Source organism: Stenotrophomonas maltophilia, assembly GCF_013464915.1.
In the GTDB taxonomy this organism is placed as follows: domain Bacteria; phylum Pseudomonadota; class Gammaproteobacteria; order Xanthomonadales; family Xanthomonadaceae; genus Stenotrophomonas; species Stenotrophomonas maltophilia_AT.
Genome location: NZ_RAVT01000032.1, coordinates 1 through 55875, shown reverse-complemented (window position 1 = coordinate 55875; position 55875 = coordinate 1). Strand labels below are relative to the sequence as shown.

At 65.8% G+C, this 55875-nt stretch carries 56 protein-coding genes and 1 tRNA gene (1 of these 57 only partly in view); 30 read left to right on the top strand and 27 right to left on the bottom strand.

Annotation, left to right across the window (positions count from 1 at the left end):
- Both argS and D7T59_RS12230 read left to right on the top strand, forming a co-directional pair.
- Positions 1–1020: the 3' portion of an arginine--tRNA ligase gene (gene argS / locus D7T59_RS12235; RefSeq protein WP_010486900.1), read on the top strand. The gene continues 669 nt to the left of window position 1, outside the view; the window shows 1020 of its 1689 coding nt (coding positions 670–1689); the start codon falls outside the window, past its left edge; it ends in the stop codon at positions 1018–1020.
- Positions 1021–1041: 21 nt separating this feature from the next.
- Complete coding sequence (locus tag D7T59_RS12230) at positions 1042–1947, top strand: SPOR domain-containing protein (RefSeq protein ID WP_164136278.1); 906 nt, start codon at positions 1042–1044, stop codon at positions 1945–1947.
- Positions 1948–2115: 168 nt separating this feature from the next.
- Here D7T59_RS12230 and D7T59_RS12225 read toward each other — a convergent pair whose 3' ends face one another.
- Complete coding sequence (locus D7T59_RS12225; protein WP_180852491.1) at positions 2116–2868, bottom strand: SDR family NAD(P)-dependent oxidoreductase; 753 nt, start codon at positions 2866–2868, stop codon at positions 2116–2118.
- Between the two features lie 145 nt (positions 2869–3013).
- Here D7T59_RS12225 and D7T59_RS12220 point away from each other — a divergent pair, with 145 nt between their 5' ends.
- A complete protein-coding gene (locus D7T59_RS12220) occupies positions 3014–3481 on the top strand; it encodes a YehS family protein (protein WP_180852492.1) in 468 nt (155 codons plus the stop codon).
- On the opposite strand, the gene D7T59_RS12215 is transcribed toward D7T59_RS12220, so the two are convergent.
- Positions 3450–4337: a LysR substrate-binding domain-containing protein gene (locus D7T59_RS12215; RefSeq protein WP_180852493.1), complete on the bottom strand. Its 888-nt coding sequence runs from the start codon at positions 4335–4337 to the stop codon at positions 3450–3452. The two genes, D7T59_RS12220 and D7T59_RS12215, sit on opposite strands and share 32 nt — an antisense overlap.
- A gap of 143 nt (positions 4338–4480) precedes the next feature.
- Here D7T59_RS12215 and D7T59_RS12210 point away from each other — a divergent pair, with 143 nt between their 5' ends.
- On the top strand, positions 4481–5629 hold the full coding sequence (locus D7T59_RS12210; RefSeq protein WP_219629759.1) for an MFS transporter: 1149 nt from the start codon (positions 4481–4483) through the stop codon (positions 5627–5629).
- Here the strand turns inward: D7T59_RS12210 and D7T59_RS12205 are convergent.
- Positions 5626–6324, bottom strand: coding sequence for a TorF family putative porin (locus D7T59_RS12205; RefSeq protein ID WP_180852495.1), 699 nt, complete (start codon positions 6322–6324; stop codon positions 5626–5628). The two genes, D7T59_RS12210 and D7T59_RS12205, sit on opposite strands and share 4 nt — an antisense overlap.
- Before the next feature lie 178 nt (positions 6325–6502).
- Between D7T59_RS12205 and D7T59_RS12200 the strand changes: the two genes are divergently transcribed.
- Positions 6503–6892, top strand: a complete 390-nt coding sequence (locus tag D7T59_RS12200; RefSeq protein WP_180852496.1) for a DUF6165 family protein — start codon at positions 6503–6505, stop codon at positions 6890–6892.
- Between the two features lie 6 nt (positions 6893–6898).
- Here the strand turns inward: D7T59_RS12200 and D7T59_RS12195 are convergent, their stop codons facing one another.
- Both D7T59_RS12195 and D7T59_RS12190 read right to left on the bottom strand, forming a co-directional pair.
- Positions 6899–7576: a response regulator transcription factor gene (locus D7T59_RS12195; protein WP_180852497.1), complete on the bottom strand. Its 678-nt coding sequence runs from the start codon at positions 7574–7576 to the stop codon at positions 6899–6901.
- 190 nt (positions 7577–7766) lie between these two features.
- A complete protein-coding gene (locus D7T59_RS12190; protein WP_005407747.1) occupies positions 7767–8339 on the bottom strand; it encodes an OmpO family porin in 573 nt (190 codons plus the stop codon).
- A 283-nt stretch (positions 8340–8622) separates the two neighbouring features.
- On the opposite strand from D7T59_RS12190, the gene D7T59_RS12185 reads away from it, so the two are divergent.
- Positions 8623–8982 carry a DUF1428 domain-containing protein gene (locus tag D7T59_RS12185; protein WP_180852498.1) on the top strand — a complete coding sequence of 120 codons (360 nt, stop codon included), beginning with the start codon at positions 8623–8625 and terminating at the stop codon, positions 8980–8982.
- A 15-nt stretch (positions 8983–8997) separates the two neighbouring features.
- Here D7T59_RS12185 and D7T59_RS12180 read toward each other — a convergent pair whose 3' ends face one another.
- Together D7T59_RS12180 and D7T59_RS12175 are read right to left on the bottom strand one after the other, a co-directional pair.
- Positions 8998–9699, bottom strand: coding sequence for a hypothetical protein (locus tag D7T59_RS12180; protein ID WP_180852499.1), 702 nt, complete (start codon positions 9697–9699; stop codon positions 8998–9000).
- Positions 9700–9806: 107 nt separating this feature from the next.
- Positions 9807–10694, bottom strand: coding sequence for a histone (locus tag D7T59_RS12175; RefSeq protein ID WP_180852500.1), 888 nt, complete (start codon positions 10692–10694; stop codon positions 9807–9809).
- Between the two features lie 490 nt (positions 10695–11184).
- Between D7T59_RS12175 and D7T59_RS12170 the strand changes: the two genes are divergently transcribed.
- The 9 genes from D7T59_RS12170 (at position 11185) to D7T59_RS12130 (ending at position 19381) form a co-directional block, all read left to right on the top strand.
- Entirely contained in the window at positions 11185–12618 is a 1434-nt protein-coding gene (locus D7T59_RS12170; RefSeq protein ID WP_106549873.1) for a Do family serine endopeptidase, read from the top strand.
- Between the two features lie 101 nt (positions 12619–12719).
- Positions 12720–13085, top strand: coding sequence for a hypothetical protein (locus D7T59_RS12165; RefSeq protein WP_004153835.1), 366 nt, complete (start codon positions 12720–12722; stop codon positions 13083–13085).
- 8 nt (positions 13086–13093) lie between these two features.
- Entirely contained in the window at positions 13094–13564 is a 471-nt protein-coding gene (locus D7T59_RS12160) for a phage holin family protein (RefSeq protein WP_180852501.1), read from the top strand.
- A complete protein-coding gene (locus D7T59_RS12155) occupies positions 13561–14016 on the top strand; it encodes a protein sip-5 (protein ID WP_164136269.1) in 456 nt (151 codons plus the stop codon). Before D7T59_RS12160 ends, D7T59_RS12155 begins: the two co-directional genes overlap by 4 nt.
- A gap of 67 nt (positions 14017–14083) precedes the next feature.
- Positions 14084–15193 carry an AI-2E family transporter gene (locus D7T59_RS12150; RefSeq protein ID WP_164136268.1) on the top strand — a complete coding sequence of 370 codons (1110 nt, stop codon included), beginning with the start codon at positions 14084–14086 and terminating at the stop codon, positions 15191–15193.
- A gap of 140 nt (positions 15194–15333) precedes the next feature.
- Positions 15334–16053, top strand: coding sequence for an HAD-IA family hydrolase (locus tag D7T59_RS12145; protein WP_180852502.1), 720 nt, complete (start codon positions 15334–15336; stop codon positions 16051–16053).
- Positions 16054–16056: 3 nt separating this feature from the next.
- Entirely contained in the window at positions 16057–17424 is a 1368-nt protein-coding gene (locus D7T59_RS12140; protein WP_180852503.1) for a leucyl aminopeptidase family protein, read from the top strand.
- A gap of 320 nt (positions 17425–17744) precedes the next feature.
- Positions 17745–18848, top strand: a complete 1104-nt coding sequence (locus D7T59_RS12135) for a catalase family peroxidase (protein WP_180852504.1) — start codon at positions 17745–17747, stop codon at positions 18846–18848.
- Positions 18845–19381 carry a cytochrome b gene (locus tag D7T59_RS12130; protein WP_164136264.1) on the top strand — a complete coding sequence of 179 codons (537 nt, stop codon included), beginning with the start codon at positions 18845–18847 and terminating at the stop codon, positions 19379–19381. The genes D7T59_RS12135 and D7T59_RS12130 overlap by 4 nt, the downstream gene beginning before the upstream one ends.
- Before the next feature lie 37 nt (positions 19382–19418).
- Here the strand turns inward: D7T59_RS12130 and D7T59_RS12125 are convergent, their stop codons facing one another.
- Genes D7T59_RS12125 through D7T59_RS12110 form a run of 4 tightly spaced genes read right to left on the bottom strand, consistent with a single transcriptional unit; the run spans position 19419 to position 22923 of the window.
- Positions 19419–20021, bottom strand: a complete 603-nt coding sequence (locus tag D7T59_RS12125) for a response regulator transcription factor (RefSeq protein WP_099551494.1) — start codon at positions 20019–20021, stop codon at positions 19419–19421.
- Positions 20018–21241, bottom strand: coding sequence for a sensor histidine kinase (locus D7T59_RS12120; RefSeq protein WP_164136262.1), 1224 nt, complete (start codon positions 21239–21241; stop codon positions 20018–20020). The genes D7T59_RS12125 and D7T59_RS12120 overlap by 4 nt, the downstream gene beginning before the upstream one ends.
- A 6-nt stretch (positions 21242–21247) precedes the next feature.
- Positions 21248–22030, bottom strand: a complete 783-nt coding sequence (locus D7T59_RS12115; RefSeq protein WP_164136261.1) for an ABC transporter permease — start codon at positions 22028–22030, stop codon at positions 21248–21250.
- Positions 22027–22923, bottom strand: coding sequence for an ABC transporter ATP-binding protein (locus D7T59_RS12110; RefSeq protein WP_180852505.1), 897 nt, complete (start codon positions 22921–22923; stop codon positions 22027–22029). Before D7T59_RS12110 ends, D7T59_RS12115 begins: the two co-directional genes overlap by 4 nt.
- Positions 22924–23125: 202 nt before the next feature.
- Between D7T59_RS12110 and D7T59_RS12105 the strand changes: the two genes are divergently transcribed.
- The 5 genes from D7T59_RS12105 to D7T59_RS12085 all read left to right on the top strand — a co-directional run bounded on the left by D7T59_RS12105 (position 23126) and on the right by D7T59_RS12085 (position 30952).
- Positions 23126–24379, top strand: coding sequence for an efflux RND transporter periplasmic adaptor subunit (locus D7T59_RS12105; RefSeq protein WP_180852506.1), 1254 nt, complete (start codon positions 23126–23128; stop codon positions 24377–24379).
- A gap of 102 nt (positions 24380–24481) precedes the next feature.
- Positions 24482–25171 carry an ABC transporter ATP-binding protein gene (locus D7T59_RS12100; protein WP_004137569.1) on the top strand — a complete coding sequence of 230 codons (690 nt, stop codon included), beginning with the start codon at positions 24482–24484 and terminating at the stop codon, positions 25169–25171.
- A 14-nt stretch (positions 25172–25185) separates the two neighbouring features.
- The gene (locus D7T59_RS12095) at positions 25186–26343 is read left to right on the top strand and encodes an ABC transporter permease (RefSeq protein WP_180852507.1); all 1158 of its coding nucleotides are present in this window, start codon (positions 25186–25188) and stop codon (positions 26341–26343) included.
- A 13-nt stretch (positions 26344–26356) separates the two neighbouring features.
- Positions 26357–27679 carry an ABC transporter permease gene (locus tag D7T59_RS12090; RefSeq protein WP_164136258.1) on the top strand — a complete coding sequence of 441 codons (1323 nt, stop codon included), beginning with the start codon at positions 26357–26359 and terminating at the stop codon, positions 27677–27679.
- A 414-nt stretch (positions 27680–28093) separates the two neighbouring features.
- Positions 28094–30952, top strand: coding sequence for a TonB-dependent receptor plug domain-containing protein (locus tag D7T59_RS12085; RefSeq protein ID WP_180852508.1), 2859 nt, complete (start codon positions 28094–28096; stop codon positions 30950–30952).
- Between the two features lie 201 nt (positions 30953–31153).
- On the opposite strand, the gene rarD is transcribed toward D7T59_RS12085, so the two are convergent.
- Positions 31154–32047: an EamA family transporter RarD gene (rarD, locus tag D7T59_RS12080; RefSeq protein WP_180852509.1), complete on the bottom strand. Its 894-nt coding sequence runs from the start codon at positions 32045–32047 to the stop codon at positions 31154–31156.
- Positions 32044–32949, bottom strand: a complete 906-nt coding sequence (gene yedA / locus D7T59_RS12075; RefSeq protein ID WP_164136255.1) for a drug/metabolite exporter YedA — start codon at positions 32947–32949, stop codon at positions 32044–32046. The genes rarD and yedA overlap by 4 nt, the downstream gene beginning before the upstream one ends.
- A gap of 620 nt (positions 32950–33569) precedes the next feature.
- Between yedA and D7T59_RS12070 the strand changes: the two genes are divergently transcribed.
- The 5 genes from D7T59_RS12070 (at position 33570) to D7T59_RS12050 (ending at position 38851) form a co-directional block, all read left to right on the top strand.
- A complete protein-coding gene (locus tag D7T59_RS12070) occupies positions 33570–34520 on the top strand; it encodes a HEAT repeat domain-containing protein (RefSeq protein WP_258013109.1) in 951 nt (316 codons plus the stop codon).
- 6 nt (positions 34521–34526) lie between these two features.
- Entirely contained in the window at positions 34527–35453 is a 927-nt protein-coding gene (locus D7T59_RS12065) for a transposase (protein ID WP_180852510.1), read from the top strand.
- Positions 35440–36177, top strand: coding sequence for an ABC transporter ATP-binding protein (locus tag D7T59_RS12060; RefSeq protein ID WP_164136253.1), 738 nt, complete (start codon positions 35440–35442; stop codon positions 36175–36177). The genes D7T59_RS12065 and D7T59_RS12060 overlap by 14 nt, the downstream gene beginning before the upstream one ends.
- 11 nt (positions 36178–36188) lie before the next feature.
- The gene (locus D7T59_RS12055) at positions 36189–37295 is read left to right on the top strand and encodes an ABC transporter permease (RefSeq protein WP_258013110.1); all 1107 of its coding nucleotides are present in this window, start codon (positions 36189–36191) and stop codon (positions 37293–37295) included.
- 221 nt (positions 37296–37516) lie between these two features.
- Complete coding sequence (locus D7T59_RS12050) at positions 37517–38851, top strand: MFS transporter (RefSeq protein WP_180852512.1); 1335 nt, start codon at positions 37517–37519, stop codon at positions 38849–38851.
- A gap of 184 nt (positions 38852–39035) precedes the next feature.
- Here D7T59_RS12050 and D7T59_RS12045 read toward each other — a convergent pair whose 3' ends face one another.
- The 4 genes from D7T59_RS12045 to D7T59_RS12030 form a co-directional block, all read right to left on the bottom strand.
- Positions 39036–40688 carry a M28 family metallopeptidase gene (locus D7T59_RS12045; protein WP_180852523.1) on the bottom strand — a complete coding sequence of 551 codons (1653 nt, stop codon included), beginning with the start codon at positions 40686–40688 and terminating at the stop codon, positions 39036–39038.
- Positions 40689–40793: 105 nt separating this feature from the next.
- Positions 40794–41726: an MBL fold metallo-hydrolase gene (locus D7T59_RS12040; RefSeq protein WP_180852513.1), complete on the bottom strand. Its 933-nt coding sequence runs from the start codon at positions 41724–41726 to the stop codon at positions 40794–40796.
- Positions 41727–42067: 341 nt separating this feature from the next.
- Positions 42068–42364: a hypothetical protein gene (locus tag D7T59_RS12035; RefSeq protein WP_059034872.1), complete on the bottom strand. Its 297-nt coding sequence runs from the start codon at positions 42362–42364 to the stop codon at positions 42068–42070.
- 137 nt (positions 42365–42501) lie between these two features.
- A complete protein-coding gene (locus D7T59_RS12030; RefSeq protein ID WP_180852514.1) occupies positions 42502–43794 on the bottom strand; it encodes a tryptophan--tRNA ligase in 1293 nt (430 codons plus the stop codon).
- Between the two features lie 108 nt (positions 43795–43902).
- Between D7T59_RS12030 and D7T59_RS12025 the strand changes: the two genes are divergently transcribed.
- Positions 43903–44706 carry a hypothetical protein gene (locus D7T59_RS12025; protein ID WP_164136248.1) on the top strand — a complete coding sequence of 268 codons (804 nt, stop codon included), beginning with the start codon at positions 43903–43905 and terminating at the stop codon, positions 44704–44706.
- 74 nt (positions 44707–44780) lie between these two features.
- Here D7T59_RS12025 and D7T59_RS12020 read toward each other — a convergent pair whose 3' ends face one another.
- The 3 genes from D7T59_RS12020 to rocF form a co-directional block, all read right to left on the bottom strand.
- On the bottom strand, positions 44781–45002 hold the full coding sequence (locus D7T59_RS12020) for a CsbD family protein (RefSeq protein WP_089241428.1): 222 nt from the start codon (positions 45000–45002) through the stop codon (positions 44781–44783).
- A 203-nt stretch (positions 45003–45205) separates the two neighbouring features.
- Positions 45206–45343 (bottom strand): entericidin A/B family lipoprotein, encoded by a 138-nt coding sequence (locus tag D7T59_RS12015; protein ID WP_005407710.1) that lies wholly within the window; start codon positions 45341–45343, stop codon positions 45206–45208.
- A 160-nt stretch (positions 45344–45503) separates the two neighbouring features.
- Positions 45504–46424: an arginase gene (gene rocF, locus D7T59_RS12010; RefSeq protein ID WP_004153767.1), complete on the bottom strand. Its 921-nt coding sequence runs from the start codon at positions 46422–46424 to the stop codon at positions 45504–45506.
- Between the two features lie 130 nt (positions 46425–46554).
- Between rocF and D7T59_RS12005 the strand changes: the two genes are divergently transcribed.
- Positions 46555–46902: a hypothetical protein gene (locus D7T59_RS12005; RefSeq protein ID WP_164136247.1), complete on the top strand. Its 348-nt coding sequence runs from the start codon at positions 46555–46557 to the stop codon at positions 46900–46902.
- A gap of 17 nt (positions 46903–46919) precedes the next feature.
- Here D7T59_RS12005 and D7T59_RS12000 read toward each other — a convergent pair whose 3' ends face one another.
- Positions 46920–47864 carry an ankyrin repeat domain-containing protein gene (locus tag D7T59_RS12000; RefSeq protein WP_180852515.1) on the bottom strand — a complete coding sequence of 315 codons (945 nt, stop codon included), beginning with the start codon at positions 47862–47864 and terminating at the stop codon, positions 46920–46922.
- 580 nt (positions 47865–48444) lie between these two features.
- Between D7T59_RS12000 and D7T59_RS11995 the strand changes: the two genes are divergently transcribed.
- Entirely contained in the window at positions 48445–48849 is a 405-nt protein-coding gene (locus D7T59_RS11995) for a hypothetical protein (protein WP_180852516.1), read from the top strand.
- A 94-nt stretch (positions 48850–48943) separates the two neighbouring features.
- Here the strand turns inward: D7T59_RS11995 and D7T59_RS11990 are convergent, their stop codons facing one another.
- The 6 genes from D7T59_RS11990 to birA all read right to left on the bottom strand — a co-directional run bounded on the left by D7T59_RS11990 (position 48944) and on the right by birA (position 54691).
- On the bottom strand, positions 48944–50077 hold the full coding sequence (locus tag D7T59_RS11990) for a beta family protein (protein WP_180852517.1): 1134 nt from the start codon (positions 50075–50077) through the stop codon (positions 48944–48946).
- 1 nt (position 50078) lies between these two features.
- Positions 50079–51293, bottom strand: coding sequence for an ImmA/IrrE family metallo-endopeptidase (locus tag D7T59_RS11985; protein WP_180852518.1), 1215 nt, complete (start codon positions 51291–51293; stop codon positions 50079–50081).
- 727 nt (positions 51294–52020) lie between these two features.
- Positions 52021–52096, bottom strand: a tRNA-Thr gene (locus D7T59_RS11975).
- A gap of 40 nt (positions 52097–52136) precedes the next feature.
- Positions 52137–52985, bottom strand: a complete 849-nt coding sequence (locus D7T59_RS11970; protein ID WP_180852519.1) for an SPOR domain-containing protein — start codon at positions 52983–52985, stop codon at positions 52137–52139.
- Between the two features lie 9 nt (positions 52986–52994).
- Positions 52995–53726, bottom strand: coding sequence for a type III pantothenate kinase (locus tag D7T59_RS11965; RefSeq protein WP_164136240.1), 732 nt, complete (start codon positions 53724–53726; stop codon positions 52995–52997).
- Positions 53723–54691: a bifunctional biotin--[acetyl-CoA-carboxylase] ligase/biotin operon repressor BirA gene (gene birA / locus D7T59_RS11960; RefSeq protein ID WP_180852520.1), complete on the bottom strand. Its 969-nt coding sequence runs from the start codon at positions 54689–54691 to the stop codon at positions 53723–53725. Before birA ends, D7T59_RS11965 begins: the two co-directional genes overlap by 4 nt.
- 144 nt (positions 54692–54835) lie before the next feature.
- Here birA and D7T59_RS11955 point away from each other — a divergent pair, with 144 nt between their 5' ends.
- Positions 54836–55114 carry a hypothetical protein gene (locus D7T59_RS11955; RefSeq protein WP_005411956.1) on the top strand — a complete coding sequence of 93 codons (279 nt, stop codon included), beginning with the start codon at positions 54836–54838 and terminating at the stop codon, positions 55112–55114.
- Positions 55081–55872, top strand: a complete 792-nt coding sequence (locus tag D7T59_RS11950) for a zinc-dependent peptidase (protein WP_180852521.1) — start codon at positions 55081–55083, stop codon at positions 55870–55872. Before D7T59_RS11955 ends, D7T59_RS11950 begins: the two co-directional genes overlap by 34 nt.
- Positions 55873–55875 lie beyond the last annotated feature (3 nt).

Genomic DNA, 55875 nt, shown 5'->3' with positions numbered 1-55875 from the left:
GTGGTTGGCGCCAAGGACCCGGACGACATGCAGGCGATCCGCCGCTTCGCCGTGGCCTACCTGCGCAACGAGCAGAACCTGGACCTGGCTGCGTTCGGTGTCGACTTCGACATCTACTTCCTGGAAAGCTCGCTGTACGCCGACGGCAAGGTGGCCGAAGCGGTGGCCAAGCTGCAGGCCTCGGGCCACACCTACGAGGAAGGTGGCGCGCTGTGGCTGCGCAGCACCGACTTCGGTGACGACAAGGACCGCGTGATGCGCAAGTCCGACGGCACCTTCACCTACTTCGTGCCGGACGTGGCCTACCACCTGTCCAAGTGGCAGCGTGGCTACGAGCGCGCGATCACCGAGCTGGGTGCCGACCACCACGGCTCGCTGGCCCGCGTTCGCGCCGGCCTGCAGGCGATGGAAGTGGGCATCCCGCAGGGCTGGCCGGAATACGTGCTGCACCAGATGGTCACCGTCATGCGCGGCGGCGAGGAAGTGAAGCTGTCCAAGCGTGCCGGCAGCTACTTCACCCTGCGCGACCTGATCGAGGAAGCCGGCCGCGATGCGACCCGCTGGTTCCTGATCGCGCGCAAGCCCGATTCGCAGCTGACCTTCGACATCGACCTGGCCCGCCAGCAGAGCAACGACAACCCGGTGTTCTACGTGCAGTACGCGCATGCCCGCGTCTGCAGCCTGCTGCGCCAGGCGCAGGAGAAGGGCCTGGTGTACGAACAGGGCAACGGCCTGGCCAACCTCGGCCGCCTGGCCGACGACGCCTCGCTGCTGCTGATGAACGAGATCTCGCGGTATCCGGAAGTGGTGGAAGCGGCCGGCGTGGCGCTGGAACCGCATCTGGTGGCGCAGTACCTGCGTGAATTGGCGCACGCGTTCCACACGTGGTATCACGGGACGCCGGTGCTGGTGGATGACGCCGCCGACCGCAACGCCAAGCTGACCCTGGCCTGTGCGGCGCGCCAGGTACTGGCCAATGGCCTCGAACTCCTGGGCGTCAGCGCCCCGGAAAAAATGTAAGCATCAGGAGACGCAGTACACATGGCAGCACGACGCGGCAAAAGCCAGGCACGACGCAACAGCGGCAGCCAGGGCACACCCGGATGGGTGTGGCTGGTTGCCGGTGTAGCGATCGCGGCCGTGGTGTTCCTGGCGGCGCCGAACCTGTTCAAGGGCGAGGGCGATGGCTTCCTGCGCGCCGGTCCGCAGCCGAACCCGAACGCGCAGCCGGCCCCGGTCGCAGATGCCGACAGCGATGTCGGCACCCAGCCGGCCGCGCAGCCGGCTACGCCGAAGCCGGCCGAACCGGAAAAGCCGGCCGCCACCCAGTACGACTTCTACACCCTGCTGCCGGGCAAGGAAGTCGAGATGTCCGACGCCGAACTGGCCGCCAGCGCACGTGCCGAAGAGCAGCGCCGGGCCAAGGCCGAAGCATCACGCGCGCAGGCTGCGCTGGAAGGCAAGCCGGTTCCGCCGGCGACCACCACCGCACCGGCACCGGCGGCCACCGCCAGCGTGTCCAGCACCGCGCAGGTGACCGCCACCAGCCGCCCGCTGCCGGCACCGCTGAGTGAACGTCCGGCCGCGGCAACGCCGCCAGCCAGCACGGCCCCGGCCTCGACCAGCACCGCCGCGGCCACTCCGGCAGCGCGCACGGAAACTGCACCGGCAACGGCGGGTACCCCGGCCGCTGCCGCACCGGCGGCCGCCGACAACGCACGCTACATCCTGCAGGCAGGCGCCTTCGGTGCCTCCGGCGATGCCGAAGCGACCAAGGCCAAGCTGGCGATGATGGGACTTGCCGCACGCGTGGAGTCGGCACAGATCAACGGCAAGACCGTGTACCGCGTGCGCATGGGACCGTATGGCAGCGCTGGCGAACTGTCTGAAGCCAAGCAGAAGCTGGATGGCACCGGCCTGCAGGCGATGGCGATCAAGGCGCAGTGATCTGTCGGATCCAAATGGAAAAAGCCGGGCATTGCCCGGCTTTTTTTTGTCTGTGTAGAGCCGAGCCCACGCTCGGCTTCTGTTGAAAGCAGCCGAGCATGGGCTCGGCTCTACAAACGGCAAAAGCAGCCGAGCATGGGCTCGGCTCTACAGGACGCACGGCGCGGGTCAGCCTTCGCGGGCGACCTGGAAGCCGGCAAACGACTGGCTGACCGGCATCAGTTCCAGGCGATTGATGTTCAGGTGCGGCGGCAGCGTGGCCACCCAGAAGATCTGCTCGGCGATGTCCTCTGCGGTCATCGGGTTGGCGCCGGTATAGAGCTTGTCCGACGCAGCCTGGTCGCCATGGGTACGCACCACGGTGAACTCGGTTTCGGCCATGCCCGGCTCGATCGTGGTCACGCGCACGCCGGTACCGTGCAGGTCCGAACGCAGGCCCAGCGAGAACTGGCTGACGAAGGCCTTGGTGCCGCCATAGGCATTGCCGCCCGGGTACGGGTACACGCCTGCCACCGAGGAGATGTTGATGATCGCGCCCTTGCGCTCGACCAGCAGCGGCAGCAGGCGATGGGTCAGGGTCACCAGGGCGGTGATGTTGGTGTCGATCATGGTGGTCCAGTCCGACAGCTTGGCGCTCTGCGCCGGCGCGGTGCCCTGGGCCAGGCCGGCGTTGTTGACCAGCAGGTCGATGTCACCGAAGGCCGGCGGCAGCGCCAGCAGCGCGGCTTCCATCGCGATCGGATCGCGGATGTCGAAGGCGGCGGCATGCACTACGTCCTTGCCGTAGCGGTCGACCAGCGGCTGCAGGCGCTCGCCGCGGCGGCCGGTGGCGATCACCTTCCAGCCCGCCTGGGCGAAGCGGTGGACGGCGGCGGCGCCGAAGCCGGACGTGGCGCCGGTAATCAGGACAGTGCGGGTCATCAGGCAACTCCAGGGGGAAACCAGACCCCCATTCTGGCATCGTCGGTTGGCCGCTGTGTTGCCGGATCAGCCAGATCCGGGGTCAGATCCCTCTGCTCGGCACAGGGATCCGAACCCAGCTGCAGGGTGGCCGGTACAATGGGCCATGATCAACAACGATGTCCTGCGCAGCGTGCGCTACTCCCTGGACCTGGGCGACCACCACGTGGTGACCCTGTGCCAGATGGCCGATCCGGCCTTCGCCGTGGATGCCGAACAGGTGAAGGCCTGGCTGCGCCGCGAAGATGAAGCCGGCTTCGAGGCGATGAGCGACAGTGCATTGGCGCACTTCCTGGATGGCCTGATCGTGCACCTGCGTGGCCGTGACGAGAGCCAGCCCCAGCGCGCGGTGGAAACCCGCATCGACAACAACCTGGTGCTGAAGAAGCTGCGCGTGGCATTCCAGTTGCGCGACGTGGACCTGATGGAGATCTTCGCCAGCGCTGGCTTCAACGTCTCCAGGTCGGAAGTCGGCGCGCTGTTCCGCCAGCCTGGCCATGCCAACTACCGGCGCTGCCTGGACCAGATGCTGCGCAACTTCCTCAAGGGTCTGAGCCTGCGCCTGCGCGGCTGAGCACGGCGTCCACGAATGCCCGTGCCGCGGGCGTCGGCAGCCGTTGCCAGGCCAGATGCACACGACGGGTCGGGGTCGGCTGCAGCGGAATCCGCACCACGCCTTCAAAGCCTTCGGCGATCAACGCCGGCACGATGCCGACCGCCAGCCCATGGCGGACGAAGCGCTCGACCAGTTCCATCAGATTGACCTCGAAGCGCACCGTGTGCGGCAGTCCGACGGCAGCGAACGCATCGTCGGTCTGCCGGCGTGCACCGGTACCGCGCGGGAAGTCGACCAGCGCTTCATCCTGCAGCGCGGTCAAAGGCAACCGTTTGCGCCGGGCCAACCGATGCGAGGGGGCCAGCACCGCCACCAGGTCTTCTTCCTGCAGCATCCTGTGGCAGACCCCGTCCAGCGCCGCAGAGGGCGCCAACCCCACCAGTGCCACGTCCAGTTCGCGCGACTGCACCTGTGCGATCAGGTCCTCGCTCTTGTCCACCCGCAACTGGAACTCCACCTGCGGGTGCACCTGCTGGAAGGCGGCCAGCATCGCCACCACGTCAATGCCGGTCAGCGAGGAAATCTGCCCGATCGCCAGCAGCCCGCGCACCTCGCCACTCACCGCCGCCACGTCGGCGCGGAGGTGGCGCAGGCTGGCCAGAACCTGCCGCGCATGCACCAGCATGGCCTCGCCAGCGGCGGTCGCCCGCACCTGGCGCGGCAGGCGTTCAAACAGCGGCGTGCCCAGTTCCTGCTCCAGTCCGGCGATCTGGTGGCTGAGTGCGGACTGCACCACGTGGCAACGTTCTGCGGCACGGGTGAAATTACCTTCCTCGGCAAGGGCAACGGCAAACTCGAGCTGCTTGAGGTTCACCCAACTATCTCGTTTTCAGATGGTAGGGATGATGATGATTCATTTCCATCATCACTGCAGCAGGCGGACACTGTGCAACCCGCATCCTGGAATGCCACGTGAGCCCCACCCTTCCCCCTCTGCACCGCTGGCAGGTGCTGTTGATGTCGATCGCTACCGGCGTGGCGGTGGCCAGCAACTACTATGCGCAGCCACTGCTTCACACCATCGCCGATGCCTTCGGCGTGCCGTTCGGCCAGGTCGGCATGGTGGTCACCGCCGCGCAGCTGAGCTACGCCGCCGGGCTGATCCTGCTGGTGCCACTGGGTGACCTGTTCGAGCGCCGCCGCCTGATCGTGGTGATGAGCCTGCTGTCGGCCGGCGGCCTGGTGATCAGCGCCTGCGCTCCATCGCTCACCTGGCTGCTGGTGGGCACCGCGATCACCGGCCTGTTCTCGGTGGTGGCGCAGGTGCTGGTGCCGTTCGCGGCCACCCTGGCTGCCCCCGAGCATCGCGGCCGCGTGGTCGGCACGCTGATGAGCGGCCTGCTGCTGGGCATCCTGCTGGCGCGCACCGTCGCTGGCCTGCTGTCCAGCCTGGGCGACTGGCGCCTGGTGTACGCGATCGCGGCCGGCATCCTGGTGGTGACCGCACTGGCGCTGCAGCGCGGCCTGCCGCGTTTCCACCACAGCGCCGGCCTCGGCTACTTCGCACTGCTGCGCTCGATCGGCGTGCTGTTCGTGGAGGAACCGGTGCTGCGCCAGCGTACCCTGCTGGGCGCCTGCAGTTTCGCCATGTTCGCGATCTTCTGGACACCGCTCGCCTTCCTGCTGGCGCAGCCGCCCTACGCCTACAGCGACGCCACCATCGGCCTGTTCGGCCTGGTGGGTGCGGCCGGCACGCTGGCCGCCGGCCTGGCCGGGCGCATGTCAGACCGTGGCCAGACCGGTCGCGCCACCGCCATCGCACTGCTGCTGTTGCTGCTGTCGTGGCTGCCGCTGGGGCTGTCCGCACACTCGCTGCTGGCACTGCTGGTGGGCGTGGTGGTGCTCGACCTGGCCGCGCAGCTGCTGCACGTCAGCAACCAGAACCTGATCTATGCGCTGCAACCGGCGGCACGCAATCGCCTCAATGCCGGCTACATGACCGGCTACTTCATCGGCGGTTCGCTGGGTTCGCTGCTGTCGGCACAGGTCTACCAGCGCTTCGGCTGGACCGGCGTCTGCGTGGCCGGTGCTGCCGTGGCCGTGCTGGCGCTGCTGCTGTGGCTGCCCGGCGCGCTGCGTGCACGCCAGGCTTCGATGGCCGGTTAGAAGCTGCCCTGCAGCGCCAGCTCCCATCGCCCACCGGCGTTGCCGGGGAACAGGCGCTTGGCTGCATTGTCCGTGTCATGCACGGTGGCACGCAGCTCCCACGCCGGCGTGAGCGTGGCAATGGCACTGAGCTGGCCATGCAGGTAATCCGGTCCCTGTGCGCTGGCCAACCAGTACTGGCCCACCGCCGCTTCCAGACGGAAGCGCTCGTGCAGCGGCACGCGCATACCGAACTGGGCATAGGTACCACGATGGCCACCGGCCAGTGCATCGTTGGAATGAGCGACCTGCAGCCAGGCGCGCTGCTTCCAGGTCAACGTGGTGTTGAGTTCGGTCCAGTCCAGCGCGCGGCCGGTGCCCGGATACAGGTAGCGCGTCAGGTTGGCGTCCAGCGTCCAGTCCGTGGCCAGTGCGCCCGACCAGCCAGCGACCAGATCGAATTCGCTGCGCGCGCCGTTGTCTGGTTTGAACGAAACATTGGATCCCCACACGCTGGCGTACCAGCCCGATGGGATCGAGACCTTCGCGCCCGCCTGTACGGCCGGGTCGCCATCGCTCTGCGAGCTGCCACGCCACACGTAATCGCTGGTCAACGCCATGCTGCCGCTCACCTGCGCCTGTGCCTGCGCACTGCCGATGCCGAGCAGCCCTGCCAGCGCGGCCACCGCCGCCGCCATTGTCCCCTTGCTGTTCACTGCACTGTATTCCTCGTCGAAGACGGTCTGGCCGCCGGGACGGCAGTGTCGGGGGCGTGGCCGTAACGGATCGAGGGTGCTGCCGGGCCCGCAGCGCAAATTCGGCGTAAATCCAGCAGGCCGGGGCCGGGTACCACCGGCGCGGTATCATGGCGCCTTGTTCAAAGGGACCAACAGCGTGGACGCCATCCTGACGCCGGTATCGATCGGCGAGCTGATCGACAAGATCACCATTCTCGAGATCAAGGCCGAGCGCATCGACGATGCCGCCAAGCTGGCCAACGTACGCACCGAGCTGGACGGCCTGCTGCCGTTGCTGCAGCAGCAGCTGCAGGGACAACCGGCACTGGCCGCGCTGAAGCAGCAGCTGAAGGCGATCAACGAGCGCATGTGGGACATCCAGGACCAGCTGCGCGACAAGGAAGCGGCCCAGGTGTTCGACGATGCGTTCATCCAGCTGGCGCGCGGCGTGTACGGCACCAACGGCGAGCGCGTGCAGGTGAAGAACGAGATCAACCGCGTGGCCGGTTCGGCACTGGTGGAAGAGAAGCAGTACCAGGGCGAATAAGCCCGCTCATCCGCATTCGAGCAGGTGCCGGATGCGGAACAGCTCACCATCACTCTGGATGCCCAGTTTTTCGTAGGCCGTGCGCTTCTGCGTGCTGACCGTACTGGCCGTACGTCCGAAGCGCCGCGCGACCTCGCCGGTGGTGCAGCCCTGCAGCACCAGCCGCAGTACCTCGCGCTCGCGTCGGCTCAAGGGCGTGAGCACCGGCGCCGGTGTGCGCCGCATGCGCGATCGATTCAACTGTGTGCGCAGTTCCGGGGGGACGAAGCGGCCACCACGCGCCAGCACATCAACCGCACGCCGCAGCATTTCCGGCGTGGTGCCCTTGGACAGGTATCCGCGCGCGCCGGCCTGCATGGCCATGGTCACCGTGCTGGCGTTGCAGTGGGCAGACAACACCAACACCGGCAACAGCGGCCAGCGCTGTGACAACCGCCGCAGCAGGGCCAGGCCTTGCCCGGGGCCCCAGGGCGCCAGCACATCGATCAGCAACAGGTCGATGCAGCCCGGCTGACGATCCAGCAAGGCAAGCAGCTCGGCTTCGTCGGCGAAGCTTCCGCACACCTGCACGCCGCCATGCTGGCGCAGCACCACCTCCACCCCCAGACGCAGCACGGGATGCGGCGCCAGCATGGCCAGGCGGCGGGGCTGATCGGGGGGCAGAGCGGGAACGGCAGGCGGCATCGTGCGGATCCGGCGGTACGAAGTACCCACCGTAGGCCGGCGCAGGGAGCAGCGGAATCCAATTTATTGCAACGCAGCAGCATGGTCCGAACGCGCTCAGCTGCGGTTCCGGGTCGCGACAACGCAACAGGCCCGGCGTGGGCCGGGCCTGTCGAGGCATCTTCAGCGCGCAGGCGCGCCGAGGAAGCAATTACCAGCTGAAGCGCGGGCCGACGGTGTATTCCTTGTCGCCGTGGCGGTTCATCTTCAGCTCGCCGTTCAGGCCCCAGTTCTGGTTCAGCTTGACCTGACCACCCAGGCGGCCGTACCACTGGCCGTCGATGTCGACGCCGTGCTTCTTGGCGTAGTCTTCGTAGCCGACCATGCCGTAGACCTCGGCGTGGGCACCGAAGGCGGTGCGGATACCGGCTTCAGCGCTGTAGCCGTTGAAGTCCAGGCCGTGCTTGCGATCGAACTTCTGGTAGGCAACGCGGGCAACGAAGTCGGTCGACGGAGCGATTTCGACGTTGTAGCCGGCACCGACCTTCCACTGGTCAACCTTGATGTTGGTGTGGTCGACTTCCTGACGGCTGTATTCACCGAACGCGTGGAAGTTCGGCAGGAAGCCGTAGGAACCCTTCACGCCCCAGCCGTCAGCCTTGATGCCATCGACGTCGGTCTTGGCGTAATCGGCTTCAGCGTAGTTGTACGACAGGTTCTCAGCAGCCGAAGCGGTGAACGGCAGGGCAGCGGCCAGAGCCAGAGCAATCAGCGAATTCTTCATGGGGGTACACCTTTACTTTCTTATGGTCTGCAGCAGCGCCAGGGCGCCATCGCATCGGAAATGTAAATTCTCCGTTATCCGCCACAACGCTCCCTGAAAACAGCCGTCTTCGCATTGCTGAATTTTTGGGCTTGATTCAGGCTTCGTCTGGCATACGCGCGCGGCGCGCGTGCATTCTTCTTCCAGCTTTCTCCCACCTTTCCACCGTTGTCGATCCACGGCGCCCTGGTTCGTCGGGTACTTGAAGGCCGTGCATGTGGCGCGGTCCAACCGGAGGCAGGCAATGAGCTACATCGATGGTTTCGTGCTGGCGGTGCCCACCGCCAACAAGGAGAAGTTTCTCGCCCACGCGCGCGCGGGCAATCCCGTCTTTGTCGAATTCGGCGCGCTTCGCGTGGTCGAGTGCTGGGGTGATGACGTACCGCACGGCAAGACCACCGACTTCTTCGGCGCGGTGAAAGCCACGCCGGATGAGACAGTGGTGTTCTCCTGGATCGAATGGCCGGACAAACCGACCCGCGACGCCGGCATGGCGAAGATGATGGAAGACCCGCGGATGGATCCTTCAAAGAATCCGATGCCGTTCGACGGCGCGCGGATGATCTACGGCGGCTTCGTGCCGATCTACGAACTGACGCGCTGAACCCGGCGGACGCGCTCAGCGCGCGTCCGTTTCATCGCTGGCAGCAGCATGGCCGGCGCCCAGTGCGGCGCCGGCGCCAAGGCCCATGCCGCCCATGCCGGCCCCCATTCCGCCACCACCACCACCACCTCCTCCTCCACCCGCACGACCGCCCCTGGCATCGCCGTCGGTGCGGCCCTTGCCGCCACCACCGCTTGCACCAGGCCGGGTTGGCCCTTGGGGAGGGATCCGCAGGTCCGTCGGGATCGGCGCAAGATCCAGCGCCCCGCGCACGAAGTCGCGCAGCGAGACCACCAGTTCGTGGGTATGTACCGGCCGCCCCTGCGCCAGTTCGTTGGCAGCGCGCGCGGCCAGCCGCACCTGTTCGTCGGTGCCCAGCAGCAGGATGTCCGACAGCGCGGCCTCAACGGCATCGCGGATGCGGCGCGTGCGATCCGAGCGCGGTTCGGCGATGCCTTCGGTTTCTTCGCGCTGGCGCAGGTCGCGACGATGGCTGGGATCCACGCCCAGTTCGCCGGTGAACGAACCGCCCAGGGTCTTGTAGGCCGCCATCAGCGTGCGCAGCCGCTCGTTGATCTGACGGTTCTCGCGCTCGCGGCGCTGCTGCAGGGTCTGCATCACCAGCAGGCGGATGCCCACGCCCAGCAGGGTGATCAGGACCAGGCCGGCCAAGGTGGACAGCACGCCCTGCCAGGAGCTGAAGTCGATACCGCGCATGCCCGGGGCTCCGGCGGAAAGAATCTGCATCTTGCCCCAGGCCGTGTCCCGGAAACGCGAAAGGCCCCACCACCCGGAGGGTGGCAGGGCCTTCGGTCACGGCGCGATTACTTGCGCTTGGCGACCTTGCGCACGGCCTTGGCCGGTGCCTTCTTGGCAACAGCCTTCTTGGCCGGCGCCTTCTTGGCGGCGACCTTCTTCAGCGGTGCAGCCTTCTTGGCGACGACCTTCCTGGTCGCGGCGACCTTCTTGCCGACAACCTTCTTCGCAGCAGTGGTCTTCTTGCCGACGGCCTTCTTGGCGACGGCAGCCTTCTTGCCGACCACCTTCTTGGTGGCCGCAGTCTTCTTGGTGGCGACCTTCCTGGTGGCGGCAACCTTCTTGCCGACAACCTTCTTCGCAGCCACGGCCTTCTTGCCGGCGACCTTCTTGGCGGCGACGGTCTTCTTGGCCACAGCCTTCTTGGCGGTGGCGACCTTCTTGCCGACAACCTTCTTGGCGGCCGCGGTCTTCTTGGCAACAGTCTTCTTGGCGACGGCGGCCTTCTTGGTGGCAGCCTTCTTCACGGTGGCGACCTTCTTGCCGGCAGCCTTGGTGGCGGCCTTGGTGGTCTTCTTGGCAGCGGCGGCCTTCTTGGTCACAGCCTTGCCTGCAGCGGCCTTCTTCTTGGCCACTTCCTTCTTCAGGGCAGCGGCTTCGGCCTTGGCGTTCTTCTTGGCGGCTTCCAGCTTCTTCTTGGCCTTGGCAACGGTCTTGCCGACCGACTTGGCAGCCTTTTCAGCCTTCTTGGCAACGGTCTTCTCGACCTTGGCCACGGCCTTCTTGGCCTTGGCAACGCGGGTACCGGCAGCCTTGGTGGCGCGCTTGACGGTCTTCTTGACCGACTTCACCGCGTCTTCGGCAGCGTGGGCGATGGTCTCGCCAACGTTGGTGGCGGTTTCTTTGACGTTCTCGACGGCGTCGGTCACGACCGACACACCATTACCGTTGCTCATGTTGCCCTCCTGCGGGCCTTAAGTATCAAAACGGGGCGATGCTATACCGACATTGACGATCGTGGAACGGGGCATGCGCCAGTAATCGCATCTGCTGCGACGACGATGGTGTAGTTGACCACCCCCTTCGGTGTGGCAGGTTTTCAGGAAACCCCTTTTTTTAAGTACTGTGCCACGCCAACCCCCGGGTTGATCGATGCCGCCACGCCTACCTGCGCACGTGCAGCGACAGGCATACGTTGTGGCGCAGTGCGGCACCTCCCTGCGCGGAACTGCGCAAGTATCCGACTGTGTCCGCGCGGCGAAGGGTGGCTTTCGGAGGTGTCCTGATCACCTCGATGGGTGTCACCGCGGATCCGCTGCCCGGCTCCGGACCCACCGTCCGCGTACGTGTTTTTCATGGCGCATTTATCCAGATCGCGACACACTCATTCAGCTTGTTTTACCGTAGAGCCGAACCGCCCCCATTCCCGCCTGCGAACCGACCCCCATGCGACCGCTACCTACCCTGCTCACGCTCGCAATCGCCGCCGCCTTCGGTGGCTTCGTTGCCACCGGCATCAACGCCCACCTGGACAACCGTGCCGATGCCGCGCCGCTGCCAGCGGTGGTGCCGACCATGGCGGCACTGCCGGCCGCAGTGGCCGGTCAGCAGGTGCCGTCACTGGCGCCCATGCTGGAGAAGGCGATGCCGGCGGTGGTCAGCGTCAATACCAAGCAGGTGGTGCGCGTACGCAACCCGTTCTTCAACGACCCGTTCTTCCGCCGCCTGTTCCCGGACATCCCGCAGGAACGCATCAACGAATCGCTGGGCTCGGGTGTGATCATCGACGCGAAGGAAGGCCTGGTGCTGACCAACCACCATGTCATCGACAACGCCGATGACGTGCAGGTGACATTGGCCGACGGGCGCACGGTCAAGGCCGAGTTCCTCGGTTCGGACCGCGATACCGACATCGCGCTGATCCGCATTCCGGCGCAGAACCTGACCGACATCAAGCTCGGCAACAGCGACCAGCTGCGGGTGGGCGACTTCGTGGTGGCCATCGGCAATCCGTTCGGCTTCAGCCAGACGGTCACCTCCGGCATCGTCTCGGCGGTGGGCCGCAGCGGCATCCGCGGGCTGGGCTACCAGAACTTCATCCAGACCGACGCGTCGATCAACCCGGGCAACTCGGGTGGCGCGCTGGTCGACCTGCAGGGCCAGCTGGTCGGCATCAACACGGCCAGCTTCAACCCGCAGGGCAGCATGGCCGGCAACATCGGCCTGGGCCTGGCGATTCCGTCGAACCTGGCGCGCAGCGTGGTCGACCAGCTGGTCAAGCACGGCGTGGTGGTACGCGGCACGCTGGGCGTGGAAAGCCAGAACCTGACCGCGCAGATCGCGCAGGGCCTGGGCCTGGGTGAAACCCGCGGCGCGCTGATCACCCGCGTGCTGGCCGGCTCGGCCGCCGCCGCAGCCGGGCTGAAGCCGGGCGACGTGGTGGTGTCGGCCAACGGCCAGCGCGTGGACAGCGCCGAAGCCCTGCACAACGTGGAAGGCCTGGCGGCGGTCGGCAGCCCGTTGACGCTGGACGTACGCCGCGAAGGCAAGCCGCTGCAGATCAAGGCGACACTGAAGGAACAGGCACGCGCGGTCACCGGCGACAGCCTGGACCCGCGGCTGGGCGGGGCCACCTTCGTCGACCTGCCCGAGTCGCTGCGCCAGTCAGGCGCCAACGGCGTGCTGGTCAGCGAGGTCAAGCGCGGCAGCCGCGCTGCCAGCAACGGCCTGCAGCAGGGCGACATCATCACCGATGCCACCGTGGGTGAATTCGCCGACCTGGCCAGCTGGCGTGCCAACTTCCAGCAGCGCCCGCCGACCCTGGTGCTGCGTGTGCTGCGCAACAATGGCCAGCAACAGGGCCAGCTCGTGATGCGCTGATCGCCCTGCCGTAACACCCCCTATACCCCGGCAATGCTATTGCTGTCAGTCCAGGTCGGCACCGCCGACACCCGTTCCCCCATCGCAACAGGAGTGATTCGATGAGCCCCACCAATACCGAGAACCTGAAGGAACACCTGGGTGAAGCCGGTTCCCACCTGAAGCAGGCCGCCACGGCCGCCGGCGGTGCGATCAAGGGCGCAACCGGTGCCGCGACCGACGAACTGCGCATCGGCAAGGCCAACGTCAAGGCCGAACTGTCCGACAGCGCACTGTCTGGCCTGGCCGCCGCCGAATTCGGTGGTGCCGCTGCCAAGGAACAGGTCGACGCGTTGATGGACAAGGGCAAGGACCTGATCGACAGCGCCGCCGAGTTGATCCGTGAGCGTCCGCTGGCCTCGTTCGGCGTCGCCTTCGCTGCCGGCTGGATCATCGCCAAGCTGGCCCGCGGCAGCAGCGACAAGTAAGCCGCAGCGTGAGCGAAGACAACGCGCAAGCCCCTGATCCAGCGGCCACCCCGCCGCTGGATGAGAGCATCCGCCAGGTCGGCGCGGCCGGTCATGCCGCTGCCGATTCGGCCAAGCATTCGCTGCGTTCGCTGCGCCGGCTGGCCTCGGCCGACTTCGCGCTGGCACGCAGCGCGTTCGGCCGTGCGCTGGCCTGGGCCGGCGTGGCGATCGTATTTGGTGCCTCGGCCTGGCTGCTGATGGCCGCCACCCTCATCGCCCTGCTGCAGAGCTGGGGCCTGAGCTGGCTGCAGGCGCTGCTGATCACCTCGCTGCTGAGCCTGGCCGTCACCGGTTATGCGATCTGGCGGGTGTCCTACTTCTTCCACCACACCGGCATGCACGCCACCCGGCGCCAGCTGTCACGCCTGGGCCTGTTCGACGAGCCCAGCGAAGACGATCCCGATGCCGATGTGCAGTTGCCGGAGGGCAAGCCATGAAGTTCGGTGCGCTGCAACGGCGGGTGAAACGCTGCGAACAGGTGGTGACCGTGCGCCTGGTTGAAACCCAGGACCACTGGTCCACGCTCAGCCAGGTCTGGCGCCAGGGCTGGTCGCCGCTGCGCATCGTGGTGGTCGGTCTGGCCGGTGGCTTCATTGCCGGCAAGCTGGAAGTGCCCGGCAAGGTCAACGGTGCCCGCTGGCTGCAGATGGTCGGTTCGGTCTCGAACCTGTTCGCCAGTGCACAGGCCGCGTTCGCCACGGCGATGGCGGCGCAGGCCGCGGCCACTGCCGACGATGCGGCCGAGGAAGCCGACGAGGCCAGCGAACAGGCACAGGCGGCAACGTCGGCGACCGCCGAGCGACCTGCGCCGGCAGCGCGGCCCGTGCCCGAACCGGAACTGCGCGAACCGCGGCCGGCCGAAGCGGCCACCGAACTGTCCGAACGTTGATGCATGTAATCCGCCGTGCCGATCGCGGCCGGCGGATAATGCGCTCCCCTTTCCGGTTGATGCGTCGATGAGCGAGTCCCTCCTGTCCCCGTCACCGGCCGACCCCGAACAACCCGACGCACCACTGCCCCCGCCGTCGCGTCCGCGCGGGCCGATGTCGCTGGTGGTGCTGGCAACCCTGGCAGTGGGCTACACGCTGTGGGCCGCGCAGGACATCATCCTGCCGGTGCTGCTGGCGATGTTCTTCGCGCTGGTCGGCAATCCGATCCTGCGCCTGCTGCAGAAGCTGTGGATTCCGCGTGCACTGGGCGCGCTGCTGATCCTCGGCGCCGGGCTGGGCGTGACCGGTTCGCTGGCGGTGCAGCTGATCGGCCCAGCCATGGAATGGGCGCAGGAAGCCCCGCAGCAGCTGCGCAAGGTGGCCCGCCAGGTGCAGGACCTGACCAAGCCGGTGCAGCAGGCGAACCAGGCGGCGGAAAACTTCGCCCGCGTGGCCGGCGGTGACAGCAACCACAAGGTGCAGGTGATCCGCACCCAGCTGGACGATCCGTACCGCATGCTGACCCGTGCGCCACGGCTGGCTGCCTCGGTGCTGGCGGTGGTGCTGCTCACGCTGTTCTTCATGATCTATGGGCAGAGCCTGCAGCGCGCAGCGATCGCGCTGTTCCCGAACCGCCAGCAGCAGCGCTTCACCAGTGACATCCTGCGGTCGATCGAACGTGAGGTCTCGCGCTACGTGCTGACCATCAGCGTCATCAACACCCTGGTCGGACTGGTGTTCGCCGGCGTGCTGATGCTGTTCGGCATCGGCCTGCAGGAGGCACTGCTGTGGGGCACGGTGGCTGCATTGCTGAATTTCGCCCCCTACGTAGGCCCGCTGATCGGCGTGGCATTGATGCTGTTGATGGGCTTCGTGGAATTCCGCGACCCGCTGCAGGCGCTGCTGCCAGCCGCCGCCTACCTGGCCCTGCACACTCTGGAAGGGCAGATGGTGACCCCGATCGTGCTGGGCCGGCGGATGAAGCTGTCGCCGCTGGTGCTGATCCTGGCACTGATGGTGTTCGGCTGGGCCTGGGGCATGATCGGCCTGCTGCTGGCGGTGCCCCTGCTGGTCTGCATCAAACTGGTGCTGGCGCGGCTGGACGGCATGCAGGGCTGGGCGCGGCTGCTGGAATGAGCCGGCCTGAAGACAGGCAACGCAGGCGACAGCAGCAGGAGCAAGGGCACAACTGGCAGACAACCTGCGCTGACCCGACCCTGGCTGCCCCGCCCGCCGCGCCGCATGAAAGCCCGCGCGGGCAGGGGTAGAATGGCGGGGTGAATTTCCCCGTCCAAGCCATCACCCTCGACCTTGACGACACGCTGTGGCCGTTCGCTCCGATCGGCGCCCGCATCGAACAGGTTCTGCACGCGTGGATGTGCGAACACAGCCCCGCTACCGCCGCGATGTATCCGGTGGAGGCGATGCGCGAACTGCGCGAACGGCTGTACCACGCCCATCCGCACCTCCACCACGACCTGAGCGCGCTGCGCCGGCTGACCCTGCACGAAGCACTGCACGACAGTGGCGCCAGCCTCGATCTGCTGGAACCGGCGTATGAAGTGTTCTACGCCGCGCGCAACCAGGTGGAGTGCTATCCCGATGCGATCGATGCGCTGGCGCGCATTGCCGCGCGGGTACCGGTGGCGGCGCTGAGCAACGGCAACGCCGACCTTGAGCGGATCGGCCTGGCCCATCATTTCGCCTTCCAGCTGGGATCGCGCGAACACGGCGCGGCCAAGCCCGAAGCCAGCATCTTCCATGCCGCGTGCACCCGCCTGGGTGTGGCACCGGCACAGGTACTGCACGTCGGCGACCATGCCGACATGGACGTGGCCGGGGCGATCGCCGCCGGCCTGCGCGGCTGCTGGATCAACCGCGACGCAGCCACCTGGACCCATCCGCAGCTGCAGCCGGACCTGCAGTTCGACACCCTTACCGGCCTGGCCGACTGGTTGGACGCCAACCTCGACGCCGCCGCACCCCGGAGTATCTGACGCATGAGCGAGATCACTGGTTTCACCGCCGACACCGCCGCGGCGCTGCCGTTGTACGTGCTGGACCGCGAACAGTTCGCCGCCTGGAAGGACAGCCAGCCGGCTGCCACGCAGGCGTGGCTAGCATCGCAGGGCTTCAACGCCGGCGCCCACAGCGTGGCCCTGCTGCCGGGCACCGATGGCCTGGCCGGTGCCGTGATGGGCGTGGGTGATCGTGGCGATGCCTACAGCTATGCGCATGCGCCGCACGCGCTGCCGGAAGGCAGCGTGTGGCAGCTGGCCCATGAACTGCCGGCCGCCGAACTGGCGCTGCTGCAGCTGGGCTGGGGCCTGGGCAGCTACCGCTTCGACCGCTACCGCAAGCGCAACCGCGCACCGGCGCAGCTGGTGGCTGCACCGTCCGGCGAAGTGGCCGACCTGATCGCCGCCAGCCTGCGCGTGCGCGACTGGGTCAACACCCCGACCGAAGACATGGGCCCGCAGCAGCTGGAAGACGCCGCGCGCGCGCTGGCCGATGCACACGGTGCGCAGGTCGACGCGATCACCGGCGATGAACTGCTGAAACAGAATTTCCCGGCCATCCACGCCGTGGGCCGCGCTTCGCACCGTGCGCCGCGCCTGGTCGTGCTGCGCTGGGGCAAGGAAACCGATCCGGCGCTGGTGCTGGTCGGCAAAGGCGTGTGCTTCGATACCGGCGGCCTGGACATCAAGCCCGCCGACGGCATGCGCAACATGAAGAAGGACATGGGCGGTGCGGCACACGCGCTGGCCCTGGCCGGCCTGGTGATGGCGCGCGGGCTGCCGGTGCGGCTGACCCTGCTGGTGCCGGCGGTGGAAAACGCGATCGGTCCGGATGCATTCCGTCCGGGCGAAGTCATCGCTACCCGCAAGGGCCTGAGCGTGGAGATCGACAACACCGATGCCGAAGGCCGCGTGATCCTGTGCGACGCGCTCACCTTCGCCGGCGAGCAGAAGCCGGACCTGGTGCTGGACTTCGCCACTCTCACCGGCGCCGCGCGCATCGCACTGGGCCCGGACCTGCCGGCACTCTTCAGCAACGACGACACGGTGGCCCAGCAGTGGCTGCAGGCCGGTGATGCAACCCGCGACCCGGTCTGGCGCATGCCACTGTGGCGCCCCTACCTGCGCTACCTGAGCAGCGGCATCGCCGACCTGGCCAACGCTGGTTCGCGCATGGCCGGCTCGGTCACCGCCGCGCTGTACCTGGAACGCTTCCTGGAAGACGGTCAGCGCTGGGCGCACCTGGACGTGTATGCCTGGAACGATGGCGAACGCCCGGGCCGTCCGGCCGGTGGCGAAGCGCTGGCGCTGCGCTCGGCGTGGGCGATGCTGAAGGCGCGTTACGCCTGAGGCACGCATGCCCGGCCCTGCCCCGGCCCGACCGCCGGGGCGGGCATGGGATGGGAGCGGCACGGGCACGGCCCCGGGCACGGTAGAGTCGACTGTTAGTCGACTGCTCTTGAATCCGACTGGTCTTGAATCCGACTGCTCTTCAATTGGAACCGGCCGTGAAAACCCCGCGCTGCGCGAGCGTCGACTGACAGTCGACTCTACCGGGGCGTTGGCAGGCTCTGGAAGTTTGACGAAAAATTGAATTTCGGCCACGGCCGGGTTCTGCGAGGATGTGCGGGTCGACCACCCACACGCTCCGTGAAGGCAGGACACCGACCATGTCGCTCTTCCGCTACACCCGCGCCGACCAGACGCCGGGTGCACCACGCAAGCATTCTCCCCTGCCCTGGATCGCACTGATCGCACTCATTCTGGGTGCGGTCGCGCTGGCCTTCGCCTGGCTTGCCGGCTGGATTGGCGGCCGCCTGACCGCGCAGCGCTTCACCGACACCATCGAAGCTACCGGCCCGGCCCATCCCGGGTTCCGCCGTGCGCACAGCAAGGGCATCTGCGTAAGCGGTTGGTTCGAACCCAGTGCGCAGGCCCCCACCCTGTCCAGTGCACGGGTGTTCTCGCAGCGCCGCGTGCCGGTGATGGGCCGGTTGTCGATCGGCGGTGGCGATCCCTATGGCGCCGACAACACCGCACGCGTCCGCAGCCTCGCGGTGCAGATGGTCAGTGATGATGGCCAGGAATGGCGCATGGCGATGAACAGCTTCCCGTTCTTCGCCGTGCCCAACGCCGAGGCGTTCTACGAGCAGACGCGCGCCTCCATTCCCGACCCGGCCACCGGCAAGCCCGACCCGCAGAAGATGGCCGCAGTGCTGGCTAGGTACCCCAGTGCGCAGGCCTTCCAGCAGTGGGCCAAGACCGCCCCATGGACAAGCAGCTGGGCCGACACCACCTTCAACAGCGTCAACAGCTTCTGGTTCACCAACGCGCAGGGCCAGAAGCGTGCGGTGCGCTGGCGCTGGCAACCGCAGGCGCCGGTGGTGGAGATGGATGCGGAAACGCGCAAGCAGGCCAGCGTCGATTTCCTCAGCCAGGAACTGCAGCAGCGCCTGGCCAGCGGTCCGGTGCTCTGGAACCTGGTCGTGACCACCGCCGAGCCCGGCGATGCCATCGATGATCCGTCGGTGCCGTGGCCCGAGTCGCGCGATCAGGTGGTGGCCGGCGTGCTCAGCCTGGACCGCATGCAGTCGCAGGAGGAAGGGGCCTGCGGCCAGATCAATTTCGATCCGCTGATCCTGCCCAGTGGCGTGCGTGGCAGCGACGATCCGATCCTCGCGGCCCGCTCGGCCGTGTACTCGCAGTCCTTCAACCGTCGCGAACGCGAGCGCGCCAGCGGCAACGTCGAGCAACCGAATGAGGCCGCGCGATGAGCACCCACAACGGCCACTTCAACCTGCTGGCGCGGGTGCTGCACTGGTCCATGGCGCTGATGATCATCGCCATGCTGTTCATCGGCGTGACCATGGTCGCCTCGCTGCACCTGCGGCCGATGCTGATCGACCTGCACCGTCCACTGGGCATCGCCATCCTGCTGCTGGTGCTGCTGCGCCTGTACAACCGTCTGCGCCACCGCCCTCCGCCGCTGCCTGCCGACCTGCCGGTCTGGCAGGCGATGGCGGCCAAGGCCTCGCACTGGATGCTGTATGCGCTGATGCTGGCGATGCCGCTGATCGGCTGGGCGATGCTGTCGGCCGGCGGCTACCCGATCGTGCTCTGGGGCGGGCTGCACCTGCCGCCGATCGTGCCGCATACCCCGGCGCTGTACGCCGCGTTGCGCAATGCGCACAGCCTGCTGGCGTATGTGCTGTTCGCCACGGTGCTGATGCACGTGGGTGCGGCGCTGTTCCACCTGTGGGTGCGGCGGGATGGCGTGTTCCAGGCGATGGCGCGCGGGAAGGATTGATCGGGTCCGCCGGGCATGGCCCGGCGCTACCGGTCCCCTACAACCACCCCTTCTGCCGCGCCATCCGATACGCCTCGATCCGATTGGCCACACCCAGCTTGCCGATGCACTCGGACAGGTAATTGCGCACCGTGCCATGCGACAGCCCCAGCTGTTCGGCGATCTCGCTGGCGGTACGGCCCTCGCCTGCCAGCCGCAGCACGCGGCGTTCGCGGTCGGTCAATGGATCGGCCTGCGACCACGCATCCAGTGCCAGCTGCGGGTCGATCGCGCGGATGCCCTGCTTCACCTTGCGCAGTGCGTCGGCCAGGTTCTCGGCCGGCGCATCCTTCAACAGGTACCCGAGCACGCCCGCTTCCAGCGCGCGGCGCAGGAAACCGGCACGCGCAAAGGTGGTCACGATCACCACCTTGATCGGCAGTTCATGGCGGGCAATACGCTGGGCCAGCTCCAGCCCCGACAGGCCCGGCATCTCGATGTCGGTCACCAGGATGTCCGGCTGCAGCTGCTGCAGCATGCGCCAGGCAGCCTCGCCGTCGGCGGCACTGCCGAGCACGTCGATATCCGGTTCCAGCCCCAGCAAGGCCGACAGCGCGCCGCGCACCATGGCCTGGTCTTCGGCCAGCAGGATGCGGATCATGCGGCACCGTCCTGCGCCAGCGACGGCGGCGTTGCCGATGGTAGCGGTGCCGTTGCCGCAATCAATGGCACACGCACGGTCAGCACCGTGCCGTCGCCCCGTACCGATTGCACCGCCAACTGCCCGCCCAGTGCCGCCACGCGTTCGCGCATGCCGCACAGGCCATTGCCCTCGGCCTCTACGCCGCCACGACCATCGTCGCGGATCTGCATCGCCAGCATCCGTCCTTCCAGCATGAATTCCACCCGTGCCTGCGTCGCCTGCGCGTGGCGCACGATATTGGTTGCGGCCTCGCGCAGCACCAGCGCCAGGCCACGCTCGACGTCCACCGGCATCGGCGGTGGCGGCGCATACTGCAGGTGCACCTGCTGGCACTCCAGCAGCAGGCGCGCCGAGGCCAGTTCACCGGCCAGGTCACTGGCGCGGATACCGGTGACCGCGCTGCGTACCTGGGCCAGCGCTTCGCGGGCGATGTCCTCGGCTTCGCCGATCTCCTGCCGCGCTCGGGCATCGCCGCGGTCGTGCAGCTTGCGTGCCAGTTCCAGCTTCAAGGTGATCAGCGACAGGGTGTGGCCCAACAGGTCGTGCAGGTCGCGGCCGATGCGCTCACGCTCGGCGGTGGTTGCCAGCCGCCGCACCTCCTCCTGCGACAGCTGCAGCGCGGCATCCTTCTCCTTGTTCACGGCCTCCACGTTCACCACCATGCCGATGATGAACGACACCGCCGGCACCCAGACCAGGCTCTGCCATGGATAGTGCGCCAGATGGGCCACCAGGTAGAAGGTTGCGTTGAGCACGGCCAGCTGCAGCAGGTAGCGCCACCAGCTGCCACGCCCGCAGACCCGCAGCATCACGCAGCCGAAGATGAAGTAGCTGATGCCCGATGGGTACCAGGGCACCAGCACGATCGCCAGCGCGGTCATCGCCAGTGCGTAACGTGGCGCATGGTGGCGCGGTGACAACAGCAGGCGCGCGTACAGCAGCAGGAACAGCGGATAGCTGGCCAGGGTGAACACCAGCCAGCGCAGCGTGTAGCCGCCGGCGAACAGCGGCGTCATGAACACCCACACCGTCCACAGCAGGTGGATGGCATCGGCCCAGGCCGGCTTGCCGCGGCGCAGGTTGTCGGCCACGGCAGAATCCGGTGCAGGGCGCAGCAGGGAGGCAAGCCAGCTCGGCGGCACGGGAGGATCCAGGCGGGGACGATCGCTGCCGATCATGCCAGTTCAGCCGATCCGGCGCAGGCGGCGGCGGGCCAGCAGCAACGCCACGAGGGTGACCGCCAACAGCACCAGCAGATGACCGGCAGGACTGCCCACCGACGGCAGCCCGACCACCGGCAGCGCCAGCTGCGCCAGGTGCCAGGTTGGCCACAGCGGTGCCATCGTTGAAAACACCTTGGGCAACGCCGACAGCGGCAGCCACAGGCCCGACAGCAACGCCAGCGGCAGGTAGACCAGGTTGACCATCGCCGGCGCTGCACTGGCACTGACATGGCTGCCGATCAGCAGGCCGATCGCGCCCAGCGGCAGCGCGGCCAGCCCCGCCACCGCCAGCAGCTGCAGCATCTGCACTGCCTGAAGTTGCACGCCTCCCAGCGCGCGCGCCACGCCGATCAACAGGGCGGCCACCAGCAGCGCGAACATCACGGCCATCGCAAGTCGCGCCAGCAACGGTGCCGCCGCTGGCATCGGCAGCGCGCGCTTGAGGGTCAGCAGGCCGCCTTCCCGGTCCAGCGCCAGCTGCACGCCGAAGCCGAACAGGGCCGGCGCCATCGCACCGAACACGCAGTAGGTGGCCAGCAGGTACAGCGGTGCATGGCCGCGGCCCAACAGCACGCCGAACAACAGGTAGAACAGCACCGGGAACAGCAGCGAAGGTACGGCGAAGGCGGGTGTACGCCAGGCGCGGCGCAGCTCGGCCTGCAGTTCGGCACGGTACGGGCGCAGTGCGCGACGCCAGCTTGAGACCGGGCGCGCAGCGGCGGCGGTCGGATTCAGGGTGTTCATGCGGCCTCCCGGGTCAGGTCTAGGAAGGCGTCGGCCAGCGCCGCGCCCTGTACTTCCAGTTCGCGCAACTGCGCATCTGCGGCCAGCAGACGCGCCACCACCGGCTCGGCCGGGCTGGCCAGCAGCTGCAGATGCTCACCGTCGCGCTGCACCTGCTGCACCCCCGGCCAGTACTGCACCTCTTCAGCGGACAGCACGCTGCGGCAGCGGATGCGGCGCGGCCGGTCGGCCAGGCGCAGCTCGCCCAGCGGCGCGTCGGCCAGCACCCGGCCCTGCTCCAGCACCACCACCTGCTGCGCCAATGCCTCGGCCTCCTCCAGGTAGTGGGTGGTCAGCAGCACGCCGCAGCCTTCGGCTACCAGTTGCCGGATCGCTTGCCACATCGTCTGCCGCGCCTGGATGTCCAGCCCGGTGGTCGGCTCGTCCAGGAACAGCACCCGCGGGCGGCCGCACAGCGCAATGGCGAACTGCACGGCACGCTGCTGGCCGCCGGACAGCTGGCCGTAGCGGCGGCGCGCCAGCGCCTGCAGCCCGGCGCGCTGCAGTACCTCCTGCAGCGGCATCGGGTCGGGGTAGCAGGCACTGGCCTGCGCCACCAGCTCGCCTACCTGCAGCATCGGCGGCAGGTTCGTGCTCTGCAGCATCACGCCCAGGCCGAGGCGGCTGGCACGCTGCTGCGGGTCGCCACCGAGCAGCTCGACCTGGCCGGCGTCGGCGCGGCGCAGGCCCAACAGCACGCTGATCGCGGTACTCTTGCCAGCACCGTTGCGGCCCAGCAATGCCAGCACCTGGCCAGCGCGGACCTGCAGGTCGATGCCATGCAGTGCGGTATGGTCGCGATAGCGCACCTGCACCTGCTGCAGGCGGGCCAGCGACGGGGCGATCGGATCCATGGGCGGTACCGGTAGCGGGGACGTTGCCATCCTGTGCCGCCGTGGTCACATTTCGCAGTTGCCGCCGTCAGTGTCATCGGATGACAGCTGTCACTGCCATCACCGATGCACCTGCCTTCATGCTGTGCCGCACGCTCCACCGCCGGAACCGCCGCCGTCCGCTCTTCCGGCCACACCCGCCCGAACGTCTGTGATGGAACGAATGAACGCTTCTGCCGAGTTGTTGAAGGAACTCCGTATCGACCGCAAGTCGCCGCCGCCCGCCTCCGGTGGCAGTGCCAATGGTGGTGGCCGGCGCTGGCTGTGGATCACGATTGTCGTGATTGCCGTGCTGCTGGCCGCTGTCGCCTTCGCCCTGTTCGGCCGCACCCCGGCCGTGGAGGTGGAAACCGCCCCCGCGGTAGCCATCCAGCAGGGCAGCGCCAGCAGTTCGGTGCTTGATGCAAGTGGCTACGTGGTCGCCCGGCGCATGGCCACGGTCTCGGCCAAGATCACCGGCAAGGTGCGCGAGGTGATGATAGAGGAAGGCATGCGGGTCGAAGCCGGCCAGGTGATGGCCACCCTGGACCCGATTGATGCCGATGCGCAGCGCAGCCTGTATGCCTCGCAGCTGCAGGCCGCACGCAGCCAGGTGGCCGGGCTGGAGGCCCAGCAGAAGCAGGCCGCCGCCGAAGCCAGCCGCCTGCAGGCGCTGGTCGGCCAGCAGCTGGTGTCGCGCTCGCAGTACGACCAGGCCGTCGCCCAGCGTGACAGCCTGCGTGCGCAGCTGGATACCGCGCAGCGCAACGTCAAGGTCGCCCACGACCAGTTGGCCATCGCCGACCTGGGCGTGGACAACAACGTGGTGCGCGCGCCGTTCTCCGGCGTGGTCACCGCCAAGGCGGCGCAGCCGGGCGAAATCGTCTCGCCGCTGTCGGCCGGTGGTGGCTTCACCCGTACCGGCATCGGCACCATCGTCGACATGGACTCGCTGGAGATCGAAGTCGAGGTTGGCGAGGCCTTCATCGGCCGCGTGCAGCCGAAGATGCCGGTGGAAGCCACGCTCAATGCCTACCCGGAGTGGAAGATCCCGGGCGAGGTGATCGCCATCATCCCCACCGCCGACCGCGGCAAGGCCACGGTGAAGGTGCGCGTGGCGCTGAAGGTGAAGGACCCGCGCATCGTGCCGGAGATGGGCGTGCGGGTCAGCTTCCTGGAACAGGCCCAGCCGCAGGCGGCCGCCAAGCCGCAGGGCGTGCGCGTGCCGGGGGGCGCCGTGGTCCAGCGCGAGGGCGCCTCGGTGGCCTTCGTGCTGGGTGACGAGAGCCGCGTGCAGCAGCGCACGGTCGAGGCCGGCCAGGCGATGGGCAAGGACCGCCAGATCCTCAAGGGCGTGAACGCGGGTGAATCGGTCGTGGTGAACCCGCCGGACACCCTGCGCGACAGCGCCAAGGTGCAACAGAAACAAGCGCAGTAACGGCCTGGCGCCCGCGGGCGCCGCCAGCAGCACCGCTCGACGCACGCCTGCGGCCACCGACGGCGCGCCTCCCCGTTTCCCGCCTTCCGTGGAGAACCACCCATGTCGACCCTGGTTTCACTGCGCAACATCACCAAGACCTACCAGCGTGGCCCCGAGAAAGTGCAGGTGCTGCACGGCATCGACCTGGACATCGCCAGCGGCGACTTCGTCGCGCTGATGGGCCCGTCGGGCTCGGGCAAGACCACCCTGCTCAACCTGATCGGCGGCCTGGACAACCCCAGTGGCGGCGAAATCAGCATCGAAGGCGAGCGCATCGACCAGATGAGCGGCGGCCAGCTGTCGACCTGGCGCAGCCATCACGTCGGCTTCGTGTTCCAGTTCTACAACCTGATGCCGATGCTGACCGCGCAGAAGAACGTGGAGCTGCCGCTGCTGCTGACCCACCTCAATGCCGCGCAGCGCCGCCGCAATGCGGAGATCGCGCTGACCCTGGTCGGCCTGGCCGACCGCCGCAGCCATCGCCCCAATGAGCTGTCCGGCGGCCAGCAGCAGCGCGTGGCGATCGCCCGCGCGATCGTCTCCGACCCGACTTTCCTGATCTGCGACGAACCGACCGGCGATCTTGACCGCCAGTCCGCCGAGGAGATCCTCGGCCTGCTGCAGCAGCTCAACCGCGAACACGGCAAGACCATCATCATGGTCACCCATGACCCGAAGGCTGCCGAGTACGCCACCCACACGGTGCACCTGGACAAGGGCGAGCTGGCCGACGCGCCGCTGGCCCACTGACGGAGGCCACGGCGATGAAATACTTCTCGTTGGTGTGGGCGCAGCTGTTCCGCAGCCGTACCCGCACGTTGTTGACCCTGCTGTCGGTGGTGGTCGCCTTCCTGCTGTTCGGCATGCTCGATTCAGTGCGCGTGGCGTTCAATTCCGGCGGCAGCGTGGAGGGCGCCAACCGGCTGGTAGTGGCCTCACGACTGTCGATCACCCAATCGCTGCCGATCCGCCTGGAAGCGCAGGTGCGCCAGGTGGCCGGCGTGCGCGACGTGGCCTACGGCATGTGGTTCGGCGGCATCTACCAGGACCCGAAGAACTTCTTCCCGAACTTCTCGGTGTCACCCAACTACTTCGACGTCTACCGTGAACTGCAGATCGATCCGGCACAGCTCGAAGACTGGAAGCAGACCCGCACCGGCGCCATCGTCGGCGAGACGCTGGCCAAGAAGTTCGGCTGGAAGATCGGCGACACCATCCCGCTGCAGGCCACGATCTTCCCGCGTGGCGGCAGCAATGACTGGCCGCTGGAACTGAAGGGCATCTTCCGCTCCAAGGACCGCACACAGGCAGGCAACGAAGAACGCCAGTTGATGATGAACTGGAAGTACTTCGACGAATCCAACGACTACATCAAGAACCAGGTGAGCTGGTACACGGTGACGCTGGACAACCCTGACCAGTCCTCGCGGGTGGCGCAGGCCATCGATGCGATCTCGGCCAACTCCGACCACGAGACCAAGACCCAGACCGAATCGGCGTTCCAGCAGGCCTTCGTCAAGCAGTTCGCGGACATCGGCATGATCGTCACTTCGATCATGGGCGCGGTGTTCTTCACCCTGCTGCTGTTGACCGGCAACACCATGGCGCAGGCGGTGCGCGAGCGCGTGCCCGAACTGGCCACGCTGAAGACGCTGGGCTTCAAGGATGGCACCGTGCTGTCGCTGGTGATGATCGAGTCGGTGCTGCTGGTGGGCCTGGGCGGCCTGCTCGGCATGGTGCTGGCCTCGCTGGTGCTGCCGGTGGTGGCCGCGAACTTCGGCGGCGTGCTGCCCGCGCATGTGCCGTGGAATACCTGGCTGCTGGGCGTCGCCCTGGTGCTGCTGATCGGCACCATTGTCGGCCTGTTGCCGGCGCTGCGTGCCAAGCGCCTGAAGATCGTCGACGCACTGGCCGGCCGCTGAGGAGGACACCGACATGTTCAAGAGCAAACTCAAGAAGTGGCTGGGCAACGGCGTGACGGTGCTGCTGCTGGTGATCGGCCTGGTGCTGTGGATCAGCCTGCCGTGGGTTGGCGTGCTGGCCGTGGCCGTGCTGGTGGCGCTGTGGCTGCTGCTGACCCGGGGTGGACGGCTGGCACTGGCGGCCACCCGCATCGGCGTGGCCAGCCTGCCGCAGCGCTGGGGCGCGTCCTCGGTGATCGTCGTCGGCATCGCCGGCGTGGTCGGCGTGCTGGTGGCGATGCTGGCGATGGGCGAAGGCTTCCAGGCCACGCTCAACAATACCGGCGATGACACCACCGCGATCGTGCTGCGCGGTGGCTCGCAGGCCGAGACCAACTCGGTGATCACCCGCGAACAGGTCCCCACGCTGTCCACCCTGCCCGGCATCAGCCGCGATGCCGAAGGTCGGCCGCTGCTGTCGCCAGAGCTGTCGCAGGTGGTCAACCTGGTATCGAAGTCCGATGGCACGGATGTCAACGCGCAGTTCCGCGGCGTCGGCCCACAGGCGTGGGCCGTGCATGACAAGGTCAAGATCATCGAAGGCCGCAAGTTCGCCACCGGCCTGCGCGAGATCGTGGTCGGCCAGGGTGCCAAGGGCCAGTTCCGCGACATGGACGTGGGCAAGGCGCTGACCCTGGGCAACCAGACCTGGACCGTGGTCGGCGTGTTCGCCACCGGCGATGCGCATGATTCGGAACTGTGGACCGACGCCGATACGCTGGCCACCACCTACCAGCGCAGCGCCTGGCAGTCGATCAGCGTGCGTACCGATGGCAAGGCCGGCTTCGAGCAGTTCAAGGCGGCGGTCGCCGCCGACCCGCGCCTGAAGCTGGACGTGGAAACCACCCGCGTCTACTACAGCAAGCAGGGCGGCGGGCTGACCAAGCTGATCGACATCCTCGGCAAGGTGATCGGCACGATCATGGCGGTGGGTGCCGTGTTCGGCGCACTCAACACCATGTATGCGGCAGTGGCCACGCGTGCGCGCGAGATCGCCACCATGCGCGCGATCGGCTTCCGTGGCCTGCCGGTGGTGACCGCGGTGATGCTGGAGACGATGCTGCTGGCCCTGCTCGGCGGCCTGCTGGGGTGCGCGGTGGCGTGGCTGCTGTTCAATGGCTACAGCGTGTCCACCATCGGCAGCAACTTCAGCGCGGTGGTGTTCAAGTTCCATGTGTCACCGGAACTGCTGTGGACCGGCCTGAAATGGGCACTGGGCATCGGCCTGGTCGGTGGCCTGTTCCCGGCACTGCGCGCGGCACGTTTGCCGATCACCACGGCGTTGCGCGAAACCTGAGCATCACGCAGCGACAGACTGCGCATCACGCAGGGGGACGGAGCGAAAGCTCCGTCCCTTTTTCGTTGGCGGGGTCAGATCCCTTCGCTACGCGAWGGKATCTGACCCCGATCTGGTTGCAGTAGATCCACGCCATGCGTGGATGGATGGATGCCTGCGCACACGCACTGCTACAGATTGCGGGAAATCCGCCGCTATCGATGCCTCTGCCCATCGCGCACGCAACGTGCGTGACGCTGCGCACATCGCATCTGTGGATTGTTGGTTGCGATTCATCTTCGCGCACATCCAGCGGCATGGCGACAAACAGTTACGAATGGAAACACTCTAGAATCCCGGCCCCCACGTTGGTTTGCAGCACCCCACGCGCCCACAGAACGGACGCTTGTTTTCCTGAAACACGAGATGTCACGGATGTCCCTGAAAACCACTCCGCTGCGCAACGCGATCGTCATCGCGCTGGCCGCCAGCTGCACCACCCCCGCCTTCGCACAGAGCGCCGGCGATACCCCGACCAACCTCGACCGCATCGAGATCACCGGCTCGCGCATCCGCCAGGCCAGTGTCGAGACCGCACAGCCGGTCGTCGCGCTCAGCCGCGCCGAGATCGAGAAGAAAGGCTACATCAACGTCGCCGACATCCTGCAGGACGTCACCGCCGCCGGTGCTCCGAGCCTGAGCCGCTCGTCGTCGCTGAGTTCTTCGCGCGACTTCGGCGGCACCTACGTCAGCCTGCGCAACCTCGGCCCGGAACGCAGCCTGGTGCTGATCGACGGCCGTCGCATGGGCGTCAGCGCCGGTGGCTACTCCGACCTGGCTTCGATTCCGTCCGCCATCGTCGAGCGCGTTGAAGTGCTCACCGACGGCGCATCCGCGCTGTATGGCTCGGACGCCATCGCCGGTGTGGTCAACATCATCACCCGCAAGAACTTCGACGGTGGCGAAGCCAGCGTCTACGTCGGCCAGTACGGTGAAGGCGACGGCCAGAAGCGCTCCTACAGCGCCACCTTCGGCAAGACCTTCGACCGCGGCTGGTTCAGCGTCGGCGCCGAGCGCACCAAGGAAGACGAGATCCTCGGCAGCGAGCGCGAGTTCAGCCGTTACCCGGGTGGCCCGCGCCATCCCGACGACGTCCAGGCACTGAACCAGACCACGCAATGGGGCAGCGTCACCGTCGACGGCAAGTCGCTGACCGTGGGCCCGGGCGGCGACCCGAGCCAGAAGGGCAATTTCCACGCGCCCAATCCGGCCGACGGTGCCAACACCAAGACCAACATGAGCCTGCTGAGCGGCCTGGAGCGCACTTCGGTGTTCGCCAACGGTGGCTTCTCGATCACCGATGACCTGCGCATCGTGGCCGACGCGCTGTACAGCAAGCGCGAGTCGACCAAGCACCTGGCCGGCTACCCCTACTCGGTGTCCACCGCACAGGCCCGCAACGGTTCCCGTGCTGCCCTGTCCAAGGACAGCGCGTTCAACCACTGGGGCCAGGACGTGCTGTTCTCGCACCGCACCGAAGAAATGCCGCGTGCGACCGAGAACAACCTGGACACCAAGCGCGCCAGCATCGGCCTGGAAGGCAGCTTCGAAACCGGTTCGCGTTACTGGGACTGGAACGTCAGCTACATGTACAACCGCAATGAAGGCGAGCGCATCGGTACCGGCAGCATGTACCAGCCGCACGTCGACCTGGCGGTCGGCCCGTCCTTCATGGACGGCACCGTGGCACGCTGCGGCACCCCGGGCGCGGTGATCGCCGGCTGCGTGCCGTGGAACCCGGCCGCACCGATGGGCTATGCCGGCCCGGGCTCGCTGAACAACCAGGACGTGCAGGACTACCTGTTCACCCGCTTCGTCGACAAGATGAAGAGCACCACCAAGGTCGCCAGCGCCAACATCTCCGGTTCGGTGTTCACCCTGCCGGCCGGCGACGTGATGGCCGCGATGGGCTTCGAGCACCGCAGCGAAGAAGCCAGCTACACCCCGGACCTGATGGTGCAGAAGGGCCAGATCGCCGGCACCACCGGCCAGCCGACCCGTGGCGACTACTCGCTCAACGAGGTCTACCTGGAACTGCAGGTACCGCTGCTGGCCGACATGCCGTTCGCGCGTGAACTGTCGCTGGACCTGGCCGGCCGCTACACCGACTACAACACCTTCGGTTCGACCACCAACAGCAAGTTCGGCCTGAAGTGGAAGCCGATCGACAGCCTGCTGGTGCGCGCGACCTATGGCACCGGCTTCCGTGCGCCGACCGTGGACGACCTGTACGGCGGTGCGGTGAAAAGCCGTGATTCGTTCACCGATCCGTGCGATACCTCGTTCGGCATCGCTGCCAGCAGCTCGACCGTGGCCGCACGCTGCCAGGCGCTGAAGGTGCCGGCGAACTTCCGCCAGCAGACCGCGTCGGAAGGAAACGTCGCCAACCGTCCGGGCCAGCAGGGCATCGCCGATTTCGACTCCGGTTCCAATGCGAACCTGAAGCCGGAAACCGCCAAGACCTGGACCGTGGGCCTGGTGTACAGCCCCGAGTTCGTGCCGGGCCTGGACGTCAGCCTGGACTGGTGGAAGATCCGCATCGACAACGCGATCGTGGGTGAGTCGGCCACCGACATCCTCAACCAGTGCTACGTGCAGGGCGTGGATTCGGCCTGCGGCCGCTTCACCCGTTCCACCAGTGCCAAGACGCTGGGCCAGGTGACGTCGCTGGACCGCTCGCTGGTCAATGCGGGTTACCGCGAAACCGCCGGCTACGACTTCAGCCTGCGTTACCGCCTGCCGGAAACCGCGTTCGGCCGCTTTGCCGCCACCTGGAACACCACCTACACCGACTACCTGGAGCAGCGCAACGACAGCGCCGCCACCACGCCGGTGGAGCAGAAGACCGGCTGGCAGGGCAACTTCCGCGTGCGTTCGACCTTCAACCTGGATTGGCAGTACGGCGACCTGGGCATCGGCTGGACCGCCCGCTACTACTCGGGCATGAAGGAAGCCTGCTCGTATGACCTGGCCGGTGGCCCGGACTGCAACATGGCCGGCTTCGTCTCGCCGTACACCGATGCGCAGCCGAGCCGCAAGGTGGGCTCCAACACCTTCCACGACCTGCAGGTGCGTTACAGCCTGCCGTGGGACGGCACCGTGTCGCTGGGCGTGAACAACGTCTTCGACCACCAGGGTCCGATCATGTACAGCCAGCCGAACAGCAGCTTCACCTACTACGGTGGCTTCGACATCGGTCGTTTCATGTACATGAAGTACCAGCAGCGCTTCTAAGCCTGCAACCGCGTTCCCGCCACCGCCATCTCTCTCTCCTGGCGGTGGATGGAAGCAGAACGGCGCCCTTCGGGGCGCCGTTCTTTTTTGCGGGAAGCGGGGTCGGATCCCTTTGCTACGCGAAGGGCTCTGACCCCAGGCTGCGAAAAGAACAAGGGGTCAGAGCCCTCCGCGTAGCGGAGGGATCCGTCCCCTGGGTCGTTACCGCTTGCGCATCGTGCGGATGTTGTCGCCGACGAACAGCACCAGGCCGGCCCAGATCGCAGCAAAGCCGATCGCCTTGGCGGTATCGAACGCCTCATGGAAGAAAAACACGCCCAGCAGCAGCTGCAGGCTCGGCGCGATGTACTGCAGGATGCCCACCAGCGACAGCGGAATGCGCTTCACGCCGTAAGCGAAGCCGATCAGCGGTACTGCGGTGACTGCTCCGCCGAAGATCAGCAGCAGGTCGTTGCGCCACCCCCAGCCGTGGAAGAACGCGCCGCCATGGCCGTTCTCGGCCCAGATCGCAAACGCCAGCGCCGGCAGGAACAGGTACATGCTCTCCACGCCCAGGCCGGCCACCGGATCGACCGAGACCAGCTTGCGCAGCAGGCCATACAGGCCGAAAGAACAGGCCAGGCCCAGCGCGATCCACGGTGGCGTACCGGCATCGATGGTCAGCCAGGCCACGCCCACCGCTGCCATCGCCACGGCCACCCATTGCAGGCGGCGCAGGCGCTCCTTCAACACCATCACGCCCAGCAGCACGTTCACCAGCGGGTTGATGAAGTAGCCCAGGCTGGTCTCGATCACATGGCCGGCGTTGACCGCCCAGATGTACAGGCCCCAGTTGAACGCGATCGTCAGGCTGGACACCAGCAGGATCGGCAGCGCGCGCGGCTGTGCGGCGATCTTCTGCCACCAGCCCAGGCGCGCGCTGATCAACAGCCAGCCCAGCACCATCACCGTGCTCCATATGATGCGGTGGGCGATGATCTGGAACGAAGGCACCTCGTTGAGCAGGTGCCAGTACACCGGCACCAGGCCCCAGATCACGAAGGTGGACGCAGTGACCAGCAGGCCCCGGCGTTGTTCTTGCTCGTCCATGCTCACTTCTTCCTCGTCCTTGCCATCGTCAGTACCACCACACCCAGAAGAATCACTGCCATCGCCAGCAGATCGCGCCAGCCGAAACGTTCACCGTTCAGCAGCGCGCCCAGCAGCACCGCGATCACCGGATTGACATAGGCATAGCTGCCGGCCAGCGCCGGGCGCACGTTCTGCAGCAGCCACACATAGGCGGTGAACGCGACGATGGAGCCGAACACGCACAGGTAGGCCATCGCCAGCAGGCCGCCGGTGTCGGGCAGCGTGGTCGGGCGCTCGCCGACCGCCAGGCCGATCAGCACCAGCAGCACGCCACCGCAGATCATCTGTCCTGCGGCGGTCATGAACGGGCCCGGCAGGTCCAGGCCGCGTGCCCACACCGAACCGAAGGCCCAGCCGATCGGCGCGATCAGCAGCAGCACCAGCCCGGTCGGCGAGGCGGTCAGGCTGCTGCCGGCGTTGAGCCAGACCACGCCCAGGAAACCGATGGCGATGCCCAGCCACTCGCCACGGCTGGCGTGCTGGCCACGCAGTGCCGAGAACAGCGCCATCCACAGCGGCACCGAGGCCACCGCCGTGGCGGCCAGGCCCGAGGACACCTCACGCTCGGCCAGCACCACCATGCCGTTGCCCAGCACCAGCATGGTCACGCCCATTACCACCAGGTTGCGCCACTGTCGCAGCGTCGGGTTCGGCAGCTTCCAGAACAGGCGCAGGGCCAGGAACATCAGGCCGCCAGCAATGATGAACCGGCTGCCGGAGACCATCGTCAGCGGCAGTGCGCCGCCATGCAGGGCCTTGGCGATACCCAGGTAGGTCGAGCCCCAGACCACGTAGACCAGCAGCAATGCCAGCGCGACAAGGCCACCCCGGGGGGCAGCCGCAGAGGGAACGGGGGAAGCCGACATGACGCACCAGCGGGCGGGGGAAAACGGATTCTAGAGCGTTCGGCTGACGGAAATAACCCCGGCTCTGGGCACGCTGATTTGCACCTACAAAGGCGCCGGGCTTTCCCTCGATCGGTTTGAGACAAACCCCGACACCTGTTGCGCCGCCAAGGGGGTAGCAGCGTCATCCAAGCTGACGTATCGCACCCCACCGAACACAAGTGAGATGGCGATCAAGGAATGGACTGCCCCCGTTCCCTGAAAACGGACTCGCCCAGCATGGGTTGGGCCAATGACCTGAACAGGAGAACCATCATGACCTGCATGCCGCCTCCACTTGCAATGCCGGTGGGAGTTGCTGGTGCTTCATTGCTGTGCTCGCCCATTGAACCGGTCCTGATTGCCGTTGCAATCGTCATCGCCGTCCTGCCCGTCTGAGGAGCATCCCGTGGAACCGAAGGCACTACCCAGGCAGGCCAGATCGGTAGGGATGCACGGTTCGTGCATCTTGATTGAGACAACAGGAGCAGGCTGCGCAGCCGTCGGCATCGTTGTCGGCATTCTCATCAACCGGGGCATTCATCCGAAGTGATATCCCACTCGGGTGGGTCGGATCAACCGGCCCACCCTCCGGAGACAACATGAAAGATCCAGCTCGAATGTTGGAGCTCGCGGATGATCCTGCAGAACTGTCTGCACTGACGGAGATATTCGCAAGGAGATCGTCACTCCTGGGCGTACTCGAGGCCACTGGACGTGCGGCACGCATTCGCCAATGGGGATCGCTGATCAGTGGAAGTGGGGACACCTCAACAAACCTTCGATCCATGCTTTCGATATGCCGTGAATTCGATCAGGTGATCCTGCGCGACTTCTTCCACGAAGAGTGCCGGAACCACATGGGCAGTCCACTGTATGCGACACCGGGGAGATTTTTCGTCAAGCCGCCACTGGCGGGAATGGTCATATACAAGGACGAGTTCGTGGACGTGCACTACATGCAGAGCTCGCCACTTCAGGCAGTTGCAGCAATCCAGGCCGGTGCCGAAACCGGCATCACCATCAACGGCACGGATTCGCTGGTGTTCTTCACGGATACGCCCGGCGTCGAGTATCAGGTATATCCGGTCCACACCGGTGACGAATCCGACCCGCGGCTGGGCCCGGCTGCTCGAGGGCAATCGACTTCTGGTCACCATCTGTTCCTTGAGGGCGGGAGGCAGGGAATGCACCTTCTGCATGGCTCCAGTCCGACGTCGATGATTGTCTGCCTCTCGTCCAGGCCAAGGTCGGAGGTCACTCAGCACTTCTCCATGCAATCCGGAAAGCTCGTCGGCTGCACAGCAACAAACGTAACCGACTCCCGGCTCCAGATCATCGCGACAGCATTGTCCCACCTGCGAGGGAGCGAAAACACCAAAGCCTTGCTGGACATGTCGCGCCATCCGACGACATTCGTTCGCTGGAACGCGCTCAGGTCGCTCTACCGCATTGACCCGGCAGCGGCATCGGAGCGACTCAGGGAAATGAGGGAGAACGACATGGACGAAGAGATCAGGAAGCTTGCAACCCGCTCACTGGAACAAGGATGAGCAACCATGCCAATCCGCATTGAAGACACGTCCCAGGATTCGATCGGCCTGATGGAACTTGTGGACTACCTCCACGATTCGGCGTTCGATCCCCGCGACCATGAGTCCATGATCTCAGTGGCCCCCGTGCTGAGGAAGCTGGGCAACAACCAGACGTTCCTGAGCGAGATCATCTGCAATGAACTCAAGGATTCGAGAAACATCCAGGTCGACAACGACTACACACCCCAGGTCCTGATGCTCCATGCCCCACAGGTCTCAGGTCAGAGCTACTTCATCCGCGCATGCTTCTGGCCTGGTCATGAGGACGAGATTCTTGGTGCAAGCGGGCACAGCACGTTCTTCTATGGCATTCCGCACGACCACAACTTCAATTTTCTGACCATCGGATATCAGGGGCCGGGATACATAAGTGACTACTTCGAGTACGACTACGCGTCGGTCTGCGGAGTTACCGGAGAAAGTGTCGATCTCAGGTTCATGGAACGATCCCAGCTCAACAGGGGAAGCATGTTGCTCTACAGGGCATTCAAGGATGTCCACCAACAGATGGCACCGGAGAGCTTCTCGGTCAGCATCAACATCATGGAGCACTCACTGAGAAGTGTAACCATGGACCAGTACGAGTTCGAACTTGGAACCGGCACGATTTCGCAGATCATCAACCGCTCCAGCGCTGCGGCCATTTTCATGATCGCCGCTGCGACCGAAGATGGAGATTCGCAGCAACTGCTTCGCGACATCTTCAGAAGCCACCCGATGGACCGGGTGCGCATGGCTGCACTGGAAGCGCTGGTTGCGAACTCGCCAACCCCCGAAGCTGCCCTGCAGTTGACCACCATGGTCCAGTCCAGGCACAGCCTGTTCATGCGATCCAGAGCCCGCCAACTCGCTCAAAGTCTTGAAGAGAGGTGCCGTCATGCTTCTTGCTGAGCAGGTCTGCAAGCGGTTTGGCGGGAGGCCCGTGCTGTGGGACCTCGATCTTTGCGTAGCTCCAGGGGAGATAGTTGGCATCATCGGTGCCAATGGCGTTGGCAAGACGACGCTCTTCCGTATCCTCTGCCATCTTGTCCCTGCCGATTCGGGAACCATAACTTTTGGCACCGAAGCAGACACGGGCAGCGTACCGTACGTGGACATTGGCTATCTGCCCGAGTCGCGCAGTCTCTTCTCCGAAGTCACCGTTGGAAGGACGCTGGAGTTCTGGGCGCGACTGAGGGGGATGTCAGGAAAGCATGCGGCCAAGGCCCGCGATGTGTGGCTTGAAAGGATAGGGCTGCTGGCCCGGACCTCACATCGGGTATCCAGCCTTTCGAAGGGCAACCTGCAGAAGCTGCAGCTCGCCGCCAGCATGCTTCACGATCCGGGCGTGCTGATCCTTGATGAGCCGTTCTCGGGGCTGGACCCCGTGAACCAGGTTGCCGTTGCCGACCTCATCAATCGCGCAGCGCGCCAAGGCACCGCCGTTGTGCTTTCCGCACATCACATTGAGCTGCTGCAGCGCCTCGCCAATAGGATCCTCGTGCTGAGGGATGGACAGCTTCATCCTGCCACGTCGCAGGACCTTCACCCTACCCGCATCGCGGCGCCCTCCCAGGCGCCGCAGTATGGATTCTCCCCGCATGCCCCTCAACCGGAGACCGGCGTATGCGAGTGAACCCGTTCTTCATGATCAGCCTGTTCGAATTCAGGAGGCACCTGGACATTCGTGGCGAAGTCGCAGGTCTTCTCCTGCTCGCGGTGATTGCATTGGTGAAGCTGGGTGGAGACGCCATTATTGCCCGGGAATCTGCAGCCATCGTCCACCTGGACGCGCGAGGCACTCCAGTAGCAGGCTTGAGCGAGGGGCGCTTCCACTTCAGTGGCACTCAGGGAGATGCGGTCTCAGGCGATCACCCAGTCCTGTCTTCGGTGGCCGGAGACTATGTTCTCCACACCGAACAGCCGCCAGGCTGGCTTGGGGAACTGCAACGCAGCCTGGACACGCTCCACCGTCAACATTCCCTGTCACTGCTCGGTGTAACCCGTGACCAGCTTCGGAAGGTGGACTCACCAGTCTCGCTGCGGGTCATTGACTCTCAAGGCAGCCCGGTCTTCGCGGAAACCTCCCTGACCGCTATTTCGATCGCAATGGTGGTGCTGACGACACTCGCCATACTTGGCTGCCTCGGCATGATTTTTCAGGGTCTGCTGGGAGAGCGCTTTGGTCACGCTACGGAAATGATTCTGAGTGCAGCGCCACCTGGGCTCTGGCTCGACTGCAAAGTTGCCGCGTCCATCCTCCATGGATTGAAGACAGTGGCGGTGTATGGGGTCTACGGTGCAATCGGCTGGACGCTGATGTCCGGTTCGGTGCGTGGGGATGCAACCTTCGCCGAGGGCAGTTGGAAGGTGATGCTCGGCCTGCTCGTGTTCTGCCTTCTGGGCCTCATGCTGTGGAACTGGTTTTTCGCCGCGTGCGCTACCGCCATTCGATCGCCGCATTCAGCTTTCCGCAACACGCTCCCGGCTTTCCCGCTGACGATGATCATGATTGGATTTGCCGGGCTTCGGGCGCCGGAAGGCGTATTCATGCATGTAATGTCCCTTTTTCCTTTCACGTCGATGGCTGCGATGCCGGTCCGGCTTCTGTACGTGAATGTGCCGTTCTGGGAGATCGCGCTATCCCTGTCGCTTCTTGCCTTCACGGCGGCACTTTTGCGGATGTGGGCCAGCAGCAACTTCAGGACTGCCATCGTTTCCCCGGTTGAACCATCGCCTGCATCATCTGATTGAGATTGCCGCGAAGGATTGCAGCACCAGAACCATACGACGTATTAGCTATGGTCCCCGCCCCCCTGCGCTGTCACCCTGTGCGGTCCCATGCCCCSCCCCCCCTCCCGGCACCCGGCGTTGACGTGGGATGCAGTACCTAGGAGGCTGGCCGTCAGCGCCCCGCGCGCGGCTGGCACCGATCTTTCCCGCACGGAAGCGCCGCATCGAGGATTCCCACCCGGATGAGCACCACGTCCCAACCCGCCGTACCCGCGAACGACCGCGCCGCCCTGCGGCGGTCGATCTCCAATACCCTCAAAGGCTCCGCCGGCAACCTGGTGGAGTGGTATGACGTCTACGTGTACTCGGTGTTCGCCGTGTACTTCGAATCGCAGTTCTTCTCGCCGGACGACAAGAACTCCACCATGTACGTGTGGGCGATCTTCGCTGCGACCTTCCTGATGCGCCCGATCGGTGCCTGGTTCTTCGGCCGCTTCGCCGACCGCCACGGCCGCCGCCTGGCATTGACGGTATCGGTCACGTTGATGGCACTGTGCTCGTTCCTGATCGCCATTACGCCCACGGCGGCCAGCATCGGCATCTGGGCGGCGGTCATCCTGCTGTTCGCGCGCCTGCTGCAGGGCTTCGCCACCGGCGGCGAATACGGGGCCAGCGCCACCTATATGTCCGAGGCCGCCATTCCGGGCCGTCGCGGCTTCCTGTCCTCGTTCCACTACGTCACCCTGGTCGGTGGCCATGTGCTGGCCCAGCTGACCCTGCTGCTGATGCTGACCTTCTGGGGCAAGCCGGAAATCTCCGAATGGGGCTGGCGCATCGCCTTCGGCATCGGTGGCATCGCCGCGGTGGTGGTGTTCTGGCTGCGCCGCGGCATGGACGAATCGCTGTCGGAGTCGTCGATCGAAGCCGCACGCGAGGGCAAGGCCCAGAAGTCCGGCTCGATGTACGAGCTGTTCGTGCACCAGTGGCGGCCGCTGCTGCTGTGCTTCCTGATCACCGCCGGTGGCACCGTGGCCTTCTACACCTACTCGGTGAACGGCCCGAAGATGATCCAGAGCGCCTTCGCGGGCAACGACCCGATGACCGGCACCCTGATCAACCTGGGCGTGCTGGCGTTCCTGATGGTGCTGCAGCCGGTCGGTGGCTGGCTGTCGGACATCATCGGCCGCAAGAGCCTGCTGGTGTTCTTCGGTGTCGGCGGCGTGCTGTACAGCTGGTACCTGATCACCCAGCTGCCGCACCAGCACGATGCCACCCTCGCCTTCCTCACCCTTGCACTGGCCTTCGTCATCCTCACCGGCTACACGTCCATCAACGCGGTGGTGAAGGCCGAGCTGTTCCCCACCCACATTCGTGCACTGGGCGTGGGCCTGGGCTATGCGCTGGCCAACTCGCTGTTCGGCGGCACCGCCCCGCTGCTGTACCAGGGCGCGCTGAAGACCGGCCATGTCGACTGGTTCGCCATCTACGTCACCGCGACGATCGCGGTCTCGCTGGTGGTCTACATCTTCTTCCTGACCAACAAGGGCCCGAACTGGCTCGACGGCACCCGCAAGTAAGGGCGCTGCAGTGATCGCGGCCACCGGTGCAATGCCGGTGGCCGCTGTGGAAGACCGGCCGGATGGAACCGACGCGGTAGAGTCGACTGTCAGTAACTGCTCTTCGATCAGATAGCGAAAAAACCCGCGCTGCGCGCGATAGTCGACTAACAGTCGACTCCACACACCGTCATTCACCGGTCCATCAGCGGCGGGCGGATTCACTCTTGTCACGCGCGCCGCGGAACTCCGATTCCTTTTCCCACGTCGGCCAGCGGCGGCTGTTGGCCAGCTCGGCGCCCAGGTCATAGACCAGCAGGGTATCGGCGGCATGGCCACTCGGGTCCCAGCTCGGGGTCCAGGCATCGCAGGCCTGGTGGTAGCAGTCGGCGAAGTACTTCTCGCGCAGCGCACGGCCGGCTTCAACGCCACCGTCCAGCTTGTCCAGGCCCGGGCCGATGGTGATCGCCGGCACGCCCAGGCGGGCAAAGGCGAAGTGGTCGGCGCGGTAGAAGAAGCCGGCCTCCAGGTTCGGGTCCGGGCTGTAGCTGCGGCCGCGAGCCTTGGCCACACGCTCCAGGTCGCCTTCCAGCGAGACCCGGCCCTTGCCCCACGACGCGATGTCACGGGTCGGGCCGTCCGGGCTGAACATCTCGATGTTCAGCACCGCGGCAGTCTTGTCCAACGGCGCCAGCGGGTGCGCAGCGTAGTAGCTGGCGCCCAGCAGGCCCTTCTCTTCGGCGGTGAGAGCCACGAAGTACAGCGTGCGCTGCGGCTGCGGGCCGGCGGCGAACACGCGGCCCAGTTCCAGCACCGTGGCCACACCGGTGGCGTTGTCGATCGCGCCGCGGCGGATGCGGTCACCCTTGGCATCGGCCTGGCCGATGCCGAAGGCATCCCAGTGCGCGGAGAAGATCACCGCCTCGTCGCCATGCGCACCACCGGGCAGCTTGGCCACCACGTTGCGGGTCACCACCTGTTCGCGCTTCAACGCGAAATCCACGCTCAGCTTTGCATTGCCCAGCGCCACCGGACGGAAGTCGGCGCGCATCGCCTTGCGCTTCTCGGCATCGAAGTCGAGGCCGGCGTCGGCGAAGATCGCCTCGGCCAGCTCGCGCTGCATCCAGCCGCGCAGCGGCGTGTGCTGGGCCATTGCGTCGGCGTGGCCGCGCTCGATGTCGAACAGCGGCGAGGTGCCCGAGCTCTTCACCGTGGCCCAGCCATAGGCGGCCGGCGCGGTCTCGTGCACGATCAGCACGCCCTCGGCACCACGGCGTGCGGCTTCTTCGAACTTGTAGGTCCAGCGGCCGTAATAGGTCACCGCCTTGCCATCGAACGCGCCCGGCGCATCGGCCTCGAAATCGGCATCGTTGATCAGCACCACGGCGATCTTGCCGTGCAGGTCCACGTCCTTGTAGTCGTTCCAGTGGCGTTCCGGCGCGTCGATGCCATAGCCGACGAACACCAGCGGCGCATCCTTGATCTGAACGCGCTTGCGCGGCTGCAGGCTCTGCAGGGTCACGTCCACACCGTTGGCCAGCGCGCGCTTGCCCTGCTTCAGCGACAGGCTGGCCTTGGCCGCGCCATCCAGCTGGGCGCGCACCAGCGGCACCGGCTGCACCCAGCTGCCGTCCACGCCGCCCGGCTGCAGGCCGTAGCTGCGGAACTGCTCGATCAGGTACTGCACCGTGCGCTCCTCGCCTTCGGTGGCCGGCGCGCGGCCCTCGAATTCATCCGACGCCAGTACACGCACGTGGCGCGACAATGCCTGCGGATCGATGCCACCACCCGGCAGGTCGTTGGCCGCATGGGCCAGGCCACCGACGAACAGGCAGGACGACAGCAGCAACACGCGCATCGGATTCACGGCAGTACCACGGCTAGCTTGGAAGTCACCAGAGTGTAACGTGGTCGTGACATCGCGGTGCAGCGTGGGCCTGCGTCATCCACGCATGGCGTGGATCTACCGACGGATGCGGTCCAGCCAGCAGGCCAGGCCCTGTGCGTTCAGCTCGATGTCCATCGCCAGCACGGCGGTCACTGCCGCCTGGTCCAGTGCGCAGCCATGCTGCTGCGCGCGTTCCAGGTACAGCGCCTGCAGCGCGGCCAGCAGGCAGCGGTGGCGGTCCGGCCGGCCATCGCACTGGCGGCCGATGGTGGCCATCGCATCGATCTGTTCGAACAGGTCGTCGGCCAGCTTCTGCACCTGCTCCACACGTCCGTAGTGGGTCAGGTACATCGCCTGCGGTGCGTAGCCCAGCATGCGGCGGATCGAGGCCTTCATCGCCTCCGGGTCGAACTGCACCGGCGAGGAGGTGGGGAAGATGAAAGCACCCTGCGCACTGTCCAGCTCGCGGTAGGAAATACCGAACGTATCGCCGGTGAACCAACTGCGGCTGCGCGCATCCCACACGCAGTAGTGGTGCAGCGCGTGGCCCGGCGTGTGCAGCAGCACCAGCTCACGGCCGGCCAGGTCGATGCGGTGCCCGTCTTCGGCCACCACCACACGGTGTTCGGGAATGGCCTCGATACGGCCATAGCTGCGTGCGATCTCTTCGGCGCCGTACACCGCCGTGGCACCGGCAATCAGCCGGGTCGGGTCGATCATGTGCGGTGCACCGCGCGGATGCAGCACCGCCTTCGCATTCGGCAGCTGCTGCATCAGCAGGCCTGCACCGCCCGCGTGATCCAGATGCACGTGGGTGAGCAGCAGCCAGTCCACCGCGTCAGCGCCCAGACCCATGTTGGCCAGCGCCTGCAGCATCGCCGGTACCGACAGGCCGGTGCCACAATCGACGAAGGCCGCGCGGCCGTTTTCAACAATCAGGTAGGCCGCGTCGAAGTCCGGGCGCTGGAAACCGGTATCGATGGTGTGGATGCTGGGGTCGGCGGTCATCGGCACGCACCTGGCAGGATCGGGAACAGACCCCCATGGTAGGCGCGCGGGCGGCCCGGGTTCGATGCGGCTTTGGTCGGGTAGTGCCGGGTTGTGGCCGGGTAGAGTCGACTGTTAGTCGACTGTCGCGCGCAGCGCGGGTTTTTCGTCATCTGATCGAAGAGCAGTCGACTAACAGTCGACTCTACCAAGGGCAGGTCAACCAAGGGCAGGGCGACCAAGGGCAGGTCAACCAAGCGCAAGTCAACCAAGCGCAAGTCAACCAGGCAGGCCAACCAAATGCGGGGCGACCAAGCGCAGGCCAACCAACCGCAGGTCCATCGAGTGCGCAAGGGCCAGGTTCAGCGCAATGCGAACCGCGGCCGCAGCAGCAGGGCCAGCACCAGCACCGCCAGGAAGGCGCCGTAGGCATACAGCACCGCCAGCACCTGCGGCCAGATCGGGCCGGCGCCGGGCTGTGCCATGCCAAGGCGATACCCCCACAGCATCGACACGATGCTCAGGGCGAAGGCCAGCAGCAGGGTGGTGCCATCGAACAGGCGCCGCCGCGGGGTGCGCGGCTGGCGCGGGAACAGCCAGTACAGGCTGCCCAGCAGCAGGAACCAGGGCAGGAACAGCAGCAGCGACAACCAGGCCATCGCAGACTCCATGTCATCGCGCCGGAGGCGCGTAGGCATCATGCCATGACCTTCGTTCACGGGTAGTGCCGGCCGCTGGCCGGCATTTCCGGGAGCCTGGGGACGTGCAGTTGCCGGCCWGCGGCCGGCACTACCCTTTACGCTTCGCGCAGCGCCGCCAGCGCGGCCAGCACTACATCCACTTCCGCTTCCAGCTTGAACAGTTCGCTCTGCAGCTGGTCGCCCTGCTCGGCCTGCTTGATCACGGCGATCAGCTGGCCGGCATCACGCGGCGAATCGAAGCCTTCGCTCTGGATCAGCAGGGTGCCGTCGCCAGCGGTCAACTTGAAGTAGAAGCGGCCGTCCTTTTCGCGGTACTGCTTGAACAGCGGGGGCGCGGCGCGGGCCACGCCGGCATCTTCGCTGGCGATGTCGCCGGCGCTGGACAGGTCACGCAGGCCCACTGCATGGCGCAGCTCGTCCAGCAACGGGGCCGCCAGCTGCTCACGCAGCTGCTGGCCACGGCGCTTGAGCAGCGCTTCGATCTTTTCCGGCTCGGCCATCAGCGCGTTGTAGCGTTCGCGCAGCGGCGACAGCTCGCTGTCGATGCGCTCGAACAGCTGCTGCTTGGCATCACCCCAGCTGATGCCGGCGGCGAAGGCCTTGGCGAATTCAGCGGTCTGTTCCGGGGTGGCGAAGGCCTGGTACATCTGGAACAGTGCCGAGCCCTCGGTGTCCTTCGGCTCGCCCGGTGCGCGCGAGTCGGTCAGGATCGAGAACACCAGCTTCTTCAGCTCCTCGCGCGGCACGAACAGCGGAATGGTGTTGTGGTAGCTCTTGCTCATCTTGCGGCCATCAAGGCCGGCCAGCGTCGCCACCTGCTCGTCGATCACCACGTCCGGCAGCGGGAAGTATTCCTTTCCGTACACGTGGTTGAAGCGCTGGGCGAAGTCGCGCGCCATCTCGATGTGCTGGATCTGGTCGCGGCCCACCGGCACCTGGTTGGCCTTGAAGATCAGGATGTCGGCGGCCATCAGCACCGGGTACATGAACAGGCCGGCGCTGACGCCCGCGTCCTCGTCCACGCCTTCCTCGCGGTTCTTGTCCACCGCCGCCTTGTAGGCGTGGGCGCGGTTGAGGATGCCCTTGCTGGCGATGGCGGTGAGGAACCACATCAGCTCGGTGGTCTCGCGGATGTCGCTCTGGCGGTAGAACCACACGTGTTCCGGGTCCAGGCCGCAGGCCAGCCAGCTGGCCGCGATCTCCAGGGTCGCGCGCTGGGTGCGCTGCGGGTCCTGCGACTTGATCAGGCTGTGCAGGTCGGCCAGGAAGAAGAAGCTCTCGATCCCCGGCGCGCGGCTGGCCGCGATGGCCGGACGGATGGCGCCAACGTAGTTGCCCAGGTGGGGCGTGCCGGAGGGGGTGATGCCGGTAAGGACTCGGGTCGTCATGACTGCGTGGGGAAACCTTCGATGAACGGGGCCAGTTTACCGTGCCAACGGTCAACCCCGTCAGGGCCAACGGCGCGTTCATTCACCCAACCCCGCTGGAGACGCCCGATGAAACGCCTGCTGCCCCTGCTGCTGATCCTGCCCCTGGCCGGTTTCCGCCCGGCCCCGCCACCGCCGCCGGTGTACGAGGGCGGCCCGGTGCGCATGACCCTGGTCGACCGCGACCGTGGCACCGAACTGCGCAGCTATCCCGCCGAGGGCCAGCGCTGGGTGGCCGGCGAGCGCGGCCACCGCTACGCCGTGCGCCTGTACAACGACAGCCCGCGCCGGGTGCTGGTGGTGCTGTCGGTGGACGGCGTCAACGCCATCTCCGGCGAAGATGCCGATCCCTCGCAGACCGGCTACGTGCTCAACCCCGGCCAGCGCGCCGACATCACCGGCTGGCGCAAGAGCCAGGATGAAGTGGCGCAGTTCGTGTTCAGCAGCCCCAGCGGCAGCTATGCCAGCCGCACCGGCCGCCCGGACAACATCGGCGTGGTTGGCGTTGCGGTGTTCGAGGAGGCGCGCCGCTGGCGTCCGGAGCCGATCCTGCGCCGTGGCCTGCCGCTGCCGGCACCGGCGGCGGAAGCGTCGGCCGATGCCAGCGCCAGCAACAGCCGCATCGAGGGCTACGCCAGCAAGTCGCAGGCGCCAGCGCTGGGCACCGGCCACGGCGCACGCGAGCAGTCCTCGGTGCGCGATACCGACTTCGAACGCGCCAGCCGCAGCCCGGCCCAGGTGCTGCAGCTGCGCTACGACAGCGCCCGCAACCTGCGCGCGCGCGGCATCCTGGTCGATACGCCGCCGTCGCGCCTGCCGCGCGAACCGCAGGCGTTCCCGAACCGCTACGTGCCGGACCCGCCGGCGCGCTGATCCTCCCGCCCAGACAACACAACGCCCGCAACCTCTCGGTGCGGGCGTTGTGCTGTGGGGGAAAACCGTAGCGCTTACTTGTAGTCCGGGTAGTCCTTGCTCACGCTGTCCTGGAAATCACGCACCTCCTTCTCGGCGCGGTCCTTGGCCCAGCCATAGCGTTCCTGCAGGCGACCGGCCAGATACTCGGCATTGCCTTCGGCCACATCGAAATCGTCGTTGGTCAGATCGCCCCACTTGGCCTGGGCCTTGCCCTTCAGCTGCGACCACTTGCCGGAAATGATGTCTTTGTTCATTGCTGGGAATCCTTGGCTGCAACGGCGTTCTTACCGTGGCTCAAGCTTCGCGCAGCGGCTGTTGAGTGCCGGTCAACCAGCAATGAAATAGATGCTCACCTGCTTGAATGGTTCACTACCCTTCGACACGTGCACTGCGGAAAACGCGCAACAAAAAGGCCGGGGACGTCCCCGGCCTTTTCGCTTTCCTGTCCACGTCAGGCTCAACGGCCCTTGGCGGCATCCTCAACCTTTTCGCCAGCCTTCTGCACGTCCTTGCCGGCACCGGCAACGGTGTTGCAACCGGCCAGCAGGGCCACCGAGAACATCGACAACAGCATCAGGGCAACTACGCGCTTCATGGGCTTCTCCTTGGGTTCGCCGCTATACCGCTACATTCGCGGATGGGGTTCGGTCGCTCGGCGGAAGGAGCCAATGCCACTGCCGCCGCGTGAAGTGCAATCTGGCGGCAGGGGCGTGGAGCGCGTGTGAACGGATCATCGATCCGTTCAGGCGGAGAGCTCAGTCGCGCATCAGGGTGGACTTGCCGAACAGGCTTTCGACCAGGTCCACGGCCAGCTCGGCGGTGGCGTTCTGCTTGTCCAGCAAGGGGTTGAGCTCGACGATGTCCAGCGAGCCCATGCGCCCGGTGTCGGCGATCATTTCCATCACCAGCTGCGCCTCGCGGTAGTTCACCCCGCCCGGCACCGTGGTGCCCACGCCCGGCGCGATGCTCGGGTCGAGGAAATCGACGTCGAAGCTGACATGCAGGTGCGTGTTCTCGTCGATGCCGGCCAGCGCCGCTTCCACCGCGCGCTTCATGCCGTTCTCGTCGATGTAGCGCATATCGTAGACATCCACCTTGTGGGTCTTGATCAGGCGCTTTTCTTCCGGGTCCACCGAGCGGATGCCGATCTGGTGCATCTGCGCCGGGGTGATCGCCGGCGAGGTTCCGCCCAGGCGGGTCAGCGCATCCGGGCCAAGGCCGCACAGGCAGGCCACCGGCATGCCGTGGATGTTGCCCGACGGGGTCACATCGCTGGTGTTGAAGTCCGAATGCGCATCCAGCCACAGCACGCGCAGGGTCTTGCCCTGCTCGCGGCACCAGCGCGCCACGGCAGTGATCGAACCGATGCCCAGGCAGTGGTCGCCACCGAGCATGATCGGCATGCGGCCAGCCTGCAGTTCGGCATAGCTGGCTTCCATCAGCGCGTGGTTCCACGCCACCACTTCGTCCAGGTGGCGGTAGCCTTCCACCGGCGCGGTCCACGGATTGCGTGGGCCATCCAGATTACCCAGGTCGCGCACGTCCACGCCACGCGCTTCCAGCGCCTCCGGCAGGCCCGCCACGCGCAGCGCTTCCGGGCCAAGCCGGGCACCGCGATGGCCCGCACCCACATCGGTGGGAACGCCAATCAGGGATACGGAAATGGGATGGGCCATGGGTGCCTCCTGCGGGGGAAAAAGAAGCACAGTCTAGCCAGAGCTGTGTGACACCACTCGCGGCGGTGCAGCAGGGCCATTGCATGGCATGATGCCGCGCGGACCCAGCCGCCCCTCATGGAAGACTGCGATGTCGCCCTTCATCAACACCGCTTGGCCACGCTTTTTCATCGGGGCGCTGCCCATTGCCGCTTTTGCGCTTCTGTTGAACGGCAAGGCCGATGCGTCGCCGAATGGTTGGCTGATCCAGGCGGCGCTCCTGCTGATGCCGTTCTCGCTTCTGGTGTTCTTCGGGTTCGGCTGGCAGCGCCTGCGCAAGGCGCACGCTGAATACCCGATCCTGAAGAGCGAGCTGCACCGTATGCTGGCGGCGTTGATCGGCAACGTGACGGTAGCCGCGCTGTGGTTCGGCCTGACGCTGTTCGGAACGTTCGCCCTGCTGCTGGCGTGGGTAGTGCTGCGGAAGACGGGTGGCTGACGCGCGGTGGGTCGCGCTCAGAGAATCGCCGACGACCACGCTTCGGTGCGGAACGGTCGCTTCTTCAACACGTCAATGCGCCACTGTCCCCCCACACGTTTGAGTACAAACAAGTGCTCGTAACGCAGGGAGCGCGACTTCCGAGGGTCGTCGCGCACCAGCACTTCCGCCTTCGACGTTCCGGGCTTCGTAACTGCCACCAGTAGATCCCCCGGCACGTACCGCCGGGGGTTCCCGACCGAAACGCCAGTCGAGTACACCCGTTTGCGGTCGGTGCACCAGGCCGCAAGGATATCCGCCTTCTCCTGTCCGAAGCCTGCGCTGCGCAGAAGGCTGCCGCCTGATCGGGAATCGTTGTAGCCACGCGTTTCCCACTCGTGATACGCCAACAAGTAGCCGCGCACTACTGACGCGGGTTCACCTTCGGAGTCTGGCTCGGGCCACTCAAGCGCCGGCGCCTCTACCAACACCGGCGGCAACTGCGCTCCCGCCAACTTCAAACGCGCCACGACGTCTTCGTGCTTGCGGGCATCGGCAATCGCGAGTGCGTTTCGCCCCTCGAAGTTCAACGGTGCGACGGCGGCGCCGCTGTCCAGCAACAGCTCGACCATCGCCAGATGCCCACCCGAAGACGCCAACATCATTGGCGTGTACCTCGATTCCGGCGAAGCAACATCCAGCAATGCGCCCCGTGTGATCAGCATGTGTCCCACTCTGGTATCGCCTGCGTTGGCAGCCCAACCCAACGCGGTGTAACCCAGTGCAGCGCAGGCATGCTCGATGTTGGCACCGCGGTCCAGCAGCCGCGCCACCGCGTCAGCCTTTCCGGCGATCACCGCCGACAACAACGGCGTGCGTCCGGTGCCTTTGTGCCGCCACTCGATGTCCGCGCCGGCATCCAGCAGTGCGTCGATGCGGTCGAGATCCTGTTGTTCGGCCGCCTTAGCCAGGAGGTGGGACATGGGGGCTTCCATAGGGTTGGCACAGGCCCGGCAGCTTAGTGCCATCGCAACGCCGGGGCCACTTTGTACCGGCGTGCAGCACCGATGCCATTGGCCGCTTATGATGCATGGGTGGGTGAGCTGCGCGGGCGGTTAAGTTGGCTTTACGCGCCGCTTCGCCCTGCGTACAGGTGGCTGGGCGGCGATGGGCCATTTGCCCGCACGTTCCAGCGCTGCGCGATATGTCGCTTCTGCCATGCAAGTGCGCAGAACAAGCCAAACGCGATAATTCATTTTTCCTTTCAGATCACCCGGTGCCATCGAAACAAACGACTGGCAGGCGGGGATTTCGCGTGCGCATGATGAATCGCCACCTGCAAAGGTGGTCGGGTCTTCCAAGCCCGTGTAGTCAACGATGTATACGCTTGCCAGCCGGCGTCGCCTTCCCGAAAGCGGCGCCGGCTGGCAATCCGTTCGCCGATCGACGGCGGGCGGTGCGTGGGGGCCTCGTGCCCGCCGTTTCGTTGACCCGGTCTTGGAAGCCACGCATCGCCCGCCACCCTCTCGTGGCGGCGCCTCTGTGCCTGACGAGGATGCCCGCATGTCCAAGACGCTCTACCCGTACCTGACCGCCACGCTGGGCGACGCCGGCCTGCATCTGCCGCTCGAACTGGCGCAGCCGCTGGAAGCCGCCTTCGCCGCCGCCAGCGATGCGCCCGCGCCCATCAACCTCCCCGCCTGCCTGCGCCGCATCCAAGCCGGCGATGCTGCCGACGGACAGCCGTGGCAAGGGCCATCAAGCACGCCCGGCCACGCCGTGGCCGCCGCACGCCGGGATCGCGCCGCGACGGGCCTGGTGTCGCTGCTGGAGCTGTACCACGCCAACGAACGCGTGCGCGTGGATGGGGATGAGAAAGACGATATCGGCGACGGCGTGCGCGAAGGGCTGATGCTGGCCTGCCGGGGGCTGGCCGAGTATGTGGCGTTGCAGGCGCGGGAGGGGTGACATTCTGCGGAGAAACGACGCAGTCCGTATCCGTTGCAGGATGACGGACTGCGCTCAATGCCTCAGTTCATTAGTTCATCAAAAATCCGAAGCATTAAATCAGAGGTGCAGGGATCGGGCGGGCGACACTGCGATTAAACTCGAAAACTTCTTCCAGCACGAACGCCAAATGATGATTAGTATCGTATGCAATCCATTTCCCATGCCCATTTTTGACTGACAAACCGAGGCTCGCGCGCTCAACAATCTTGTCGCCCCAGCTGAACCCAGGAAGGTACTCTTTGGACTTTACAATTTCAGATGCAACTCCTGGCATCTGAATCGCCCACCTGTCTTTTTTGATGGAATGACCTCGAGAAACGAGAAACGCTTTCCCGCACGTGTAGCGAATTTTGGCGTTAGCATGAGGATTCTGGATAGCATCATTTGACCCCGGTCCACGCACACCATAGTCTCCATACACCAAGGGCAAGCGAGGGAACTCCGTACTGAGCGTTTGCCAGAGCAGCATCTCCTTCCGAACGATACGCCCAACGCTATCCGGCTTCTTTACTGCAAGATCGATCGACTTGGGCATCGACGACCCAGCAGTCGCGATATGCATGAAACCATACTTTTTCAGCAGACCAATCACACGATTAGCGTCATCGATGATGTCCATTAGCGACTTCGCTGTGAGGTCGCCGAAATCCAAAAGTACGACGCAATTTTCCGGATCCAGCTCCAACTCATCAAGAATTTCTTCCACGCGCTCATAGAAGATTTCGGGCTCAGCGGAGTCCTCGACCGCACTGGCCTCTAAACGAAGGCAAGTATAGGGCACGTTTTCGACATCGATGCCGCGCATTGCCACTCGATAGACCGGATCGTCCCAACGGTCGTAGCCGAACACCGGCGCTACTGAGACGCCTTTTGCCTGAAGCTCGTCGAAGAGGTAGGTCACGATGTGCTCGCCAGTCTCAACCGCGGCATCAGGAGGCCAGTTAAATGCATCAATCAGTACAACATGACCCTTCCATGAGTCCTTAATATTTTGAGCAACCTCATCAAAATAGTCGGAAACAGGAGACAAGCTCTCGAGATACTTTTTTGCGATCTTCCGGCTCGAGCTAATAACCGGGACGTCAAACAAAGGATGGATTGAGGCCGCCCGAGCGGCCTCCAGATTCTTGGACGCTTCGTATTCGCTGGGGAGGGCTTTCAAAATCGGGAGATACGTCAGCTTCATTTCACACCTCATCTGAAGACAAGAAAAAAGACCGAACGTTTTGCTGACCAACCAAATCAGAGAAAAGGGTGTAGTTGTTCGAATCCTTTCGAAGCCGACCAGCGATGATTGCTGGATGTATCCTCAACTCCCTCGCCAACTTCTCAATTGACTCCCTGCTAGGCGAAAGAAAAGCCTCGCTTCGGCGCCATAGAACTCGCGGAATAAAAGCCTCGCGTGCAAGCCTGTTCGCCTCGGCTTCGCGCTTATCCTCGGAAGAGGCATCCAAATTATCCAAGAAGGCCTCATTGTCATCGATATGTTTCCAGACATGCGCCACTTCATGGAGAAGAGTAAACCAGAAATTGTCCAGCCTATCGTATCTCAGCGTAAGCCCAACAATCGGCGTGCCATCTGCATCCTTTAGTGCTGCCCCATCTAACGAAGTGCCTTTAAGCTGCGGCTCAATTACAACAGCTATGCCATGCCGCTCTAGAAATTCAACTGCCAGCAGTGGACCATGCTCCGACCAGCTTAGCTGGGCCAGCTCACGCAAAAAACCAGCCGACATTCGCTCGCGTTCAAATGGCCCAAGCTTCGACCTGTTTCCTCTGGCCCTCTGAATGATGCGAGCTAACCAAGCGTGAAGGGCATACTTTGTGGTCGGAGAAGCCGCTTCGCCGCCAATGCTACGGCGAAATGCAGCGGCACCAAACTGCAACCCAGCATCTTCAATAAAACCTCTGACTAGCTCCTCGACATCAGACTTAGTCTTTGCGGTCAAATCAGCCAACCAACCACGTCGCGTCATCTCCTTAAGGGGAAATCTTGACCAATCTGCACCCGATTTACTGGCTGCGCCCTGGTCTTCAGACACCGACAACCCGACCAAAGTCTCAGCGGATATTCCCAGGCCCAGTGAAAGCGCGCGAATCATTTGAACGGTGAGCGGGCGCTTCCTGGCAAGAACTTCCGAAACTCGACTACGGGTACCGAAGTAGGGAACCAAGTCAGTCTGCTTGAGCCCTTTTTCCTGCATTCTAAAAACAATCGCGTCGATTGGATCAGGGCTCTCAATCGGAAATTTAGAGTTCTCGTAATTTTCCACCAAAACCGTTAGAAGCTCGAGGCGATCACTGGCCACCGTGCCTACACTAGGCTGGAGCGAAACTAGCCTCTGAACTTCGTGCATATAGGCCAAGTACTGATCTTCAGTACGAATAACCTTAGCGTCCATAGTTAGCATCAATCTTGTTAATTTCGAGAATCACAGCCACTCCCTGCGCAAATGCGACTTGGATCCGCACCCAATAGCCACTTGCACCGATAGGAAAGAGGAAATCACCTCCAGGGTGCGCCTCCACGTTAGGAAATTGATCGGTAAGATCTTGAGGGCGCCGCCAATGGGCGTGAGCCACCTCTGCGCACCAGATACGAAGCCAGCGGTCTACGTCACCGCTCACGCGCCTCAGCTTGTCTCGCCCAATCAGACGCATGGCCGCTCACTTCAATGTTCCCACATTGGGAACAAGATAGACCCTAACATGCTAGACGTCAAGTGTTCCCGAAACGGGAACTTTTTATCCGAACTACTGAGATCCAACGGCCAGTCAGTGAGCACCGACTGCACCTTCCGTCATCTTCAACCAAGCTGCGCACCGGATAGGCCATCGTGCCTAAGACAGAAGCTCCGAGCGGGGAGCACCTCACTCCACGAACATTGGAGAGTGTGGGATGTCTAGACGTCTCTAGATGGCACTAGCATCTGCGTCTGACTGAAACTTCCAAAGGGATCTGGTCGCAGCATGCCCTGCCAGCTCGTTGCGGCGATAGCTTGCGTCAGTTCAAGGAGCGTATTCGACGGAACTCAACAAGCAACAGCACCTCGAAAGCGCCCATATTGCCTTTCATGCTTCCATCTCGCGGGTGTCGCGATGCTTTGGATTCATCCTCGCGCCCATTCGTGGTGCCGCTTATCCGAATCGAACGGATGACCTACTGTTTACAAGACAGTTGCTCTACCAACTGAGCTAAAGCGGCATGGGTGGTACACCGGCGGCAGCGCCGCGGTCTGGGGATTCTAGCGCAACCGTGCGCATTCCAGCGACCGGCTCTGCGCCGCGCCGCTGCGCTGCTGGGCCTGGGCCGGCTGCGTGCCCGCCGCCAGCTGCCCTTCCAGCCACCATTGGCCGGCGTCGCCGCTGGCGACCAGGCGCGGCTGGAAGCCGGCGGCCTGCACGGCGGCCATGCGCCGCTCGGCGCCTTCGCGGTTGCGGTACTGGCCCAGCGCCACGGCGTTGATGTCCTCGCCCTGGCTGATGATGTAGTAGTCGCTCAGGCCGGCGGCGACGATGCGCTTCACCGTGGCCTGCGCTTCGTCGCGGTTGGCGGCGGCCGGCAGCATCACCCGGTAACGGGCACTGCCGCTGGCAGCGGGCTGTTCGCGCAGGCGTACCTGGCTCAACACAGTGCCGGTCTTGCCCTGTGCAGCAGCCGCGGCGGCGCGGTCGGCGAACGGGCCCAGCGCGATGCAGCGCGGCGGCTCGGCGGCCACCGGCGGGGTTACGGGTTTTTCCGGTGCCGGTACGGGTGCAGGCGGTGTTGCCGGCTTCGCAGCGGCAGCAACCGGCGTAGCCTCGGCCACCTGCGGCTTGGCGTTCTCCTGCTTGGCCGGCCCAACGGGCGCAGGCGTCGCAGCCACGGCCGTCTTCTCGGCCGGTTCGCGCTCCACCAGCGGCGCGGTCGGGGCAGCTGCGGTTGCTTCAGCGGCCGCAGCGGCATCCACGCCACCGGGCACCCAGCGCAGCTCGGCTACGCCAGCGGGTTGCGGCGGCGGCGAGGGCCCTTGCGGTGCATCGCGCAGCAGCCACCAGCAGGCGACGCCAAGATTGAGGATGGCCAGTACGACGATCAGGGCACGGGTCAGCATGCGCGGATACTAGCCTGCGGGCTGGTGCACCGCCCAGCGGGCGAGGCCATCCAGCACCAGCGACGGGTGGTAGTCGGCGCCGGGCAGCAGCGGCATCAGCGCCGGTGCGCCGCCGCCGTGCACAAGCAGCGACGGTGCCACGCCCAGCAGCGTGTGCGCCTGCTGTGCGCTGCGTTCGATCAGCGCCACCGCTGCGCCGTCGCAGCCGGACGCCAGCGCATCGGCGGTGTCGTTGGCGAATTCGCTGTAGTCACCGCCCGTGGCCGGCAGCTGCACCGCGCGGGCATGCAGTGCTTCGCGCATGGTGGTGGGCGATGCGGAAATGCGGCCACCGTGGTGTTGGCCGTCGGCGTCGAGCAGATCAATCGTCAATGCGGTGCCCACGCCGACCACCAGCACCGGGCGCTGCGCCTTGGCGGCGGCCAGCAGGGCCAGGAAGCGATCAACACCGAATTTTTCGGGCCTGGCGTAGGCAATGCGCACACCGGCGCATTCGGCGCTGGTGCGCACCACATGCACATGCTCGAAGCGGCGCTGCAGCTGGTCCAGCATGGCGCTGGTCAGCGACGGTGCGGCCACACTGGCGACGAACGCGGTGCTGCCACTGGGCAGGCTGTGCGGCGGCTGCCCGGCCATGCCTTCGGCGCCATGCGCCCAGGCCTGCACGTCGCCGGCACGGTCACCCTGCAACGGCGCGAACTTGAAGCGCGAGTTGCCGAGGTCGAACAACCAATCGCTCATGCCGCCCTCACGCTGACTTCGCCGGCGTGCAGCAGGCGTTCCTGGCCATCGATGCGCACGCGCAGCGCGCCGTCGTCAGCCAGGCCGAGTGCGGTGCCGTGCTGCCACTGTCCATCCAGTTCCACCCGTACTTCGCGGCCAGCCAGCATGTCGAAGGCGGCGTAGCGCGGCAGGAACGGCGCCAGCCCTTCGCGGTCGAATTCTTCCAGCGCCGGCAGCAGGCGCGCGAGTACCGCGGCGACCACCACGTTGCGGTCCACCGGCGTGCCGGCCAGCGTGTCCAGATCCACCCATGGCTGGGTGATCTGCTCGGCAAACGACGGCGGCATGTGCGTGTTGATGCCGATGCCGATCACCGCGCGCGCCGGGCCGGCGTATTCGCCACCGCCCTCGGCCAGCAGGCCGACCAGCTTGCGGCGGCCATCAACGATCAGATCGTTCGGCCACTTCAGCTGTGCCTGGGTGTAGCCCAGGTCGTGCAGCGCTTCGGCCACGGCGATACCGGCCACCAGGCTCAGCCCGGCCAGGCGGCCGAGGCCACCGGAGTACAGGCGCAGCACCGACAGGTACACGTGGGCGGCCAGCGGCGAGGCCCAGCTGCGGCCACGACGCCCCCGGCCACCGGTCTGGCGTTCGGCCAGCAGGACGCTCACCCCGCGCTGGGGCGCGCTGCAACGCAACAATTCGGCGTTGGTCGAGTCCACTGTCCAGGCCACCTGCAGGTCATGCAGCAGGGCCTGGGCGTCGGCGGGAAGGCCGGCGCGGATCGCGGCCGGGTCCAGCAGATCGACCGGCCGGGTCAGGCCATAGCCCTCACCTGCACGGCCCTCGATGTCTACACCGGCGGCTCTAAGCCCTTGAATACGCTTCCAAATTGCCGCCCGGGTCTGGCCCAGCTCACGGGCCAGGGCGTCGCCGGAGAGGCGACCGGCAGCGAGTTTGGCCAGCAATTGGCGGTCGTCCACGGCAGCTTCCACGAAGTCAGGAAGGAATTATGCGGGAAAGCCGCCAGCGACGCCCGCCACGCTGGGTTCCGCGGGGGCTTCCAACGGGGCGCCGGGTTCGGGCTAGAATCGGGAACTCACCTTCCCTTAACGTGGATGTCGTCAATGCGCCGTTATGCCCATTGCCTGATCCTGCTGACGATGCCCTTCGCGGCGTCTGCGACGGCAGCGCTGGACGACAGCCGCGGGGCCTGCGTGTCCTCCAACGGCGATGCCGCCTCGCAGCGTGCACCGACCGCGACCGCTTCGGCCGCCACCACCAAGCCGGCACCGGTCCGCCCGGCCGCCAACACCAGCACTGGCGGCGGTGGCAGCGATGACGACGTGCTGCAGCGCATCCGCGCACCGAAGTGGCACAGCTACCTGCCGGGAATGTTCCGCTGATCAAGTCGTTGCTGCAGTGGCTGCGGCCTGCGCCGCGGCCGATCGACGATGCACTTTGGGATGAGGCCTGCCATCGTGCGGCCTGGCTGCGCGGCCTGGACGACGAACGCCGCGCGCGCCTGCGCGAGCTGGCCACGCGCTTCCTGCACGAGAAGACCATCACCCCGATCGGTGATCTGCAGCTGCAGGCCGGCGATGGCGTGCTGCTGGCCGCGCTGTGCTGCCTGCCGCTGCTGGAATTCGGCAAGGTGGGACTGGAAGGCTGGTCGCAACTGGTGGTCTACCCCGATGCGTTCCGCGTGCACCACAGCCACATGGATGCGGACGACGTGCAGCATGAATGGGACGACGAAGTGATCGGCGAGTCGTGGGACAGCGGCCCGTTGATCCTGTCCTGGGCCGACGTGCAGGCCGAACTGGCCGAGCCGCACGAAGGCTGCTGCGTGGTGGTGCACGAGATGGTGCACAAGCTGGATGCGCTGGATGGCGCGATGGACGGCACGCCGCCGCTGCCGCGCGAATGGCAGCGCGAATGGGCCGCCATCTTCCAGCGCGCCTACGATGCGTTCTGCGCGCAGGTGGACGCGGGCGAAGAAACGTTGATCGACCCGTACGCGGCCGAGGCACCGGAAGAGTTCTTCGCGGTGGCCAGCGAGTACCACTTCTCCGCGCCGGATCTGCTGCAGCAGGCGTTGCCGGAGGTGGCCGCGCAGCTGCGGCGGTTGTATGGCGAGCCGCCGAAGATCGAAATACGGTAGTGG

Bases quoted from the DNA above. Each gene is read 5' to 3' on its own strand.
- D7T59_RS11990 (WP_180852517.1), bottom strand. From the start codon at position 50,077: ATGAAGCTGACGTATCTCCCGATTTTGAAAGCCCTCCCCAGCGAATAC.
- D7T59_RS12230 (WP_164136278.1), top strand. From the start codon at position 1,042: ATGGCAGCACGACGCGGCAAAAGCCAGGCACGACGCAACAGCGGCAGC.
- D7T59_RS12025 (WP_164136248.1), top strand. From the start codon at position 43,903: ATGAAACGCCTGCTGCCCCTGCTGCTGATCCTGCCCCTGGCCGGTTTC.
- D7T59_RS11985 (WP_180852518.1), bottom strand. From the start codon at position 51,293: ATGGACGCTAAGGTTATTCGTACTGAAGATCAGTACTTGGCCTATATG.
- D7T59_RS12165 (WP_004153835.1), top strand. From the start codon at position 12,720: ATGAGCCCCACCAATACCGAGAACCTGAAGGAACACCTGGGTGAAGCC.
- D7T59_RS12120 (WP_164136262.1), bottom strand. From the start codon at position 21,241: ATGATCGGCAGCGATCGTCCCCGCCTGGATCCTCCCGTGCCGCCGAGC.
- D7T59_RS12115 (WP_164136261.1), bottom strand. From the start codon at position 22,030: ATGAACACCCTGAATCCGACCGCCGCCGCTGCGCGCCCGGTCTCAAGC.
- D7T59_RS12035 (WP_059034872.1), bottom strand. From the start codon at position 42,364: ATGGCCTGGTTGTCGCTGCTGCTGTTCCTGCCCTGGTTCCTGCTGCTG.
- D7T59_RS12045 (WP_180852523.1), bottom strand. From the start codon at position 40,688: ATGCGCGTGTTGCTGCTGTCGTCCTGCCTGTTCGTCGGTGGCCTGGCC.
- D7T59_RS12095 (WP_180852507.1), top strand. From the start codon at position 25,186: ATGAAATACTTCTCGTTGGTGTGGGCGCAGCTGTTCCGCAGCCGTACC.
- D7T59_RS12050 (WP_180852512.1), top strand. From the start codon at position 37,517: ATGAGCACCACGTCCCAACCCGCCGTACCCGCGAACGACCGCGCCGCC.
- D7T59_RS12030 (WP_180852514.1), bottom strand. From the start codon at position 43,794: ATGACGACCCGAGTCCTTACCGGCATCACCCCCTCCGGCACGCCCCAC.
- rocF (WP_004153767.1), bottom strand. From the start codon at position 46,424: ATGGCCCATCCCATTTCCGTATCCCTGATTGGCGTTCCCACCGATGTG.
- D7T59_RS12225 (WP_180852491.1), bottom strand. From the start codon at position 2,868: ATGACCCGCACTGTCCTGATTACCGGCGCCACGTCCGGCTTCGGCGCC.
- D7T59_RS12220 (WP_180852492.1), top strand. From the start codon at position 3,014: ATGATCAACAACGATGTCCTGCGCAGCGTGCGCTACTCCCTGGACCTG.
- D7T59_RS12085 (WP_180852508.1), top strand. From the start codon at position 28,094: ATGTCCCTGAAAACCACTCCGCTGCGCAACGCGATCGTCATCGCGCTG.
- D7T59_RS11995 (WP_180852516.1), top strand. From the start codon at position 48,445: ATGTCCAAGACGCTCTACCCGTACCTGACCGCCACGCTGGGCGACGCC.
- D7T59_RS12210 (WP_219629759.1), top strand. From the start codon at position 4,481: ATGTCGATCGCTACCGGCGTGGCGGTGGCCAGCAACTACTATGCGCAG.
- D7T59_RS12090 (WP_164136258.1), top strand. From the start codon at position 26,357: ATGTTCAAGAGCAAACTCAAGAAGTGGCTGGGCAACGGCGTGACGGTG.
- D7T59_RS12040 (WP_180852513.1), bottom strand. From the start codon at position 41,726: ATGACCGCCGACCCCAGCATCCACACCATCGATACCGGTTTCCAGCGC.
- D7T59_RS12130 (WP_164136264.1), top strand. From the start codon at position 18,845: ATGAGCACCCACAACGGCCACTTCAACCTGCTGGCGCGGGTGCTGCAC.
- D7T59_RS12105 (WP_180852506.1), top strand. From the start codon at position 23,126: ATGAACGCTTCTGCCGAGTTGTTGAAGGAACTCCGTATCGACCGCAAG.
- D7T59_RS11955 (WP_005411956.1), top strand. From the start codon at position 54,836: ATGCGCCGTTATGCCCATTGCCTGATCCTGCTGACGATGCCCTTCGCG.
- D7T59_RS12020 (WP_089241428.1), bottom strand. From the start codon at position 45,002: ATGAACAAAGACATCATTTCCGGCAAGTGGTCGCAGCTGAAGGGCAAG.
- yedA (WP_164136255.1), bottom strand. From the start codon at position 32,949: ATGTCGGCTTCCCCCGTTCCCTCTGCGGCTGCCCCCCGGGGTGGCCTT.
- D7T59_RS12180 (WP_180852499.1), bottom strand. From the start codon at position 9,699: ATGCGCGGTATCGACTTCAGCTCCTGGCAGGGCGTGCTGTCCACCTTG.
- D7T59_RS11965 (WP_164136240.1), bottom strand. From the start codon at position 53,726: ATGAGCGATTGGTTGTTCGACCTCGGCAACTCGCGCTTCAAGTTCGCG.
- D7T59_RS12155 (WP_164136269.1), top strand. From the start codon at position 13,561: ATGAAGTTCGGTGCGCTGCAACGGCGGGTGAAACGCTGCGAACAGGTG.
- D7T59_RS12125 (WP_099551494.1), bottom strand. From the start codon at position 20,021: ATGATCCGCATCCTGCTGGCCGAAGACCAGGCCATGGTGCGCGGCGCG.
- D7T59_RS12190 (WP_005407747.1), bottom strand. From the start codon at position 8,339: ATGAAGAATTCGCTGATTGCTCTGGCTCTGGCCGCTGCCCTGCCGTTC.
- D7T59_RS12140 (WP_180852503.1), top strand. From the start codon at position 16,057: ATGAGCGAGATCACTGGTTTCACCGCCGACACCGCCGCGGCGCTGCCG.
- D7T59_RS12170 (WP_106549873.1), top strand. From the start codon at position 11,185: ATGCGACCGCTACCTACCCTGCTCACGCTCGCAATCGCCGCCGCCTTC.
- D7T59_RS12110 (WP_180852505.1), bottom strand. From the start codon at position 22,923: ATGGATCCGATCGCCCCGTCGCTGGCCCGCCTGCAGCAGGTGCAGGTG.
- D7T59_RS12005 (WP_164136247.1), top strand. From the start codon at position 46,555: ATGTCGCCCTTCATCAACACCGCTTGGCCACGCTTTTTCATCGGGGCG.
- D7T59_RS12065 (WP_180852510.1), top strand. From the start codon at position 34,527: ATGCCAATCCGCATTGAAGACACGTCCCAGGATTCGATCGGCCTGATG.
- D7T59_RS12195 (WP_180852497.1), bottom strand. From the start codon at position 7,576: ATGCCGCCTGCCGTTCCCGCTCTGCCCCCCGATCAGCCCCGCCGCCTG.
- D7T59_RS11970 (WP_180852519.1), bottom strand. From the start codon at position 52,985: ATGCTGACCCGTGCCCTGATCGTCGTACTGGCCATCCTCAATCTTGGC.
- D7T59_RS12060 (WP_164136253.1), top strand. From the start codon at position 35,440: ATGCTTCTTGCTGAGCAGGTCTGCAAGCGGTTTGGCGGGAGGCCCGTG.
- D7T59_RS12100 (WP_004137569.1), top strand. From the start codon at position 24,482: ATGTCGACCCTGGTTTCACTGCGCAACATCACCAAGACCTACCAGCGT.
- D7T59_RS12015 (WP_005407710.1), bottom strand. From the start codon at position 45,343: ATGAAGCGCGTAGTTGCCCTGATGCTGTTGTCGATGTTCTCGGTGGCC.
- D7T59_RS12135 (WP_180852504.1), top strand. From the start codon at position 17,745: ATGTCGCTCTTCCGCTACACCCGCGCCGACCAGACGCCGGGTGCACCA.
- D7T59_RS12000 (WP_180852515.1), bottom strand. From the start codon at position 47,864: ATGTCCCACCTCCTGGCTAAGGCGGCCGAACAACAGGATCTCGACCGC.
- D7T59_RS12175 (WP_180852500.1), bottom strand. From the start codon at position 10,694: ATGAGCAACGGTAATGGTGTGTCGGTCGTGACCGACGCCGTCGAGAAC.
- D7T59_RS12150 (WP_164136268.1), top strand. From the start codon at position 14,084: ATGAGCGAGTCCCTCCTGTCCCCGTCACCGGCCGACCCCGAACAACCC.
- D7T59_RS12055 (WP_258013110.1), top strand. From the start codon at position 36,189: ATGATCAGCCTGTTCGAATTCAGGAGGCACCTGGACATTCGTGGCGAA.
- D7T59_RS12185 (WP_180852498.1), top strand. From the start codon at position 8,623: ATGAGCTACATCGATGGTTTCGTGCTGGCGGTGCCCACCGCCAACAAG.
- D7T59_RS12070 (WP_258013109.1), top strand. From the start codon at position 33,570: ATGAAAGATCCAGCTCGAATGTTGGAGCTCGCGGATGATCCTGCAGAA.